General features: G+C 71.9%; 40 protein-coding genes and 1 pseudogene. 17 read left to right on the top strand and 24 right to left on the bottom strand.

Annotation, left to right across the window (positions count from 1 at the left end; translation table 11 throughout):
* Nucleotides 1-304: 304 nt before the first annotated feature.
* Nucleotides 305-997, bottom strand: coding sequence for a MerR family transcriptional regulator (locus ACZ49B_RS35680; protein ID WP_468314498.1), 693 nt, complete (start codon nucleotides 995-997; stop codon nucleotides 305-307).
* 141 nt (nucleotides 998-1,138) lie between these two features.
* Between ACZ49B_RS35680 and ACZ49B_RS35685 the strand changes: the two genes are divergently transcribed.
* The 3 genes from ACZ49B_RS35685 to ACZ49B_RS35695 all read left to right on the top strand — a co-directional run bounded on the left by ACZ49B_RS35685 (nucleotide 1,139) and on the right by ACZ49B_RS35695 (nucleotide 5,076).
* The gene (locus tag ACZ49B_RS35685) at nucleotides 1,139-2,491 is read left to right on the top strand and encodes a YhgE/Pip domain-containing protein (RefSeq protein ID WP_468314501.1); all 1,353 of its coding nucleotides are present in this window, start codon (nucleotides 1,139-1,141) and stop codon (nucleotides 2,489-2,491) included.
* Nucleotides 2,492-2,744: 253 nt separating this feature from the next.
* Complete coding sequence (locus tag ACZ49B_RS35690; protein ID WP_468314504.1) at nucleotides 2,745-4,622, top strand: copper resistance CopC/CopD family protein; 1,878 nt, start codon at nucleotides 2,745-2,747, stop codon at nucleotides 4,620-4,622.
* A 151-nt stretch (nucleotides 4,623-4,773) separates the two neighbouring features.
* Nucleotides 4,774-5,076, top strand: a complete 303-nt coding sequence (locus ACZ49B_RS35695) for a hypothetical protein (protein ID WP_468314507.1) — start codon at nucleotides 4,774-4,776, stop codon at nucleotides 5,074-5,076.
* Here ACZ49B_RS35695 and ACZ49B_RS35700 read toward each other — a convergent pair.
* The 8 genes from ACZ49B_RS35700 to ACZ49B_RS35735 all read right to left on the bottom strand — a co-directional run bounded on the left by ACZ49B_RS35700 (nucleotide 5,063) and on the right by ACZ49B_RS35735 (nucleotide 13,935).
* Nucleotides 5,063-5,323 (bottom strand): PaaX family transcriptional regulator C-terminal domain-containing protein, encoded by a 261-nt coding sequence (locus tag ACZ49B_RS35700; RefSeq protein ID WP_468314510.1) that lies wholly within the window; start codon nucleotides 5,321-5,323, stop codon nucleotides 5,063-5,065. The two genes, ACZ49B_RS35695 and ACZ49B_RS35700, sit on opposite strands and share 14 nt — an antisense overlap.
* A 13-nt stretch (nucleotides 5,324-5,336) precedes the next feature.
* Nucleotides 5,337-6,140, bottom strand: coding sequence for a maleate cis-trans isomerase family protein (locus tag ACZ49B_RS35705; RefSeq protein ID WP_468314513.1), 804 nt, complete (start codon nucleotides 6,138-6,140; stop codon nucleotides 5,337-5,339).
* Between the two features lie 9 nt (nucleotides 6,141-6,149).
* Nucleotides 6,150-7,055: a fumarylacetoacetate hydrolase family protein gene (locus ACZ49B_RS35710; protein ID WP_468314516.1), complete on the bottom strand. Its 906-nt coding sequence runs from the start codon at nucleotides 7,053-7,055 to the stop codon at nucleotides 6,150-6,152.
* A 174-nt stretch (nucleotides 7,056-7,229) separates the two neighbouring features.
* Entirely contained in the window at nucleotides 7,230-8,342 is a 1,113-nt protein-coding gene (locus ACZ49B_RS35715) for a cupin domain-containing protein (RefSeq protein WP_468314519.1), read from the bottom strand.
* The gene (locus ACZ49B_RS35720; protein WP_468314522.1) at nucleotides 8,339-9,373 is read right to left on the bottom strand and encodes a carbon-nitrogen hydrolase family protein; all 1,035 of its coding nucleotides are present in this window, start codon (nucleotides 9,371-9,373) and stop codon (nucleotides 8,339-8,341) included. Before ACZ49B_RS35720 ends, ACZ49B_RS35715 begins: the two co-directional genes overlap by 4 nt.
* 12 nt (nucleotides 9,374-9,385) lie before the next feature.
* Nucleotides 9,386-11,692, bottom strand: a complete 2,307-nt coding sequence (locus tag ACZ49B_RS35725; RefSeq protein ID WP_468314525.1) for an oxidoreductase — start codon at nucleotides 11,690-11,692, stop codon at nucleotides 9,386-9,388.
* A 100-nt stretch (nucleotides 11,693-11,792) separates the two neighbouring features.
* Nucleotides 11,793-12,290 (bottom strand): acyl-CoA thioesterase, encoded by a 498-nt coding sequence (locus ACZ49B_RS35730; RefSeq protein ID WP_468314528.1) that lies wholly within the window; start codon nucleotides 12,288-12,290, stop codon nucleotides 11,793-11,795.
* A 22-nt stretch (nucleotides 12,291-12,312) separates the two neighbouring features.
* Nucleotides 12,313-13,935, bottom strand: a complete 1,623-nt coding sequence (locus ACZ49B_RS35735; protein WP_468314531.1) for an AMP-binding protein — start codon at nucleotides 13,933-13,935, stop codon at nucleotides 12,313-12,315.
* A gap of 926 nt (nucleotides 13,936-14,861) precedes the next feature.
* On the opposite strand from ACZ49B_RS35735, the gene ACZ49B_RS35740 reads away from it, so the two are divergent.
* Entirely contained in the window at nucleotides 14,862-15,266 is a 405-nt protein-coding gene (locus ACZ49B_RS35740; RefSeq protein WP_468314534.1) for a hypothetical protein, read from the top strand.
* 47 nt (nucleotides 15,267-15,313) lie between these two features.
* On the opposite strand, the gene ACZ49B_RS35745 is transcribed toward ACZ49B_RS35740, so the two are convergent.
* The 7 genes and pseudogenes from ACZ49B_RS35745 to ACZ49B_RS35775 form a co-directional block, all read right to left on the bottom strand.
* The gene (locus ACZ49B_RS35745; RefSeq protein ID WP_468314537.1) at nucleotides 15,314-17,059 is read right to left on the bottom strand and encodes a SpoIIE family protein phosphatase; all 1,746 of its coding nucleotides are present in this window, start codon (nucleotides 17,057-17,059) and stop codon (nucleotides 15,314-15,316) included.
* Nucleotides 17,060-17,523: 464 nt separating this feature from the next.
* Nucleotides 17,524-17,724, bottom strand: a complete 201-nt coding sequence (locus ACZ49B_RS35750) for a hypothetical protein (protein ID WP_468314540.1) — start codon at nucleotides 17,722-17,724, stop codon at nucleotides 17,524-17,526.
* Between the two features lie 308 nt (nucleotides 17,725-18,032).
* Nucleotides 18,033-19,088: a tartrate dehydrogenase gene (locus tag ACZ49B_RS35755; protein WP_468314542.1), complete on the bottom strand. Its 1,056-nt coding sequence runs from the start codon at nucleotides 19,086-19,088 to the stop codon at nucleotides 18,033-18,035.
* Between the two features lie 70 nt (nucleotides 19,089-19,158).
* Nucleotides 19,159-20,046, bottom strand: coding sequence for a LysR family transcriptional regulator (locus ACZ49B_RS35760; protein WP_468314545.1), 888 nt, complete (start codon nucleotides 20,044-20,046; stop codon nucleotides 19,159-19,161).
* A gap of 104 nt (nucleotides 20,047-20,150) precedes the next feature.
* Nucleotides 20,151-20,564 (bottom strand): annotated as a pseudogene (locus ACZ49B_RS35765) (MBL fold metallo-hydrolase); the annotation flags it as partial.
* Between the two features lie 124 nt (nucleotides 20,565-20,688).
* Entirely contained in the window at nucleotides 20,689-21,210 is a 522-nt protein-coding gene (locus tag ACZ49B_RS35770; protein ID WP_468314548.1) for a protease inhibitor I42 family protein, read from the bottom strand.
* A 659-nt stretch (nucleotides 21,211-21,869) separates the two neighbouring features.
* On the bottom strand, nucleotides 21,870-22,835 hold the full coding sequence (locus tag ACZ49B_RS35775; RefSeq protein ID WP_468314551.1) for a pirin family protein: 966 nt from the start codon (nucleotides 22,833-22,835) through the stop codon (nucleotides 21,870-21,872).
* Between the two features lie 106 nt (nucleotides 22,836-22,941).
* On the opposite strand from ACZ49B_RS35775, the gene ACZ49B_RS35780 reads away from it, so the two are divergent.
* The 6 genes from ACZ49B_RS35780 (at nucleotide 22,942) to ACZ49B_RS35805 (ending at nucleotide 27,325) form a co-directional block, all read left to right on the top strand.
* Nucleotides 22,942-23,292 (top strand): tetratricopeptide repeat protein, encoded by a 351-nt coding sequence (locus ACZ49B_RS35780; RefSeq protein WP_468314554.1) that lies wholly within the window; start codon nucleotides 22,942-22,944, stop codon nucleotides 23,290-23,292.
* A 93-nt stretch (nucleotides 23,293-23,385) separates the two neighbouring features.
* A complete protein-coding gene (locus tag ACZ49B_RS35785) occupies nucleotides 23,386-24,573 on the top strand; it encodes a methyltransferase (protein WP_468314614.1) in 1,188 nt (395 codons plus the stop codon).
* Nucleotides 24,574-24,625: 52 nt separating this feature from the next.
* Nucleotides 24,626-25,522, top strand: a complete 897-nt coding sequence (locus ACZ49B_RS35790; protein WP_468314557.1) for a MerR family transcriptional regulator — start codon at nucleotides 24,626-24,628, stop codon at nucleotides 25,520-25,522.
* A 107-nt stretch (nucleotides 25,523-25,629) separates the two neighbouring features.
* Nucleotides 25,630-26,277 (top strand): DUF6230 family protein, encoded by a 648-nt coding sequence (locus tag ACZ49B_RS35795; RefSeq protein WP_468314560.1) that lies wholly within the window; start codon nucleotides 25,630-25,632, stop codon nucleotides 26,275-26,277.
* Nucleotides 26,268-26,678: a DUF6114 domain-containing protein gene (locus tag ACZ49B_RS35800; RefSeq protein WP_468314563.1), complete on the top strand. Its 411-nt coding sequence runs from the start codon at nucleotides 26,268-26,270 to the stop codon at nucleotides 26,676-26,678. Before ACZ49B_RS35795 ends, ACZ49B_RS35800 begins: the two co-directional genes overlap by 10 nt.
* On the top strand, nucleotides 26,675-27,325 hold the full coding sequence (locus tag ACZ49B_RS35805) for a hypothetical protein (RefSeq protein ID WP_468314566.1): 651 nt from the start codon (nucleotides 26,675-26,677) through the stop codon (nucleotides 27,323-27,325). Before ACZ49B_RS35800 ends, ACZ49B_RS35805 begins: the two co-directional genes overlap by 4 nt.
* Before the next feature lie 87 nt (nucleotides 27,326-27,412).
* Here ACZ49B_RS35805 and ACZ49B_RS35810 read toward each other — a convergent pair whose 3' ends face one another.
* Complete coding sequence (locus ACZ49B_RS35810; protein ID WP_468314569.1) at nucleotides 27,413-30,163, bottom strand: penicillin acylase family protein; 2,751 nt, start codon at nucleotides 30,161-30,163, stop codon at nucleotides 27,413-27,415.
* A gap of 157 nt (nucleotides 30,164-30,320) precedes the next feature.
* On the opposite strand from ACZ49B_RS35810, the gene ACZ49B_RS35815 reads away from it, so the two are divergent.
* Nucleotides 30,321-30,653, top strand: a complete 333-nt coding sequence (locus tag ACZ49B_RS35815) for a DUF2087 domain-containing protein (RefSeq protein WP_468314572.1) — start codon at nucleotides 30,321-30,323, stop codon at nucleotides 30,651-30,653.
* Here the strand turns inward: ACZ49B_RS35815 and ACZ49B_RS35820 are convergent.
* The 5 genes from ACZ49B_RS35820 to ACZ49B_RS35840 form a co-directional block, all read right to left on the bottom strand.
* Complete coding sequence (locus ACZ49B_RS35820; protein ID WP_468314575.1) at nucleotides 30,625-32,064, bottom strand: dihydrolipoyl dehydrogenase family protein; 1,440 nt, start codon at nucleotides 32,062-32,064, stop codon at nucleotides 30,625-30,627. The two genes, ACZ49B_RS35815 and ACZ49B_RS35820, sit on opposite strands and share 29 nt — an antisense overlap.
* Nucleotides 32,065-32,147: 83 nt before the next feature.
* Nucleotides 32,148-32,552, bottom strand: coding sequence for a thioredoxin family protein (locus ACZ49B_RS35825; protein WP_468314578.1), 405 nt, complete (start codon nucleotides 32,550-32,552; stop codon nucleotides 32,148-32,150).
* A gap of 107 nt (nucleotides 32,553-32,659) precedes the next feature.
* Nucleotides 32,660-34,099 carry an aldehyde dehydrogenase family protein gene (locus ACZ49B_RS35830; protein ID WP_468314581.1) on the bottom strand — a complete coding sequence of 480 codons (1,440 nt, stop codon included), beginning with the start codon at nucleotides 34,097-34,099 and terminating at the stop codon, nucleotides 32,660-32,662.
* Between the two features lie 162 nt (nucleotides 34,100-34,261).
* Nucleotides 34,262-35,479: a thiolase family protein gene (locus tag ACZ49B_RS35835; protein WP_468314584.1), complete on the bottom strand. Its 1,218-nt coding sequence runs from the start codon at nucleotides 35,477-35,479 to the stop codon at nucleotides 34,262-34,264.
* A gap of 314 nt (nucleotides 35,480-35,793) precedes the next feature.
* Complete coding sequence (locus ACZ49B_RS35840; protein WP_468314587.1) at nucleotides 35,794-36,807, bottom strand: LacI family DNA-binding transcriptional regulator; 1,014 nt, start codon at nucleotides 36,805-36,807, stop codon at nucleotides 35,794-35,796.
* A 283-nt stretch (nucleotides 36,808-37,090) separates the two neighbouring features.
* On the opposite strand from ACZ49B_RS35840, the gene ACZ49B_RS35845 reads away from it, so the two are divergent.
* From ACZ49B_RS35845 to ACZ49B_RS35870, 6 genes are all read left to right on the top strand, one after another.
* Complete coding sequence (locus ACZ49B_RS35845) at nucleotides 37,091-38,365, top strand: MFS transporter (RefSeq protein WP_468314590.1); 1,275 nt, start codon at nucleotides 37,091-37,093, stop codon at nucleotides 38,363-38,365.
* 114 nt (nucleotides 38,366-38,479) lie between these two features.
* On the top strand, nucleotides 38,480-39,184 hold the full coding sequence (locus ACZ49B_RS35850; RefSeq protein ID WP_468314593.1) for an alpha/beta fold hydrolase: 705 nt from the start codon (nucleotides 38,480-38,482) through the stop codon (nucleotides 39,182-39,184).
* 58 nt (nucleotides 39,185-39,242) lie between these two features.
* The gene (locus tag ACZ49B_RS35855) at nucleotides 39,243-40,676 is read left to right on the top strand and encodes an amidase (RefSeq protein ID WP_468314596.1); all 1,434 of its coding nucleotides are present in this window, start codon (nucleotides 39,243-39,245) and stop codon (nucleotides 40,674-40,676) included.
* 1,752 nt (nucleotides 40,677-42,428) lie between these two features.
* Nucleotides 42,429-43,103: an O-methyltransferase gene (locus ACZ49B_RS35860; RefSeq protein WP_468314599.1), complete on the top strand. Its 675-nt coding sequence runs from the start codon at nucleotides 42,429-42,431 to the stop codon at nucleotides 43,101-43,103.
* Nucleotides 43,104-43,156: 53 nt separating this feature from the next.
* A complete protein-coding gene (locus ACZ49B_RS35865) occupies nucleotides 43,157-43,591 on the top strand; it encodes an ester cyclase (protein WP_468314602.1) in 435 nt (144 codons plus the stop codon).
* A 46-nt stretch (nucleotides 43,592-43,637) separates the two neighbouring features.
* Nucleotides 43,638-44,102: a type II toxin-antitoxin system PemK/MazF family toxin gene (locus tag ACZ49B_RS35870; protein ID WP_468314605.1), complete on the top strand. Its 465-nt coding sequence runs from the start codon at nucleotides 43,638-43,640 to the stop codon at nucleotides 44,100-44,102.
* A 59-nt stretch (nucleotides 44,103-44,161) separates the two neighbouring features.
* Here the strand turns inward: ACZ49B_RS35870 and ACZ49B_RS35875 are convergent, their stop codons facing one another.
* Nucleotides 44,162-44,479, bottom strand: a complete 318-nt coding sequence (locus tag ACZ49B_RS35875; RefSeq protein ID WP_468314608.1) for a hypothetical protein — start codon at nucleotides 44,477-44,479, stop codon at nucleotides 44,162-44,164.
* A 28-nt stretch (nucleotides 44,480-44,507) separates the two neighbouring features.
* Nucleotides 44,508-44,809: TIGR02452 family protein (locus ACZ49B_RS35880; protein ID WP_468314611.1), on the bottom strand; the 302-nt coding region annotated here is incomplete at its 5' end.

A 44,809-nucleotide genomic window follows, 5' to 3' on the forward strand; every position in this document is an offset into this window, starting at 1 on the left:
CGACCCCACCTACTAGCGACCCTCGCAGCCAGAGGCCCACGACCGCCGGGCAGCCCCCGAGAGATCCGCGCAGGTCGGAGCCGGTACGAGGACGCGGTACCGGGCCCTCGGGAAGCTACTACCCCGGTTCGTGTGTGACGTGCGCCCTATGGGGCGAGTCACCCCGGCACCCGAATTCCGGCCCCTCCGTGCCGCGCTCGGGCAGGAGCTCTCGGCCGGCTCGAGCCATCCGGTCCGTGGGCCCGTACGTCTGGACGACGGTCCCGCTCCGGGCGGGCGACGGCCCCTCGCGAGCGGGCGAGCGCTACCGCGGCGCCGCGTCCTCACCGCCACGGCCATCGGCACCGCCACCACCGCCCGCGACCCGGCGCCGGACCTGGTCCTCCTGGGCGAGGCGCCGCAGCAGCTCGAACACCGGGGCGCAGATCGCGAAGACGATGACGGCCCGCTCGGCCAGAGCCACCGGGTCGTCCATACCTGCTGCGCGCTCCAGGTCCAGCCGGGCCACGGACTCGGCCAGCCTCGCGTAGGCGGCGAGCTCGCCCGGGGCGTACTGGGCGTCCAGTCGGCGCAGCTCTTCCAGCGCCGCCGTCAGCCCCTTCACGTGCGGTGAGGTGCCGGGTGCCTGCCAGTCCAGGGCCGCGAGCAGCTCTGCCACCTCGGCGCCGGCGGCCGGGTCGGCCTCGGCTTCCTCCTCGCGGCCTGCGGGGCGCTGGGCCGCCACCGGCACCGGGAGCGCGTAGCTGACCGCTCCGAGGGCACTCTCGGAACTATGGGCCTGGTCGACGGCCCCGAGCACCTCACGGGTGGCGGCGATGGACAGGCCGCCGAGCGTGGTCAGTGCCTTGATCAGCCGCAGCCGCTGCGCGTGCTCCTCCCCGTACTCGGCAAGGGTCGCGGCCGTCGCCCGCCCCGCGGGCAGCAGTCCCTGCCGCAGGAAGTACTTGATGCTGGCGACCGGCACGCCGGTCCGCCGACTGAGCTCCGAGATCTTCATACGGCTTCCCTGCTGGTCATGCGGTCCGGTATCCGTCTTCGGCAATTGGACACCACAGCAAGATACTGCCACTATCCAGTAACTGGATACCTTAAGTATCCAGACAGGTCAGACCAGGAACGCAGCCGCACCGGAGAATCGATGCCTCACCCCACACCCCCCTCCGTGCTCCGCCGACCCCAGCTGTGGATCGGAACAGGACTCATCGCCGCAGTGGTGTCGATGTTGTTCGCCCTCCTCTACGTCGGCGGCAACGTCAACCCCAGGGGCAACCTGCGCGACCTGCCCGTGGCCCTGGTCAACAGCGACAGCGGGGCGGACGTCAACGGCCGCCACGTCAACCTGGGCGAGCAGGTCGTCTCCGGCATCCAGAAGGCCTCCAAGGGCGACAAGAGCATCGACTGGCAGGTCGTCAGCCGCGAGGAGGCCGACAAGCGGCTGGGCCGGGGCAAGGTCTTCGGCGCCCTCGTCATACCCGGCGACTACTCCGCCACGGTGGCCGCGCTCACCGCCCCACAGCCCGCGGCCCAGGGCAAGGCGGCCCCGCCGACCCTGACCGTGCTGACCAACCAGGCGGCCGGCAGCATCGGCTCCTCCATGTCCTCCCAGGCTGCCCAGAAGGCCGCCCACGCCGCCTCCGCGCAGCTCGGCCAGGAACTCCTCAAGCAGGCCGGCGCCCAGAAGACCCCTCTCCCGACGGCCGCCCAGCTCAAGCTGGCCGACCCGGTGACCGTGAACGTCGCCGACGGCCACCCCGTCGGCTCCCGCAGCGCCATGGGCCTGAGCGCCTTCTACTACGCGCTGGTCCTGGTCGTCTGCGGCATGCTCGGCGCCAACGTGGTCAACTCCCAGGTCGACACCGCGCTCGGCTACCTGCACACCGATTTCGGCCCGTTCCGCAAGCGCGAGCCCGTTCAGCACACCAGCCGCGTCCGCACCCTGGCCATCGGCATGGCGCTCATGCTCGGCCTGTCACTCGTGATGGGCACCCTGGTCGAGGTCGCCACGGTCGGCATCCTCGACATGGACGCATCCCACCTCGGCCTGCTGTGGCTCTACTCGGTCGCCACCATCGCGGTGGTCGGCATCGGAAGCCTGGCCCTGTTCGCAGCCTTCGGTACGCCCGGCATGCTGCTGGCCACCATCGTCTTCGTCGCGATGGCCGTACCCTCCTCCGGCGCCACCGTGCCCGTCCAGGCACTGCCCGGGTTCTTCCGCGCCCTCGCCGAGTTCGAGCCGCTGCGCCAGATCACCGAGGGACTGCGCTCCCTCCTCTACTACGGAGCCCAGGCCGACGCGGGCCTGACCCGGGCATGGGCTTCGATGGGTGTCGCCCTCGTCGCCGCGCTGGTCTTCGGCTTCGCCGTCACCCGCCTCTACGACCGCAGGGGCCTGCACCGCATCCCCCGCCCTGATGCCGACACCGGGGCCGCAGCGCCCGCCCCCGCCGAAACCTCCGAGCCGCCGGAGACCACTGCGCCGGCCACGGCCTGAGACGCCCGCAGCGGCCGGCGGCCCGAACCCATACAGGAGGAGGGCTCCAGCCGCACACAAGGCGGTGGCCTTTAGCGGAAGTTGCGCAACCCGGGCTGCCTCCTGGTCAGCGGGTCTATCGTCCACCAGTGCGGCAGGGCCCCCGGCCCTGCCGGAGTTCTCTGCAACTGAGGCGAGCCGTCCGACTGCGGCCCCGAGCGACCAGCGCGGACGGCGGTGCCGCCGATGACGACCGCCCCGGAGGCCGCCCTTCATGCCCAGCGGATCGAGCCTCGCGAGGAAGCCCGCGGCCGTCCTGACGCTTGTCGCCGCTCTGTGCGTCCTGATCCTCGGCGGGGCCGGCCCCGCCCTCGCGCATGCCGGCCTCAGCGGCTCCGACCCCGCCGACGGCGCCGTACTCAACGCGGCGCCGAAGCAGGTCACGCTCACGTTCACCGAGTCGGTCAGCTTCCCCGACGGGTCCCTGCGCGTGCTGTCGCCCGCCAACGACCGCGTGAACCCCCGCCCCGCGCAGCACGCGGACGGCCGGGCGAACACGGCCCAGGTGGCGCTGCCGGGCAACTTGGCCCAGGGCACCTACACCGTGGCCTGGCGGGTGGTCTCCTCCGACGGCCACCCGATCTCCGGCGCGTTCACCTTCTCCGTCGGGAAGCCGTCCGAGACCACCGCGGTGGTGACGAAGACCTCCCCGGACGACACGGCGGCCAGCCGCCTGTACGGCTTCTTCCGCTACGTCGCCTACAGCGGCCTGGCCCTGCTCGTCGGAGCCGCGGCGTTCGTCCTCGTCTGCTGGCCGGCCGCGAGCGGGATCCGTCCGCTGCGCCGACTGGTGGTCGCCGGCTGGACGAGCCTGGCGGCGTCGACGCTGGCCCAGTTGCTGCTGCGCGGCCCGTACGAGACGGGCGGGCCCTTGTCGTCGGCGTTCGACCTGCCCCTGCTGGGCCGAACGCTCACGGGGAGCTCGGGGATCGCCCTGACCGCACGGCTCGTACTGCTCGCACTCGCCGCCGTCCTGTTGCGACACCCGCCCCTACGACTCGGCGCCCGTCCGCGACTCGTCGCCGGGTCGGCCCTCGCCCTGGGCTTGGCACTCACCTGGGCTGCCGCCGAGCACGCGTCCGCCGGCATCCAAGTCCCCCTCGCCGTCCCCGTCGCCGTGCTGCACCTGCTGGCCATGGCCGTGTGGCTGGGCGGCCTGATCACTCTGTTGACCGCCCTCCGCCACCGAGCGCCCGACGACTGCGAGATCCCGGCTTCCGCGATCCGGCGCTTCTCGGCGCTGGCCTACGCCTCCGTGGTGGTCCTGGTGGGCACCGGGGTCTACCAGTCCTGGCGACAGGTGGGCTCCTGGACAGCCCTCTCCACCACGTCGTACGGCAGGACCCTCGCCCTCAAGGTCGCCGCAGTGGCCCTGGTGCTGTGCGCGGCGGCCCTCTCCCGACGGTGGACCGCCCGCCTGACGGGCGAGGCGTCAACGCCCACCACGGAGCCGGCTGTCGTCGAACCCGAGCAGGTACGTGTCCCGCAGACCGTGGGCGCGCCGAGCCCGCCGGAGGAAGCCGGCACGGGCAGCACGGAGGCTACGGCCACGCGACACAAGCCGGGCGCCGACATCGGCATCGGCCTGGCGGCCCCCGACAGAGAGAGGTGTCGGCGTGGCTTGCGCCGCACCGTGGGCGTCGAGGCGGCCATCGGTGCCCTCGTCCTGGTGCTCTCCACCCTCCTCACCGGCACCCAGCCGAGCCGCGCAGCCTCCGGCACCGCCGCAGCACCCGCCGGGCAGGTAGCGGCGGTGAAGGTGGTCACGGTCCCGTTCGACATGGGGACGGCGAACCACCAGGGCACGGTGCAGATCACGCTCGCACCGGGCCACGTCGGCGAGAACACGGTGGAAGCGGTGGTGTTCACCCCGGACGGCGGCATCTCCAGCGTCCCCGAGCTACGGCTCGCCCTCACCCAACGCGACCAGGGAATCGGCCCGCTGGACGCCAAACTCAAGAACCAGAAGGGCTACTGGGCCACGTACGACCTACGGCTGCCCCTGGCCGGTACGTGGAACCTGGACGTCACGATCCGCACCACGGACATCGACCAGGTCACCGTGAGCACGACCCTCCGCATCACGCCCTGACGTTCGCGGCGGGCCGGTCATCTCGAGGATCGCAAACACCCGCAGTCCGACCGTTGACCACGAGGACGTCGGCGGCCTGGACACGAAGCGGTTCCACATTCCGCAGCACGGGAACTGAGCCAAGGTGAACCACGCAGCACATCGCCGGGAATTGGAATACCTCAGCCGGTACGCGCACGACGACTGGCTCGGCTTCTCGGTCCTCGGCGGATCCGTCGGCAGCCTGCTCGGCCGCGGTGCCTCGTTCGAGGAGCAGCTGGAACTGCTCCTGCGGATCGTCGGTGACCTGTACGACGCCGGAGCGCGGGCGGGCGACCTGACGGAGTCGCCGAAGGAGCCGTTCCTGCCGTGGCGAGCCGACAAGGCCGAGGCCATGGCTCGTATCGCGGCACAGCTGAAGGCGTCTTCCCGGCTGCCCGACTCCGGTGACGTCTGCTGGTTCACGGTGCCGTGACACCGGCGGCGGCCAGGGCTGTGGTGCAGGCAGCCGAGGGTTGGTCTCCGCCGGTGCGTGACCAGGCGGCGGGCGGCGCCTCTTCCAGGCCGGTGACCTGCCGTACGTGCAGCAGGCTGGGCGTGGCGAGTACGTCGTGCAGTTGCTGGAAGATCTGGCGCGCCGCGACGGCGTTCCAGTCCGCCGGGAGCAGTTCGCCCGGCAGGCCGGGGTCGAGGTAGGGCAGGCGGCGCCACCGGGTGAGCATGGGTACGTAGCCGTCATCGCGGGGTGGACGGCTGTCGCACCGGCGGCGTTTCGGCGTAGGCGCCGGACAGGAGGTGGCCCGCGCCGGGGGCCACGGCCGGGAGGTCCAGGGCGCGCAGCATCTGGTGGGCGGTGCACACGGCCGCGGAGACGACGGGCTTGCCGAGGAGCTGTTCGGCTTCCTCGATCGCGCCGAGCGAGGGCATCTGGACACAGGCGGAGAGGACGACGGCGTCGGCGTCGCCGTGGTCCAGGGCCTTGGCGAGCCCGGGGAGGCGTGCGGGGTCGTGGGCGGCGACGTCGAGGTTGTCGGGGATCTCCAGGGCGGTGTAGTCGAGGACCTGGATGCCCTCGTGGGTGAGGTAGTCGACGACGGTCTTCGTCAGCGGGCGCATGTACGGGGCGATCAGGGCGATCTTCTTCGCCCCGAGGGTGTGCAGTCCGTGGACGAGGGCTCCGGCGCTGGTGACGACGGGGGCCGGGGCGCCGTTCTCGACCGTACGGACGTGCAGGCGTTCCTCGGAGGTGCGGTGGTAGCCGAGCCCCATGCTCATGATGGCGACCAGGCAGGCGTAGCCGAGCACGTCGACGTGCGCGTCGGAGAGTTCGACGGCGCAGCGGTCGGAGTCGGCGTCCATGGCCCTCAGCTGCTCCGGGGTCACATGGGTCATGCGCATCCGGCTGGAGTGGAAGGTGAAGCGTTCCGGGGCGATGGCCTCCCGGGCGCGCAGGATCGCGGGGACCTCGGTCTCCATCGTGACGTTGGAGCTCGGCACGATCTGGCCGATGCGGTAGGTGTGGGACGTGCGGGGGGACATGTTCGCTCCTCAGCGGGCGTCGACGACGGGGTTGGTGAGGGTGCCGATGCCTTCGACGGTGGCCTCGACCGTGTCGCCGGGGACGAGGAACTCGGGCGGGACCATGCCGGCGCCGACGCCTGCGGGCGATCCGGTGGCGATGACGTCGCCGGGCTCCAGGGTGACGCCGGAGCTGATGTCGGCGATGAGGCGGGCGATGGGGAAGAGCATGTGGCGGGTGTTCGACTTCTGCTTGGTGACGCCGTTGACGCGCAGCGAGAGGTCGAGGTCCATCGGGTCCGGGACGTCGTCGGCCGTGACGACGGCGGGGCCGAAGGGCGCGTAGGAGTCCTGGCCCTTGGAGAAGAACCACTGGCCGGAGCGGCGCTGGTCGCGGGCGCTGATGTCGTTGACGATGCTGTAGCCGAAGATGTGGTCGCACGCCTCCTCCTCGCTCACGCGGAAGGCGGTGCGGCCGATGACGACGGCGAGTTCGCACTCCCAGTCCAGCTGGGTGGTGAGTTCGGCGTTGTGCAGGATCGGCTGGCCGGGGCCGGTGACGGCGGTGGCGGGCTTGCTGAAGAGCACGGGGCGCGAGGGCCGCTCCTTGTCGGTGTCCAGGCTGCGGCTGGACTCCTCGACGTGCTCGACGTAGTTCAGTCCGACGCCGATGATCTTGCCGGGGCGCAGCGGCGCTCGCAGGGCCACGTCCTCGATCCGGTGCACGGCCTCGGCGGGCCAGGCTTCGGGTCCGGCGGCCAGCACGCCGCGTGCGGTCTCCTGGGCGGCCGCGCCGGCCCGGATGAACGACAGCAGGTCCAGGGGCAGTTCCACACCGGCCCGCCGGGCCAGAGTGGCGAGGTCTACGACGAGGTCGTCGACCTGCGCGCCGAGACGCACGGAAACATCGTCGAGGGTGTAGCTGACCAGCCGCATGGGGGCTCCTTGCGTATGAGGGGGAGGGTGCGGAGGGGTGGCTCGGTGGCGGCACTCAGGCGTGCCGCCGCCGACCCGGTCCGGGCGGTGCGCGGCGTTGCATCGCGCCCGGTTCGGGGCTCCGCCGTACCGGGGCCGGTGTCAGGGCCGGCGGCGACCGTTACGGCGGAGGGTTCAGGCGGTGGGCTGGTGCCCTCCGTTGTCCGTGTACGCCTCTTCCCGGTGGAATCCGAGGGAGCGCATGACGGGGAAGTCGTTGAACGAGAACAGGCAGGCGTCCTCGGACCGGTCGAGGTTCTCGTGCTCGTGCCAGGCCCAGGAGGGCACACAGAACATGTCGCCCTTCTGCCACTCGAAGCGCTGTCCGGCGATCACCGAAACACCGCGTCCCTTGGCCGCCGTGTAGATCACCGAGCCGGTGTGGCGGTGTGCCTGAGTGGCCTGGCCGGGACGCAGGAGCTGCATGTGGGCGCCCATGGTCGGCATGACGGAGCCGCCGGTGACCGGGTTGGTGTATTCCGCCATGACGCCGTCGAACGGAGATCCCTCGGTGGCCTTGGCGAGGTTTTGCAGGGCCTCGTAGGTCGGCTCCCAGGGGAAGGCGAGCAGCGGGGAGTACGGGCGGGTCCACTTCTCGACGCCGTACGGCAGCAGATTCGCACCGTAGGTGAGCACGGAGGAGTTGATGACCTTTCCGGGGGTCTGGTAGAGCTCGGGGTGGACCTCGTAGAAGCCGGCGTCCAGGGCGTTCACGAGCGGGATGTCGAGTCCGTCCTGCCAGATGACGGGGGCGTCGTCCGCTTCGTTGCCGTGCTCGTGCCAGGTGCCGTTCGGCGTGATCGCGAAGTCGCCGGGGCCGACCTTCAGCTTCTGCCCGTCGACGATCGTCCAGGCCCCGGTGCCCTCGTGGACGAAGCGCAGCGCGGCGGCCTGGTGGCGGTGGGCGGTCATGGCCTCGCCGGGGCCCATGATCTGCAGGCCGGTGTAGAGGAGGCCGACGGCGGCGCTGACGTCCTTGCGGCCCGGGTTGACGAGCATCACGACGCGGCGGCCGGCGTCATCTGCCTTGACCAGGTCGAGGGCCTTGTGGACCAGCGGGCGAAGTGCGCGGTAGCGCCACAGGACGGGGACGGACTTCGGCTGCGGGTACCAGGGCTCGATGTCGTTGGCCACGGTCCACAGCGCGCCGGCTTCGAGGTTGGCGAGTTCGCCGTAGAACGCGGTGAGTTCAGGGGAGTCGGACACCCGTGCTCGGCCCAGTCGGCTGTCGTCGTACTCGGTGGTCATGCGTCCTCCTTCGTGATGCCGGACGTTTCGGTCGGGAGTGGTGAGAAGGGCGCCGTGGTGTGCGCCGGATCCGTCGCGAAGGTCACCGGGGTGCGCGGGCGGTCGTCGACGTGGAGCTGGAAGACGTCGAAGCGGTTGTAGTGGCCGACGATGTCGTGCATCTGCTTGGGCTGGATGCACTTGGCCAGGTCGATCTCCGCGTACACGATGCCCTCGTCGTCGACGAGGGGTTCGGTGACCGGGCGGCCGTCGGGGCCGAAGATCCCGGACAGGGCGCTGCGCGGGCGGGTGAACTGCTTGCGCAGCTCCTCGTCGTCCCCGGCGATGGCGTCCACGATCTCCGGGGAGATGGTGGAGCAGGCCACGACGGAGAAGACCTTGCCCTCGAAGCTGTGGGCGGCCGTGCGGACGGCGATCGCGTCGGCCATGTCGTAGTCGGCGGGGGCGACGGGCAGCGCGATGTAGCAGGAGGCGTGGACGAGTTCGCCCTGTGCGAGCAGGGTGAACCGGGCCAGCGTGTTGGTGTTCTCGCCGCAGGCGAGGGCGCCGAGTCGGCCGACCGGAGTGTCGTGGACCTTCAGCGAACTGCCGTCGCCGCCGGTCCACGTCAGCTTCTCCGCCCAGGTGGGCACCAGCTTGCGGTGCACACCGAGCAGGGCACCGTCCGGCCCGATCGTCAGCAGGGTGTTGTAGAGGACACCGAGGCTGTACGGGCTGCGCTCGTTGACCCCGATGACGAGGACGATCCCGTACTGGCGGGCCGCCGCGCGCAGGCGGTCGACGTGCGGGCCGGGGATGTCGACCGAGGCGCGCTGGAGCCGCTCGAACCAGGGCGAGCCCTGGACCGGGTTCATCGTCCAGTTCCAGTACGGATAGCCGGGGACGAACACCTCGGGAAAGACGACCAGTTCGGCGCCGCCGGCCGCCGCCTCCGCGATGAGGGCGATCGCCTTGTCGACGGTCGCCGTGGCGTTCAGGTACACGGGAGCCGCCTGCACGGCCGCGGCGGTGAAGCGTGGCAGATTGTCCATCGGTTCTCCAGGTCAGCAGGCGGATGCGGCGGCGGGGAGGCGCGGAAACCAGCGCTGGTGCACGGGCGCGGAAGCCTCGCGGAGCAGTTGGAGGCGGGGCGCGACCCGGTCGGTGCGGGCACCCGGCGGGCGGCCGCTGCCCGCTCTCCAGGAGGCGGGCCACGGGGCTGCCGCACCGCTGTAGCCCTGGGCGGCAGCGGCGTGCAGGGTCCACAGCGGATCGTGGAGCTGGGCGCGACCGACGGCGCACAGGTCGGCCCGTCCGGCCAGGATGATCGAGTTGACGTCGTCGTACGTGGAGATCGCGCCGACGGCGATGGTGGGTACGTCCGTGGCGTTGCGGATCAGGTCCGCGTACGGAGTCTGGTAGCTGCGGCCGTAGCGGGGCTTCTCGTGGGCCACGACCTCGCCGGTGGAGACGTCGATCCCGTCGGCGCCCGCCTCGGCGAGCGCGCGGGCGATGGCGACGGCGTCGGCCTCGCTGGTACCGCCCTCGGCCCAGTCGGCGGCCGAGATCCGTACGAGCAGGGCCTTGCCGGCCGGCCACACCGCCCGGACGGCGCGCAGCACCTCCAGGGGGAAGCGCAGACGACCGGCGAGGCTTCCGCCGTATTCATCGGTGCGCCGGTTGGTCAGCGGGGAGAGGAATCCGGAGATCAAGTGACCGTGACCGTACTGGAGTTCCAGCGCGTCGAAGCCCGCCCGGTCGGCTCGCTCGGCCGCGCGTACGAAGTCCCGTACGAGGGTGTCCATATCGGCCCGGGTCACTTCGCGCGGCAGGGGGCTCCGGTCGTCCCATGCCAGCGACGAGGCGGCGATCGGCGGCCCGTCGGCGTGGGCCGCCGCGCGGCGGCCGGCGTGGGTGAGCTGGATGCCCAGGCAGGCGTCGGACTGGTCGTGCACGAAGTCGGTGATGCGCCGCCAGGCGGCTTCGTGCGCGTCGGTGTACAGGCCGGGGCACCCCGCGGTGGCGCGCCCACCCGCGCTGACGGCGGTCATTCCTGCGATCACGAGCCCGCTGCCGCCGAGGGACTGGGCGCTCAGGTGGGCGAGGTCGAAGTTGCCGGGGACCCCGTCGCGTGCGGTGTACAGCGCGGTGGGCGGTACGACCACCCGGTTGCGCAGGAGCAGTCCGCCGAGCCGGAAGGGGCAGAACATGGGCGGCACGGGTGAGGAGGAGTTGACGGCGGTGGTGAACCCCTCGTCGCGCACGCGCAGGTTGTCGTAGGTGACGCGGCGGCTGCGGGTGAGGAGGTTGAAGGCGAACTGCGGGGGCTCCTGGGCCGTGTAGCGGCCGATGTTCTCGAACCATTCGAGGCTGGCCTGGGCGGCCCGCTGGGTGGATTCGACGACCGGCCGGCGTTCGGTCTCGTACGCGGCGAGCGCCGAGGTCACATCGGGGTGTTCGTGCAGGCAGGCGGCCAGGGCCAGGGCGTCCTCCATGGCGAGCTTGGTGCCGGAGCCGATGGAGAAGTGGGCGGTGTGGGCGGCGTCACCGAGCAGGACGACGTTGCCGTGGCGCCAGGAGGCGTTGCGGACGGTCGTGAAGCGTATCCACTTCGAGGCGTTGGGTATCAGGCGGTGGCCGTCGAGGTGCTCGGCGAGGATCTCCTCGCACAGCCGCACGCTCGCCTCGTCGCTCTCGCCGCGCGCGAACTCCCGGTCGGCGCACGCCTCGAAGCCGGCCCGCCGCCAGTCGTCCTCCGCGATCTCCACGATGAACGTGCTGCGCTTGTCGTCGTAGGGGTAGGCGTGGACCTGGATGCTGCCGAAGTCCCGCTTCTCGACGATGAAGGTGAACGCCTCGAAGACGCGGTCGGTGGACAGCCACATGTAGCGGCATTGGCGCTCGTCCAAGTCGGGGCGGAAGCTGTCTGCATACGTCTCGCGGGCCGTGGAGCGGATTCCGTCGGCGGCGACCACCAGGTCGTAGGCGGCGGAGAGCTCCTCGACGGGCGGTGCCTGGGTGCCGTAGCGCACCTCCACCCCGAGCTCCGCGCAACGCTTCTGCAGGATCTCCCGCAGCCGGTTGCGGTCCAGGGCGGCGAAGCCGTGGCCGCCGGACACCTGGACATCGCCGCCGTAGCGGACGTCGATGTCGCTCCACCGGGCGAACTCCGCGGACATCGCCGCGAACACGGCGGGATCGGCCTGAGCGATGCCGTCCAGCGTCTCGTCGGAGAAGACGACACCGAAGCCGAACGCATCGTCGCGGGCGTTGCGCTCCCAGACCGTGATCTCCCACTCCGGTGAGAGCTGCTGGGCCAGGGCCGCGAAGTACAACCCGCCGGGCCCTCCTCCGATGACTGCTACGCGCACGGTGTTCCTCCTAGTGGTTCTACGAACAGAATATGTTGTCAATTTGGCGAACGTCAAGAAAGCAACACATCTGTGGAGTGCGTTCGGCCCGTCGCCCGGATCACACGAAGAGCTCGGGGGCTTGTGGACCGGCCTTCGTGAGGACCTCGCGCACGTCATCGGGCCAGGCCGTGGACCCCGTGGCACGGGAAGCGGAGTGGGCGATGACCATGCGCCCGGTGGCGGCCGGCTCCTCCCCCTCACCTCGGACGGTGAAGGCGTAGTGCAGGGAGCTGTTTCCGACCTTGGTGATCCTGAGTTCGGTCCGGACGGACTCGCCGAACCACAGTCGGGCGCGGTAGTCCGCCTCGAAGTGGACGCGGGGGGTGCTGCCGAAGAGATGGGCCAGTCCCAGTCGGCGCAGCAGGACGGCTTCTGCCGCCTCGACCCAGCGCACCACCGTGGAGTGGTGGTAGTGACCGGCCGCGTCCGTGTCGGGCCATTCGACGCGCCGCTCGACGACGACGCTGGGCAGGTTCTGCACGAGGGCTTCGGGGCATCCTGCGGCGCAGCTGTCCGCCGCCGCGGAGTCCGCCCGTCGCGGGCTGGAGGTGTCCATGTTGGCGCCTTTCGTTCGTCGGCTAGGGGGTGTGCTGAGCACGCTTGCGCAGCTCGGCGCGCCGGAGCTTGCCGTTGCTCGTGCGCGGGAGGTCGGTGACGAACTCGACGGCGCGCGGGTACTTGTAGGGCGCGACGGTCCGCTTCACGTGGTCCTGGAGTTCCTTGACCGTCGCCTCGTCGGGCACTACGTCGGCGCGCAGGACCACGTACGCCTTGACGAGCATTCCACGCTGGTCGTCCGGGGCTCCGACGACGCCGCATTCCTCGACGTAGGGATGCGTGGCGAGTGCCTTTTCGACCTCGGGGCCGGCGATGTTGTACCCGGAGGAGACGATCATGTCGTCGCTGCGGGCGACGTACCAGAAGTAGCCGTCGGCGTCGCGGACGTAGGTGTCGCCGGTGATGTTCCAGCCGTTCCTGACGTACGTGCTCTGGCGCGGGTCCTCCATGTACCGGCAGCCCGTGGGGCCGGTGACGGCGAGGAGGCCGGGCTGCCCGTCGGGGACGGGCGCGCCTCCCTCGTCGACCACGCGGGCCCGGTATCCGGGGACGGGCCTGCCCGTCGATCCCGGACGTATCTCCTCGTCGGATGCCGAGATGAACACGTGAAGCATCTCCGTGGCACCGATGCCGTCGATGATGCGCAGGCCCGTGGCGGCGTGGAAGTCCTCCCACACGGCCGCCGGCAGCGCCTCACCGGCGGACACGCAGCGGCGCAGGCCGGACAGCTGGTGCACCGCGCCGGCCGCCATGATCGCCCGGTAGGCGGTGGGCGCGGTGAAGAGCACGGTGACTCCGTGCTCCTCCACGAGGTCGGCCAACTGCTGTGGCGCGGCCTGCTCGATCAGCAGCGTTGCCGCACCCACGTACAGGGGGAAGACCACCAGTCCGCCGAGCCCGAACGTGAAGGCCAGGGGCGGGGTTCCGGTGAAGACGTCGTCCTGGTGAGGCCGCAGGACATGGCGGGAGAAGGTGTCGGCGTTGGCCAGCACGTCCCGGTGGAAGTGCAGGGTGGCCTTCGGCCGTCCGGTCGTGCCCGACGTGAAGGCGATCAGGGCGACGTCGTCCGATGCGGTGGCGACGGTGGAGAACCGCCCGTCCTTCGCGGCACACCGGGCGACCAGGTCCTCCTCGCCGGGGCCGCCGTAGGCCAGCACGGCCGGGCCGGAAGTGCCGGCGGCGGTGAGCTCCTCGAGGTAGCGGTGGTCGCACACGGCCACGGTCGGCCGGCTGATCTCGCAGAGCTCCGCGAGCTCGCCGGCGCGCAGCAGCGGCATGGTGGTGACGGCGACGCCGCCCGCCTTGAGCACCCCGAGCCACGTGGCCACGAGCCACGGATTGTTGGGGCCGCGCAACAGGACCCGGTTGCCGGGGACGAGGCCGAAGTCCTCGGTGAGGACCTGGGCGACCTGGTTGGCACGCTCCAGCACGTCGCCGTAGGTCCACCGCTCCGTGGGAGTCAGCAGGCAGGGCCGGTCGGGCCCCCAGCGTCGGACGGCGTCGTCGAGCAGCCGCTGGGCGCAGTTGAGCCGGTCGGCGTAGCGCAACTCCGGTAGATCGAAGTGCAGTTCGGGCCAGAGGGGGAAAGGCGGGAGCCGATCGCGACAGAACGTATCGACGTGGGCAGACGGGGAGAGCTCCATGGGGCGGCACCTCAATCTCGGGGCAGCGGGGAGAATGGAGTAAGTATCTCGCCAAACTTGCGACCGTCAATGATGCGCAATACTTGATTTTGTTAACAGCGTGTTGCACGGCCGCCCGTCGACACCGGAAGCGCCGACATCCGGTCGAGGTGGGTGCTTACACGTGTAACATGCTGACACTCCACCCAGGGGAGTTCAAGCATTTCGGACAAACGTCACGAAGTGTGAATTTGTGGATCTCTCCCGCGTCGCACGTCCACGTACGAACACAGATGCAGGCCGCGGGCACTGCCGCGGCCGCGGCCGCGAGAGGCTGTCATGTCCGTTATCCGGCTCGCCCCCCCGGTCCGCCGCGGCCAGTCCCAGGACCAGGACCGCCGCGGGCCGCAGCTCCGCCCACGAGCGCGCGGCGCTCGCCGCGTCGGGGCAGCGGCCCGCGTGGAGGACGGTCGTGTAGCCGTGGCGGTCGAGTTCGCTTTGCACATCGTCCACCCACCCGCTGACCAGGCTGCCGATCACGGAGACCGATGTCGGCAGCAGGACCCGGCTGCTGTGCCCGGCACGCAGAGAGCGAGCGGCAGCATGCGGCACGTACCCGAGGTCCTTGGCCGCGGCCGGCACCCGGGCCCGAGCGCCGGCGCCGACCCGGTGGCCCTGGGTGTCGTTTTAAGACGAAGGAGACGGTGGTGCGGGACACCCCGCGAGGCGGGCCACCGCCGTGCTGGTGACGGAGGCAGCGCCTGGCGATTCTTTGGTCATGACGTCCCCCTTGGCTCGCTTTTCCGGCCGTCCGACCGCTTGCCCATCGAGGTTACACGCGTAAGCGAAGGCTCCACGGCATGGACCGGCCTCGCTTGCTTCCCGACATATACCGCCACCAACTGACGATCGCCGGATGACCCGAAGACTCATGACCCAGCGGCACGATGCGCGTGCCGCTGGGCGATGCCCGCCTGAGTTCCGCGGCGGCCGCCGGGCGACCGACCGTCACGGACGCCGCCGACCGGGCCCTGTGGGACGGCTCGCCGGTACCCGACATCGCCGGGCGCCGGGCGCGGAGCGACATCACGTGCGCAGCATGCCGAGTCCGCACCGGGGACCCGCTCATTCCCTGCCTGACGGCCGCCGACACCGACCTTCTCCTCCACGACGCGCAAGACGCACTGCCGGTGTCGTTCGCCCCGATCCGGCCCGGCCCGAACGCTCCGGCCGCCGTGCCTGTGATGCCCACCGTGATGGGAGTACCGGAGAAGCGGCAGGACGCGCGGGCAACCGGCAGCAGCCCGACGCCGCGTACGTGGACCTGGTGGAACTCCATGAACGGTTGGTGACCTCGGGGAACGGTTGGTGACCTCGGGCCGGAAGCCGCGAGGGCACCTCAGACGAGGGACCTGCCTAGGGGCTGCTCCGTCCAAATGGTCTTGCCGGTGCTGCTGAAGCGGCAGCCCCAGCGGTCGGTGAGCTGGGCCACGAGGAACAAGCCCCGCCCGCCCTCGTCCGTCTCCCGTGCACGACGCAGGCGTGGCTGAGTGCCACTGGGGTCGGACACCTCGCAGACGAGCACCTCTCGGTCGCGGATCAGCCGGAGCCCGACCGGCCCGCCTGCATAGCGGATCGCGTTCGTGACGAGCTCGCTGACGACGAGCTCGGTCACGAAGCCCAGTTCGTCCAACTGCCAGTCGGACAGCCGGCCCACCACCAGCTCGCGGGCCTGAGCGACGAGGGACAGGTCGGGTTCGAGTTCCCACTCGGCGACCTGATGGGAAGAGAGGGCGTGGATACGGGCGAGCAGCAAGGCGGCATCGTCGACGGGCTCTTGAGGCCGCACTTCGTCGAAAACGCTCCGGCCGATCTCGTCGAGGGGAAGCCTCGGCGCGGCTCCGATGAGCGAGCCCCTCAGCCTGTCCATCCCCTCCTCGATGTCGCCGCCTCGGCTCTCCACGAGTCCGTCCGTGAAGAGCGCAAGCAAACTGCCGGGCTGCACGCCGAACTCCATTACTTCGAAAGGCACTCCGCCCACCCCCAGCGGTGGTCCCGGCGTCACCCCGAGGAAGACCGGCTCCCCATCCGGCGGCAGAAGGACCGGCGGCGGATGTCCCGCGGCGGCAGCGGCGCACTGCCCCGTCACCGGGTCGTACACGGCGTACAGGCACGTCGCTCCCAGCACCGCGGGCTCGGAACGCTCGGATCGCACGGAACCGGACTCGCCGGCCGTCTGCTCGTCGGAGAAGCCGAGCACCAGGTCGTCGAGATGCGTGAGGAGCTCGCCCGGATCCAGGTCGAGGTCGGCGAGGGTCTGCACCGCGGTCCGCAGGCGCGCCATGGCCGCGGTGGCTTCGAGTCCGTGTCCGACGACGTCCCCGACGACGAAGGCCACACGCAGCGACGACAAGGGGATCACGTCGAACCAGTCCCCGCCGACCCCTACACCGCCGCCCGCCGGCTGGTACACCCCCGCCGTGTCCGCGGCGGCCACGTTCAGGGCGGAGTGCGGCAGCAGGCTTCGCTGCAGGGCCACCGCCGAGCGGTGTTCCTTGGTGTAGCGGCGGGCGTTGTCCACGCCGAGTGCGGCCCTGGAGACGACGTCCTGCAACAGGGCGGCGTCCTCCTCGACGAACGCGGAAGGCAACTGACTGCGCCAGACGGTGACGCAGCCGAGGATCAGCCCCCGCGCGTAGAGCGGCACCGCGATGGAGGAGTGGGCGCCGCTCGGGACGAACAACGGCAGGGTCTCCGGATCCACGCCGAGCTTCGCGTGCAGGATGGCGACGTCCGGCACCAGCACGGGCAGCCCCTGCATGAGGGGACGCATCAACGAACTGTCCGTCACGGGAGGTAGCGCCTCTCCCACCGCCAAGAGGTCCTCGGCGGAGATCTCCGGGCTCTGCGCGGCGGCGGTCCGGCGCAGGCGGACGTCGCCGCTGCTGTCGAGGTGCGGGGGCTCGTCGCCCACCAGCACCTTCTCGGCGATGTCCACGGTCGCCAGGTCGGCGAAATCAGGGACGAGGAGGTTCACCAGGGTCTCGGCGGTCTCGGTCACGTCCAGGGAGGTGCCGATGCCCGCGGCGGCGGCCTGGGAGAGCCCCGTCCGGCGTCTCCACGCCTCTCGCTCGGCTGCCTCCACCGCGGATTCCGCCGGGGCGACCAGGACGAGCCACTGCGCTTCAGCGCCTCCATCACCGGGAGTGCGAGCCGCAAGCGGGACCAGCTTGCAGGCCAGAGGGACCTTTTGACCCGCATGACCGCCATCCGGAATGGTCACCGGATGACCGACCGGTCCCGCATCCGTTCCGGCTCGCGACAGCATCCGCAGCAAGGGCGCACAGGTCCGACCCGGCGGGCATTCCAGCAGCGTCGCGGCCCACTCCGAACGGGCGATGACCACGCCTTCGCCGTCCAGGACGACCGCTCCCGTGTCGCCGAAAAGCGCCGAGGCCGACCTCGGGCCGCGATGCTCCGGTTCACGCATGTCGCCTCCACGCACCGTGACCTTCAGTATCGTCCGCCAGGGGAGACCCGGCGACCCGCGGTCCGTCCCCTCGCCGGGCGCCCCTCACTGATGGGGGGCCGGTCGGCGGTCAGCAGCGCTCAGTGGCCGTTGCCGCGGCCGGACCGGGCCGCCCAGCGGCCGTCATGTTGGTTGACCTCGATCGGGCGGCCGACGCACGTGGTGAGCAAGCCGCCGGTCAGGACGGCGGCGACCGGGCCCGTCGCATGGACGCGGCCCTCGCGCAGCAGCAGCGCATGGCTCGTACTCGGGGCCAGTACCTCCACGTGGGCATTCCCCATGCCCTCCCGCCGGAAGGACCCCTACGCTTCCCGGTCCCGGTCCCGGCCTGGGGCGGCGTCCGTCCGGCGACTCCTTCGGCGTCGCTCCCCCGCAGCTGCCCCTGGTCCCGGGAATGCCCGCGGGCTGGCGGCCGGAGGACTGCCTGGACTGCCTGGACTGCCTGGACTGCCTCAGCGTCAACGTATGGACGCCGGGCGGCGCCGGTGACCGACTGCCGGTCGTGGTGTGGATCTACGGTGGAGGGTGGAAATCGGGCTACTCCGCCGACCCGGGTGGAGCGGGGCGGGGCGGGCTCCGCCTGCGGCTCTCAGAGGTGTTGAAGCACGGCGGAGGTGAATTCGGCGGTGGACGCGGAACCCGCGAGGTCCCGCGTCCGCACCGATGTGGTGGCCAGGACACGGGCGATGGCGCCGGTGACGTCCGCCGCGGCCTCGGCCTGCCCGAGGTGGTCGAGCATCATCGCGGCGGACCAGATCGCCCCGATCGGGTTGGCGATGCCCTGCCCGGCGATGTCCGGGGCCGAGCCGTGGACCGGCTCGAACATGGAGGGGTGATCGCCCTGCGGGTTGAGGTTGGCGGACGGCGCGATGCCGATGCCGCCGGCCACCGCCGCCGCCAGGTCGCTGAGGATGTCCCCGAAGAGGTTGGACGCGACGACGACGTCGAAGCGGGCCGGGTCGAGGACGAACTTGGCGGCGAGCGCGTCGATGTGCTCCTGGTCCCAGTCGACCGACGGGTGGTGTGCCGACCGCTCGGCCACCAGCTCGTCCCAGAACGGCATCGTGTGCACGATGCCGTTGGACTTCGTCGCCGAGGTGAGGCGCCCGCCGCGTCGCTCGGCGAGGCCGAAGGCATAGTCCACGACCCTGGTCACTCCTGCCCGCGTGAACACGGCTTGCTGGACGGCCATTTCATCGGGGCCGCCGCGGTTCATCCGGCCGCCGATCTCGCTGTACTCGCCTTCGGTGTTCTCCCGTACGACCACGAAGTCGACGTCACCGGACGTGGCCCCGCGCACCGGGCTGGGAAGGCCGTCGAACACCCGGATCGGCCGGAGGTTCACGTACTGGTTGAAGGCCCTGCGGATCGGGATGAGCAGCCCCCACAGGGAGACGTGGTCGGGCACGCCCGGGTAGCCGACGGCGCCGAGGAGGATCGCGTCATGGCGGCGGAGCTGCTCCAGCCCGTCTTCGGGCATCATCGAGCCGGAGCGGAGGTAGCGCTCGCAGGACCAGTCGAACTGCTCATAGGTGAACGTGATCGCGTAGCGCTGCCCGATGGCGTCGAGCACCTCGCGTGCCGCGGGCAGGACTTCGGTGCCGATGCCGTCACCGGGGATGAGGGCGATGCTGTGGTTCGTCATGCCTCGAATTCCAGCAAGCGGACATCGCCCGGGTCCAACACGTATCGCCGATGTCCCTCATAGGCGACTCCTATGAGTCGACTCGGGCGCCGGCTGCGATGTCCAGGAACTCACGGGCCGCCGGCGTCTGCTCCCCCTTGCGACGCACCAGGACGTTGTGCTGAACGGCGGGCGGCTCCAGGTCGAGGACGAGGGCTCCCGCCCGTCGGGAAAGCTCGGCCCACGATTCCGTCACCACCGCCAGGCCCACGCCCTTCAGCACGAGGGGCAGGAAGGCCATGCGGTGCTCGGTCTCCACCGCGATGCGGAGGTCGACCCCCTGCGCCTTCAGGTCGTCGACGTAGCTGCGGATGCCCGTCCCCCGCTGCCCCACGATCAGCCGCTGCCCTGCGAGCTGTTCTCGCTGTACCGGCCGCCCGGCCGGGAACGGGCCGTCCGGGGGCGTGACCAGGACGAGCCGGTGGTCCCCGACGTGGTGCTGGACGACCTCCGGACTCGCCAGCGGTGACGAGGTGGTCAGCAGCCCGAGTTCGCATGCTCCCGTACGCACCATCTCGACCACGTCCGCACAGGTCAGGGCGATGCGCAGCCTGAGCGAAACCGCCGGATGGCGGTCGGTGAACTGCTGGACCATGGTGCTGAGGGGCTCGACCGAGGGTGAGGCCATCGCGGCGATGTCCAGCCGTCCGGAACGCAGTTCACGGACGGCGCCGACGCTGGCCCTGGCCAGCTCCAGGCCGTTCAGCGCTGCGCGTGCCGGCGAAACCAGTGCGCTTCCGGCCTCGGTCAGAACCGCCTTCCTCCCCACCCGGTGGAACAGGCTGCTGCCCAGGTCCCGCTCCAGCCCCCGGATGGCCTGCGACAGCGACGGCTGCGAGACGTAGAGCGCCGAGGCCGCACGGTTGAAGCCGCCGTGATCCACGATGGCGAGGAAGTACTCCAACTGCCGGAAATCCACGGTTCAGCGTAGCCGGTCGGCGACGCACCGCACGGTCCCGTCCGCGCCGCGCTGGAGGAGGCCTTCGCGTCGGTGTCGAAGAAGCTCGGTACGTCGGGTTCGATGAACTGCACGGGATGGTGCACGAGGTCACCGGTGAGCACCGCGCTCTCCTCCCCGGACTCCGCTACGACGTCGACCTGCCCGGGAGTGTGCCCGGGGGCGGGTTCCCGGCGCACCCCGTCGCCCACCTGGTGATCAGCTTCGACGGAGTCGACGAGGCCTTCGTCGACCAGGGGCTGCATCGTGTCGCGGAGGTCGGCATCCGGTTCACCGGTCCAGTGATCCCATTCCACCCGCGTGACGAGGTGGCGCGCCCGCCGGAACGACGGCACCCGCTTTCCCTCCACCAGGCGCGTGTTCCATCCGATGTGGTCGAAGTGCAAGTGGGTGCACACGACGGTGTCGATCCACTCCGGCGGGTATCCGAGGGCGGTGAGGTCCTCGAGCCATGTCGTGTCCAGCTTGGGCAGCGACACCTGCGTCGGCAACGCCCGGGCGTCGGTGCCGAAGGTGCCGTCCGGCCGGCTGTGGTCGGGCGTCGGCCACGGGCCTCTCCCAGGTGAACGGGAGGGGCCAGAGGATCCGAACCGCGGCTGTGGCTCAGTTGACGGTGACGGTGTAGGTGATGCGCTCGGGCGCCTGGGAGGGGGTGGTCGCCCCTGTGGCCGGGGTGGCGGAAGGCCCGGTCGTCTCGGGGGGCAGGGTGGAGGTGTTGCCCTGGCAGGTGGTGAACGTGCAGTGCAACAGCGTGAACCGGGTGGTCCCCTTGCCCTTGGCCTCGAAGGTGAAGGTGAGCCGGCCGCCGCCGCCGGCCGCCTCTTCGCCGCCGGAGTCCGACGCGTGGACCTGGCCGCGGCTGACGAGGACGGAGCTGTCGGGCTCGGGGCCGACCAGGTACCAGTACTCGCGGGTGGAGGCGTTCTGACCGACGGTGAGCGTGAAGCGCTCGCCCGGCTCGGCAGTGATGCTGGTGTCCTTCACCGGGCGGCTCGTGGAACCTCCGGCCTGCCCGTCGGTGCCGGAGCCGCAGGCCGTGGCGAGAGCGAGGAGCGCGGCCGCCGCGATCGCCGCACCGCCCCTGCTGCCACGGAAGAGGGGCGCTGTGCGCGTTGGGGAAATCACTGGTGTAAGCCTTGCCCATGTAGCCGTTGATGAAGTCGTCCACGCCGACCCAGGTGACCGAGCCCCAGGGGACACACCCGAAGCATGTCACCCTCCTGGGTGATGACGGTCATCGCGTGGGCGCTCCCCTCGCACGTCGCCCGGGCCCGGGCCGCACCCGAACGCTGTCGGGCCAGTCCGGCGAACACGGGGTGCCGCCGGCTCAGCGGCAGAGCCGGGCCCACGCGCGGATGCAGGGACGTCACGTCAGGAACCGGAGACCCCGTGTCAGCGTCAGGCAGGACTCAGGCCCGGAGCCTGCGTCACCCGGTGAGAGCCGCACGCCACGGCTCACCCGGAACGAAGGTCGGGAAGGGGACGGCGTCGGACGGCGGAGCCCCGCGCCCCGGGCGTACTTGTCCCGGTTGAGCACGGCAGCACGCCACTGCACGCATCCGGCCCAAGTCGGCGCACCCGTGGTCCGCCGCCGGGGCGCCACTCCATCCCGGCCGTCGACGTCTGTACCGCCACAGCCCCCACAAACGGTGGGTTTGCTCGGTACAAAACGACGACGCCTCGCCGACGCCCGCAAAACGGGTCGGCCGCTCCCCGGTGGCGGATCGTTCCCGCGGGGAGCGACCCGGCTGTCGATGGAGCGGCCGTACGCATGAAACCGCAGTTCAGCGCACACGACCTCGGGGCTTCAGGGGGGTCGGAGGGAGGGCCGGTGCGGGGATCGGGGGGCCGTCGTAGCCTTTTACCTCGCCGTAGCGGTTGCCGGTCATCCAGTCCTCGCGGAACTCCTCGATGTCCGCCTGGCTGCGGCCGATCCAGTTCCAGAACATCACGATCTCCTCCTCGAACGGCTCGCCGCCCAGCAGCATCAGGCCGGCGTCCGAGGTCGCGCGCAGGGGGAGTTCCGTGCGGCCGCAGCCGAGGTAGAGCATCGAGCCCGGGAGGACCGGGACGCCGTCGACGTGGGCCTCGCCCGACATCGACAGGACCGCGTACTCGAAGTCCGGGTTCAGCGGGAGCCGGGTCTCGGTGCCCGCCGCGAGGGCGAGGTCCGCGCCGACGATCGGGCTGTACGCCGTGCCCGGCGAGGTCGCCGTGTCCAAGGTGCCCAGGATGACCGTCGCGGTCAGGCCCGGGGCGGTCACCTGCGGGAGCTCCGCGTGGTGCTGGAAATGGGGCTCCACGTTCCGGTGGTCCTCCGGGAGGGCCACCCACAGCTGGGCCCCGTGCAGGAGGCGGCCGTGCGGGCGGGGGCTCTCCTCGGAGTGGCTGATGCCGCGGCCCGAGGTCATCAGGCCGAGCTCGCGCGGGCGGATCGTCTCGAGGCTGCCCACGCTGTCGCGGTGCAGCACCTCGCCGTCGTGCAGCCAGCTCACGGTCTGGAGCCCGGAGTGCGGGTGCGGGGCGACCTGCATGCCGGGCTCGCCGGCGATGTCGTCCGGGCCGTAGTGGTCGACGAAGCACCAGGCGCCCACCATGCGGCGTCCCAGGTTGGGCAGGAGTCGGCGGACCTCGGTGGATTCCCCGAGCTTGACCGTGCGCGGGCTGAGGAGCTCGCGCACGGGTTCGGCCACGACGAAGCCGCGGCCGCCGCAGGCGGAGAGAGCGGGCTGGCGATCGAGATTGCTCATACCGCACAACTTAGTACCGCCACCGGCGCCGCGTTCGGTGGAATGTCCGGCTGCCGTCACGTGTTGGAGGGGGCGGACGCACCACCTGAACGGCGGAAGGGACGCGATGAACGCGCCGACGACGTATTTCGAGCACGGGACGGCAGCCGAGCGCTGGGACCGGGCCCGGCTCTTCTTCGACGCGAAGGAGTACGCGACGGCGGCACACGTCCTGGCCGCACTGGCCGACGAGGCCCCCGAGCAGCTGGCGCCCCGGCTGCTGCTGGCCCGCGCCTACTACCACTCCGCCCAGCTCTCCCGCGCCGAGCACGAGCTCCGCGCCATCCTGGAGCGCTGGCCCGTGGAGGACTACGCGCAGCTGATGCTCGGCCGGACGCTGGAGCGCCAGGGCCGGGCCACGGAGGCCCGCCCCCACCTGCGGATGGCCGCCGCCATGGCCGGCGACTTCCCCGAGTAGCGCACCCACCGCGCACCGGCTGGCGCACCCACCGGCCCCGTGCATGCGGGGCCGGGCGGCCGCCTCGGTTAGCCTGGGGACACGATGAACCGTCTGACCACGCCTTTCGGCTCCTACGAGCTCACCCGCTTCCCCGAAGACCCGCGCGACCAGCTGCGCGCCTGGGACGCCGCCGACGAGTACCTGCTGCGCCACCTCGACTCCGGTACGGGGGAACACGGCCCCGTGGACCTGGCCGGCGCCGGGCAGATCACCGTCCTCGGGGACCGCTGGGGTGCGCTGACGACGGCACTCGCCGCGTACCGACCGACGCAGATCACCGACTCCTACCTCACCCGGGCCGGTACCGCGGCCAACCTGGACCGCGCGGGGATCGGCACCGCCAAGACCACGGTGCGGCTGCTGACCACGCAGGACGCACCGCCCGAGCGGATCGACGTACTGCTCGTCCGGGTGCCGAAGAGCCTGGCGCTGCTCGAGGACCAGCTGTACCGGCTGGCCCCGCACGTGCACGCGGGCACCGTCATCGTGGGCACGGGCATGGTCAAGGAGATCCACACCTCCACGCTGAAGCTCTTCGAACGCATCCTCGGCCCGACGAAGACCTCGCTCGCCGAGAAGAAGGCCCGCCTGATCTTCTGCACGCCCGGCGCCACGTCGACGCGGACCGTCGACCCGTGGCCGTTGACGTACACGCTGGACGCGGAGGCGGGCTCGGGCTCGGGCCTGACCGCCGTCAACCATGCCGGGATCTTCTGCGCGGACCGGCTCGACGTCGGCACCCGCTTCTTCCTCCAGAGCATCCCGAACAACACGAACGGCGCCCGGGTCGTGGACCTCGGCTGCGGCAACGGCATCGTCGGCACGGCGGTCGCGGTCGCGGACCCGAAGGCCGAGATCGTGTTCACCGACGAGTCGTACCAGGCCGTCGCCTCGGCCAAGGCCACGTTCCGCGCCAACGTCCAGCACGAGCGCGAGCGGGCCGACTTCCTCGTCGGTGACGGCGTCGCCATGCTGGACCCGGCCTCGGTGGACCTCGTGCTGTGCAACCCGCCCTTCCACTCCCACCAGGCGACGACGGACGCGACGGCGCTGCGCATGTTCGCGCAGTCGCGCAAGGTGCTGCGTCCGGGCGGCGAGCTGTGGGTGATCGCCAACCGCCACATGGGCTACCACACGCATCTGCGCCGCCTCTTCGGCAACAGCGAAGTCGTCGCGAGCGAGCCGAAGTTCGTCGTACTGCGGGCGGTCAAGCAGGAGATGCGGCCGCGCCCCATGTGACCTGCTGGTATACCCGTCGGTACATCCCGCGGTACGTCCTACACTCGGCCGCGTGAGCAGCCTGGTGCGACAAGACGGCACGGACGACGGCACGGACGCCCGTGCGCACGACGGTACGGACGACCGTGCAGGCGGCGGTACGGACGACCGTGCACGCGGCGGCGCGAGCGGCCGTGCAGGCGACAGATCCGGCGGCGAGCGCTACCGCCGCGAGGACCTGGCCCGGGCGGCCGGCGTCAAGGTGCGCAACCTGCGCTACTACCAGGAGCGCGGGCTGCTCCCGGCGCCGCGCCGCGAGGGCCGGATCGCCTGGTACTCCGCGGACCACCTGACCCGGCTGCGGCTGATCAGCGATCTGCTGGGGCGCGGGTACAGCGTCAACGGCATCGCCGAGCTGCTGCACGCCTGGGAGGCGGGCGGCGGCCTGTCCCAACTCCTGGGTCTGGAGCGGGCGATGACCCGGGACTGGGTCCAGGAGGACCCGGTCACCATGACCCTGGCCGAACTGCGCGAGCTGTTCGGCCCGGCGGCGACGGCCGAGGACACCCGGCGGGCCGCGCAGCTCGGGTACGTACGCATCGAGGGCGACCGGGTCACGCACCGGAGCCGGCGGCTGCTGGAGGCGACGCTCACGCTCGTACGCCAGGGCGTGCCGCTGGCGGAGATCCTCGATGCGGGGGACTTCGTACAGACGCAGGCGACCGCGCTCGCCGACCGGTTCGTCGGACTGTTCCGGCGGCATGTGATCGGCCCGGACGGGCTGGAGCGGCTTTCGGCCAGCCAACTGGATCACATCTCGGACGCGGCGGGGGCGCTGCGTCCCGTGGCGGGCGAGGTCGTGGCCGCGGAGTTCGCCCGGGCGATGGCCCGGCGGATGGAGGCGGAGGTCGCCGAACTGCTGCGCAAGGAGGCGCACAAGGAGGCGGAAGAAGCAGTAACCGATCAGTAGGAGTCGGCCGAAAAGGTACGGTCGAACAACCTTGCCAACCCCCATTGGCACTCTTACATTCAACTCGTCGGTAACAACGGTGCACAGCCGAAATAAGGGACGATCTCATGGCAGATTCCCCCAATTTATCGGATTCCCCCGCCCCGCCCGGCAGAGACGACGAGGGCGGCCGCGTCCGCTGGCGCCGTTTCGCCGTCCTCACCGTCCCCGCGATCGCCGTGACCGCGGGCCTCGGCATCGCCCTCGCGCAGGGCGCGCTCGCCGCCTCCTTCGCCGTGTCGGGCCAGCAGTTCAAGGTGTCGGCGACGAGCCTGGAGGGCGAGGGCTTCGCCCAGTACGGCAGCATCGACGTCAACGCCCGCGAGGAGCTCATCCCGGTGGCGGTCACCGCCATCAAGGAAGCCAAGCTCCACAGCCTCTGCCAGTCGGTGGTGACCACGCTCCCGGTCGTCGGCGACATCTCGCTCAATCTCACCGCGGGCAAGAAGACCCCCGTCGAGGCCAGCAACCTGTTCGTCGACGCCACCCAGCTCTCCGGCAACGCCGTCTTCACCAACATCGAGATCGGCCGCGACGCCTCGACCCTCGACAAGGGCCCGACCGAAGCCGTGGGCATGCAGGACCTGTTCGCCCAGCAGGCGGACACCGTCAGCATCACCGATCTGCAGCAGACGGCCTGGGCCACGAACGCCGGCACCTTCAAGCTCTCCGGGCTCGGCATGAACATCAGCAAGGGCAAGAAGGAATGCTTCTGAGCCGCTGGCGGCGGTGGCGCCGGGGCAGGCCGTTCTGGGGAGGGCTCTTCGCCGTCCTCGCCGGCGCCGAGATCTGCGCCCTGCCGCTGGCGCCGCTGAAGGTGATGCTCCAGCAGGGCGTCGCGGGCATCCCGTCCGTCCTGATGGGCATCGTCATGATCGTGCTCGGCCTCACCGCCTGGTTCTCGCCGGCGCAGCGCAGCCTCGCCGGTGTCCTCACCACGCTCATCGCGACCGCCGCGCTCGTCCTGTCGAACCTCGGCGGGTTCCTGATCGGCACCCTGCTCGGGATCCTCGGCGGCGGGCTGATGTTCGCCTGGCAGCCGCGCACCGCGCCCCCGCAGTCCCCCACCCCAACCGGCACCACTGCGCACCCCGATCCCCAAGGAGCACAGCCATGAGCCGCACGCGTACCGCGCTCGTCCTCGGGTTGGCCGCCGCCGGAGCGCTGTCGGTGGCTTCGGTCACCGCCACCGCCGCGCCCTCCCCCCTGGCCGGGTCGACCACCGTCACCCCGGCCCAACACTCCTTCAAGGCCACCCTCAGCGGGAAGGCCACCCTCAAGGCCGGTTCGGTCACGGTGACTTGTACGGTCTCCGTCTCCACCGGCACGGTCCCGGCCGCCCCCGGGAACCAGAACGCGTCGGGGCCCGTCTCGTCGCCGATCTCGCCGCCGACGTACAGCTCCTGCACGTCCAGCGTCTGGGGGGTGACACCGACCGTCACCACCAGCGGCTCCTGGTCGGTGTCGATGCAGAACGGCTCCCCGATCACCGCCACCATGACCGTCCCCGTCGGCGGGCTCGTCGTGCAGACGTCCGGCCTGGCCACCTGTACGGTCACCGCTGCCCCCTCCGCCCCGGCGAACGTCGCCGGGACCTGGGCGAACGGCGCACCGCCGAGCCTGACCTTCGCCAACGCCTCCGTGCCGGTCACGGTCACGGGCGGGTTCGGCTGCCCGACCAGCGCGACCTCGTCCGTCTTCAACGCCGTGTACAAGGTCACCGACACGACCGACCCGGCGCAGCAGATCACCGTCGGCCCCTGACGGACGACGGCCCGCGCACGAGGAGGCCCGCCGGCCCCGGAGCGATCCGGGACCGGCGGGCCTTCCACACGGGCGGCTGACCGGACCTCAGCGGTGCGCCGGGAACTCCACCACCTGCTGGTACGTGGGCCGGTTCTGCCAGTTGATCTGCGGATGGCTCAGCCCACCCACCGGACGCTGCACGATCGCGTCCGCGCACCACTGGTTGCCGGCCGCGCAGGTCCCGTCGGCCGGGTACACGGCCGCCGGGGTGGCAGCGGCCGCCTGCCTGAGCGTGGCCGCCACGGCGTCACGGCACGCCGACAGCGAGCCGTCGCCGCAGTACGCCTTGGCCAGCGGACCGGCGACCGGGCGCCCGAGCACCGTGCGCAGGTCCTTGTCCGCGTAGCTCCACCAGCCGTACTGGAAGGCCGACCCGGCATGCGAACCGGTGGGCCCGTGGCCCGCGTTGGGCGCCTCGTCGACGGTGAGGGAGGCGCGCAGCGCGTCGTACAGCGGCGCCCCGAGCCCCGGTTCGAACTCGGCCTCGATCAGCAGCGGCCACCAGGCGTCCATGATCCGGATCGCATCTGCGTGCGCGTACGTCTTCGAGCCCTGCGCGGTCTCCTTGCGCTCGGTCCCCGCCGCCTGCCACGCCGCCAGCTTGTCGACGGCCGCGGCCACCGCCGGATCGGTGACCGGCCGGCTGCGCAGCACCGCGAGCAGCTCGGGCAGCAGGTTCTCGGCCCGCAGATCGGTGACGGCCGCGTCCGCCATGGCCTGGGTGAGCTTGGCCCGCGTGACCCCGCCAGCGGCGACGAGCGGTTTCACACGCTGGTCGATGAGGTCACCGCGGTGCACGGAACCCATCCCGAAGCCGGCCGCGCTGTAACCCTCGGCCTGCTTGTTGTTCCAACTGACGTAGTAGTCCTGCCCGATGGACTGCGGGTGTTCGGCGGGCGCGGTGTAGGCGGCGGTGTTGGCCGCCGGGTCGAAGCCCTGCCACTCGTACTGCTGCCGGGCGTGCACGGGGAGGGCGGCGTCGACCCCTGCCGGGCGGACCGGGTTCAACCCGCTGTTGTAGTACGCCGCTTCGTGCGCGTCCGCGTAGAACCAGTTGAAGGCGTAGCCGATGTGCTGGGCGGCCTGCTGGAACGTACGGGCGTCCTTGACGTACGAGGGGTCGTTCAGCATCTGGAAGCCGATGATCGAGTCGGCCTCGTGGCGGTACGTGGAGCGCAGCGCGGTGTAGGCCACGGGCTTGCCCGCGACGGTGGCGCGGTGGGTGACGATGCCGTAGTGCGTCCGCCAGACCTGCATCCGGTACGAGCCGTTCGGCGTCGGGTCGGCCACCGAGGACTTCCAGGCGTTGGTGCGCTCCAGCTTCTCCATGGGGACGCAGGTGCCGCGGTACCGGTACGAGGCGCTGGTCGTGGTCGGGGCGCCGCCGCCCGGCTCGCACAGCTCGACGGCGAAGGTGTCGGTGATGTCCTGCCCGGCGGAGGTGGCGCTCCAGGCGTAGTCCTGGCCGCGGCCGAGCTGGACGTACATGCTCACGCCGGCGAAGGAGGCGCCGCGGGCGCTGATGCCGGGGCCCTGGAGCTCCTGGAGCATGAGGAGTTGGGGCGCGAGGTAGCCGGTCTGCGGGCCGAAGACGGCGACGGGGTGACCGCTCGCGGTCTTCGCCCCCGAGACGAGCAGGGCGTTGGACATGCTCTGCTTGACCGGCTTCGGCGGGTTGGCGGCGGCCGCGGTCGCCGCGGCGCCTGTACGGTCGTAGACCAGCTGCTCGGCGGTGACCGAGCCGGGGTCCGGGAGCGCGGTGCCCTGCGGGTTCGCGGGCTTCTGCGCGTACGGGAAGCTCGTGCCGTCGTGGACGGTGAGCACGGCCTCGGGGTCGTTGCGCTCCCGGAAGGACTCCCAGACCCGGGTGCCCTCCTCGAGGCCGTACTTCTGCTGCGCGGAGAGCAGGGAGAGCGCGGCCTGCACCTCGCCGCCGCCTCCGCCGCCGAACAGGCCGCCGACGACGGAGGCGAGGGCGATCAGGTCGGTCATCTTGAAGGGCTGTATCTCACCGGCGTTGGTGATCGCGTCGATGTGGCCGGTGAGGACGTACTCGCCGGGGAAGTAGCGGCCGTTCTTCGACTGGACGCGGTAGGCGTTGATCCCGTCCACGTACGCCTGCGCGTCCTCCATCGCGAGGCGGCCGCGGTCGCCCTCGGTGGTGCGGATCCGGTCCACCTGGGCCTGGAGATCCGCCTCGGTGTACGGGGCCTGCGGCCAGAACTGCTGCTCCAGGCCCTGGTTGGCGAGGGCGCCGCCCGCGAACGGGGTCAGGTCGCCGCGGCCGACGTGGCGGAAGAGGTCCATCTGCCAGAGCCGGTCCTGGGCGGCGGCGAAGCCGGCGCCGTAGGAAGTGCCGTAGCGGGTGGTGCCCTTGATGTGGGGGACGCCGGTCTTCTTGTCGCGGGTGATGGTGACGTCGGGGCGCGGGCTGGAGGTCGACTCGACCTGGCCGGCGGGGACGCCGAAGGAGGCGTCGTTGAAGAAGTCGTTGACCTTGGCGTCGGTGAGGCCGGGATAGCCGGCCACCAGCGCGTCGTAGCGGGCCAGTTGGTCGGAGGCGTGGGCGGGCATCGTGCCGAACGCCTTGTGCAGGAGGATCTGGGCGAGGGTCGCGTTGCCGTTCTGGCCGGGCGGCAGGATGTCCGCGCACTGGCCGCCGCAGTAGTCGGCGATGGGAAGCGGCACGGGATCGGCGGCAGCGGCCGCGGGTGCGAGCGGGGAGAGCAGGGCGGCGCCGAGGGCGATCACCCCGGTGGCGACGGCAGTTCTCAGGCGAGCGGTGGGACGTCGCATGGGTGCTCCTCCGTGGGGGGCAGGAACCGGTCACGGGGGAGGGTACTGGTGGGAACTACCGCTCAGTAAGATGAACGACCGTCACTTTTCAGTTGGCGTCGCCGTCGAGGACATAAATCCGTTGCCGGGACTGCGGGAGTCGGACAGGCTCGCTGCCATGTCTCAGACCGCCCTGCCCCCGACTGCCGTGCCCCGGAACGTGCGCCACGTCGCCGACCTGTTCTCCGACGGCCGGCTCATCGCGATCCCGCGCAAGGCCGCCCGCCGCGAGCAGTTGCTGGCCCACCTCGCCGAAACCCTCTTCGCGGAGGGCCGGGCGTACACCGAGCCCGAGGTCAACGACGCGCTGCGCACCGTGCACGAGGACTGCTCGGCGCTGCGGCGGTACCTGATCACCTCGGGCCTGCTGACCCGCACCCGGGACGGCAGCAGCTACCGCCGGGCCGGCGTGGTGGACTCGGCTATCCCCGGTACGTCTCCAGCAGCCTGAGCCAGATCTCGCTGATCGTCGGGAACGCCGGGACCGCATGCCACAGCCGGTCGATCGGGACCTCCCCCGCAACGGCGATCGTGGCCGCGTGCACGAGCTCGGCGGCGCCCGGGCCGACGAAGGTGACCCCGAGGAGCACCTCCCGGTCCAGGTCGACGACCATCCGGGCCCGGCCGCGGTACCCGTCGGCGTACAGGCCCGCGCCCGAGACCTTGCCCAACTCGTAGTCGACGGCACGCACCCGGTGGCCGGCCCGCTCGGCCTCGGCGAGCGTGAGGCCCACGGCCGCCGCCTCCGGGTCGGTGAACACCGCCTGCGGAAGGGCCTGCGTATCGGCCGTCGCCGCGTGCGCGCCCCAGCGGCCGGTGTCCAGTTCGGTACTGCCCGCCGCGCGGGCCGCGATCGCGGCGCCCACGATGCGGCCCTGGTACTTGCCCTGGTGCGTCAGCAGCGCGCGGCGGTTCACGTCGCCGACGGCGTACAGCCAGTCGTGGCCCTCGACCCGGCAGCTGTCGTCGACCGGGATCCAACCCCCGGGCGTCAGCCCCACGGTCTCGAGCCCGATGTCCTCGGTGTGCGGCGAGCGCCCGGTCGCCATCAGCAGCTCGTCGCCCTCCAGGATCTCGCCGCCCTCCAGCACGACCTGCACGGGCCCGGTCGAGCCGTCCCGTACGACCGCCTCGACGGAGACGTCCGTACGGACCACCGCGCCGGCCTCGCGCAGCGCCTCGGCGACCAGCTCCCCGGCGAAGGGCTCCATCCGCGGCAGCAGCCCGGAGCCGCGTACGAGCATCGTGACCTGGGACCCGAGGGCCTGCCAGGCCGTGGCCATCTCGGCGGCCACCACCGAGCCGCCCACGATCAGCAGCCGGCCCGGCGCCTGCCGGGCGGAGGTGGCCTCGCGACTGGTCCACGGCCGCGCCCCGGCGAGTCCGGGCACGTCCGGGACCAGGGCGCGGGTGCCGGTGGCGACGACCACCGCGTGCCGCGCGGCGAGCACGTGGTGCTCCCCCTCGGGGCTGGTGACGGCCACCTTGCGGAGGCCGTACAGGCGGCCGTGGCCCCGGTAGAGGTGGGCGCCGGTCGAGGCGATCCAGTCGACCTGGCCGTCGTCCTTCCAGCTGCCGGTCCAGTAGTCGCGGTGCGCGAACACGGCCGCCGCATCGAGCGGCCCCCCGACGGAGCCCGCAAGGCCCGGTACCCGGCGGGCGTCGGCCCTGGCCAGCGCCGGGCGCAGCAGCGCCTTGCTCGGGACGCAGGCCCAGTACGAGCACTCCCCGCCGACGAGCTCGGCCTCCACCAAGGCGGTGGTCAGCCCGGCGGCGCGGGTCCGGTCCACGATGTTCTCGCCGGCCGGTCCCCCGCCGAGCACCACGACGTCGTACTCCACCGCTTCCGACACAGTCACCATCCGTGGTTCCAGGGGCTCATGTCCCTGTCACCTTACGTGGGGACCGCATGCGCCGCGGGAGACGCGCGGCAGCGGGTCGGAGCTCAGGCTTCCGCGGGACCGGCGGAGTCCGCCCGGCCCTGGCCGTCCTGCTGCGACGCGGCGATCTTCGCGCGCACCTCGTCCATGTCCAGCGTCCTCGCCTGCCCGATGAGGTCCGTCAGCGCGGCCTCGGGCAGCGCGCCGGGCTGCGCGAAGATCGCCACCTGGTCCCGGACGATCATCAGCGTCGGGATCGAGGTGATCTGGAAGGCGGCGGCCAGCTCCTGCTGCGCCTCCGTGTCCACCTTGGCGAAGACCAGGTCGGGGTTGGCCTCGGAGGCCTTCTCGTAGACCGGGGCGAACTGCAGGCACGGCCGGCACCAGCCCGCCCAGAAGTCGATCAGCACGAACGGGTTCTCGCTGACCGTCTGGTCGAAGTTGTCCTTGGTGAGCTCGACAGTAGCCACGGCTTCCAGACCTCCTGTGTGGTTCGTATGCAGCTTGAACGATCGGCCGGCCCCGAGCATTCCGCCCGCGGGTCCCGGGCCCGCCGCGGGCCCGGGAGCGGAGGCCCTCAGAAGGGGTGCCCCGCCGGGGTGGAGCGGACCGTGGTCCAGCGCAGCTCCGTGAAGGCGTCCAGGTTCGCCTCGCCGCCGAACCGGGCTCCGGTGCCGGAGGCGCCGACCCCGCCGAAGGGGGCCACCGCCTCGTCGTTCACCGTCTGGTCGTTGACGTGCGCGATCCCGGTCGGGATCCGTCCCGCCAGCTCGAGCCCGCGCGCCGCGTCCCGGGTCACGATCCCGAGGGAGAGTCCGTACGGGCCGGCCGAAGCCAGGGCGACGGCCTCCTCCTCCGTCGCGAAGGACCGTACGGGCGCCACCGGGCCGAAGACCTCCTCCGCGTAGGCGGGGGTGTCGTCGGCGACGCCCGCCAGCACCGTCGGCCGGTAGAACAGCCCCTCGTGGGCGCCCCCGGCGACGAGCTTCGCGCCCTGCTCCGTACTGGCCTCGACCAGGCCGTGGACCCGCTCCAGCTGGCCGCGGTCGATCAGCGGGCCCAGGTGCACCCGGTCGCGGTACGGGTCCCCCACCGCCAGCGCCTCGGCCCGCGCGGCGAGCCGCTCGACGTATTCGTCGTACAGCGAGGCGTGGACGAGGTGCCGGCCGGCCGTCATGCAGATCTGGCCCTGGTGGAAGAACGAGCCCCACGAAGCCTGCGCGACGGCGGCCTCGACATCGGCGTCCCGGAGGACGACGAGGGCGGAGTTGCCGCCCAACTCCAGGTGTGCACGCTTGAGATGACGGCCCGCCAGCTCGCCCACGACCCGCCCGGCGGCCGTGGAGCCGGTGAAGGACACCACCCGGACCAGCGGGTCGGCGACCACCGCGGCCCCGGTCTCGGCGCCCCCGGGCAGCACGTGCAGCAACCCGCCCGGCAGCCCGGCTTCGGCGAAGACGGCGGCGAGCGCGAGGCCGCCGCACACGGCGGTCCGCCGGTCCGGCTTGAGCAGCACCGCGTTGCCGAGGGCGAGGGCCGGGGCGACCGAGCGGATCGCCAGGATCAGCGGGGCGTTGAACGGGGCCACCACGCCCACCACCCCGGCCGGGACCCGGCGGGTGAAGGAGAGCCGCGGCGCCTCGCTCGGCAACACCTGCCCGGCCGGACGGGAGGCCAGCGCGGCGGCCTCGTAGCACTCCTGGGCGGCGACGTGCAGCTCGAAGTCGGCCTTGCCGGGTATCGAGCCGGACTCCCGCACCAGCCAGTCCCGCAACTCCTCGGCGTGGGCGGTGAACAGGTCGCCGGCCCGGCGCAGGACGGCGGCCCGCTCCATGTGGGAGGCCCGCGCCCAGTCCTCCTGGGCGGCCCGGGCCCGTACGGCGGCGTCCGCCACGTCGGCGGGGGCCGCGAGCTCGAGAGTGGCGAGGGTAAGGCCGGTGGCGGGTTCTACGACCGGGGCGGCGCCGCCGGTGAGGGTCGGTCCGTCCTGCCAGAGCATCGGTTCGAGGAGCGGCATGGCGCGGGGCCTCCGGTGGGGATGGGCGGGGCGGGGGGCGGCAGCACGCGCCATCGTGCCAGACCGGAGGCACCACATCTGTTCAGTTATTGGGCAGTTGACGGACCGTCGTGACCGGAAACGATCGACGACCGGGCGCCATAGGGGAGTTCAGGGGAGCGTTCAGCGCTCCAGGACGAGCGCGATGCCCTGCCCGACCCCGATGCACAGCGTCGCCATGCCGGTACCCGAGCCGGCCGCGGCCAGCTGGTGCGCCACCGAGCCGGCCAGCCGCGCCCCGGACGCACCGAGCGGGTGGCCGATCGCAATGGCACCGCCGCGCGGGTTGACCACGGCCGGGTCCAGCTCCGGCCAGGCCGCGAGGCAGCCCAACGCCTGGGCGGCGAAAGCCTCGTTGAGCTCGAGGGCGGTGAGGTCGGCCAGGCTGCGGCCCGCCTTGGCGAGCGCCCGCTGCACGGCGTCGACCGGGCCCAGGCCGAAGAGCTGCGGCTCGATGCCGGTGACCGCGGAGGCACTGATCCGGGCGAGCGGCTCCCGGCCGGTGGCCGCCAGCCCTTCCTCGTCCGTCAGCAAGAGCGCCGCCGCGCCGTCGTTGAGCGGGGAGGCGTTGGCGGCCGTGACCGTACCCGTGCCGTCCGTCCGGAACGCGGGCTTCAGGCGGGCCAGCGCCTCGGGAGTGGAGCCCTCGCGGATGCATTCGTCACGTACGAGGTCCACGCCGGGGTACGGGACGACCTCGTCGTCGTACAGCCCGGCGGCCCAGGCGGCCGCGGCCTTGCGGTGGCTCTCCAGGGCGAACAGGTCCTGGGCCTCGCGGGTGATGCCGTGCTTCTCGGCGATGAGTTCGGCGCCCTCGCCGAGCGAGCCCGTCCACTCCGCGGGCATGCGCGGGTTGGTCATCCGCCAGCCGAGGGTGGTGGACCACATCTGCTGGTGGCCGGCCGGGAAGGCCCGCTCCGGCTTCTGCACCACCCAGGGGGCGCGGCTCATCGACTCCACCCCGCCCGCGATGGCGACGGAGGCGTCGCCCAGCGCGATCGCCCGGGCGGCCTGGATCACGGCTTCGAGACCCGAACCGCAGAGCCGGTTGACGGTGACCCCGGGAACGGACACCGGGAGGCCGGCGAGCAGGACGGCCATCCGGGCCACGTCCCGGTTGTCCTCGCCCGCACCGTTGGCGTCGCCGAAGACGACGTCGTCGATCTGCGCCGGGTCGAGGTCGGGCGTGCGGTCCACCAGCGCCCGTACGACGTGCGCGGCGAGGTCGTCGGGGCGGACCCCGGCGTAGGCGCCGCCGAACTTGCCGATCGGGGTGCGGACGGCGTCGACGACGTACACGTCGCGCACGCTGCGTCCGTCGCGGGCGGTGCGGATGCTCATGGGGGCTCTCCTGGGCGGATCCGTACGGGCGGCGCCGGGGCGGTGCCGGGGTCGGCACCCGGTACGGCGCCGGGCGCGCCCGGTGGGGCGCGCCCGCAGTCTCCGTCCGCAGGTCACCGCCTGTCAACGGCACTCTGCCGGCCATGCGCGGACGGCCTCGGCCGGGCGGGGGGCGACGGTCACGGGCCTGCCGTGACCGGGCCTGCGGTCACGGTCCTGCCGCCACGGGCCTGTCGTCGCCTGTCGTCGCCGAGCCTGTCGTCGCCGGGCTTGCGGTCACGGCCTGCCGGACGGGCCCCCGTACGGGGCTGCCGTCAGGTCGACTCCCGGTGGATCGCCACGGCGGCGATCAGGTCGTGCCGCTGCGTGATCTCGGCCGGCTCGCGCACCGCCTGGTCCACCAGCGCGGCCAGGTGGTCCCCGGTGGGCAGCTCGATCTGCACCGTACTCAGCCGGGGCCGCAGCAGCCGGCCGATGAGCAGGTCGTCCGCGCCCATGACCGCGACGTCCTCGGGGACCCGCAGGCCCTCGTCGAGCAGGGCGCGCATCAGCAGCATCGCGTACTCGTCGTTGTACGCGAACACCGCGTCCAGGCCGAGGGAGCGCCACCGGGCGGCCAGGGCGGCGGCCGACTCCTCCGAGTAGGCCATCGGGAGCGGCTCGATCGCGGCGGCCCCGATCGAGCGGGCGCCCTCCAGCCGGGGCGCGGAGAAGAGCTCCAGCCCCTCCTCCTCGGGAACGACGACGCCGATGCGCCGGTGGCCCCGCTCGACGAGGTGGGCGGCAGCCCGCGCGCCGACCTCGCTCTGGTCCATGACCAGGGCGTGGGCCCCGGGGACACCGACCGGGCCCATCGTGATCACCGCGCGGGCGCCGGCCCGTTTGAGCGTGGCCACGTTGTGCGCGGACAGGGTGATCTCGCCCAGGGAGATCACCGCGACCGGGCGCAGCTCGGCCCAGGCGCGCGCGGCCTCGTCGCCGCTGAGGCCGAGGCTGCCGTACTGGACGACGGTGTAGTCGAGGCGGCGCAGCGACCACTGGAGCTCGTTCAGGAAGGCGCTGTAGAGCGGGCCGATCGGCACGTGCGAGGTGGGCAGCAGCACGATCCGGGTGTGCCCGGCGCGCAGGCTGCGGGCGGCGGCGTGCGGCACGTACCCGAGTTCCTCGGCGGCCTGGCGGACCTTGCGGCGGGTCGGTTCGCTGATGCGTACGGCTTCCGCGTTGTTCAGGACGTACGAGACCGTCGCGCGCGACACACCGGCGAGCCGGGCCACGTCGGCGCTCGTCGGCACGGGGGCCGGCTTCGGCGATTTCGATGACTGTGACATTGCCGTGGCATCTTTCCAGACCGGTTGCACCCGGGGGCTAGCGGATGGCCGGAAACGAATGCTACACAGTGGTTACACGCTTCATTGACACGTGTAACCCGGGTGCCACATCCCGTTCCCCGGGGCCGCGCAGCACGTGTCCGACCGTGTCCCGCCGTGCCGTCGCCCTGTCGTGTTCCGTCGCACCCCCGCCGTCACGACAGGGCGGCGCGCACCTCTCCGCGCTCGCACCACACCCCCCACCCACCCTCATCCGCCCGAAGAACCCGCCCAGGAGGGCACCGTGGCCCTTTCCTCCCCCGGCGCCGGCACCGCCGGAGCCACCCCCGACGACGCGTCCGCCGCACCCGCAGCCCCCACCTCGCGCGGTCCCGGTCGCGGCCTGTTCCCGTTGCTGCTCGTCGGCAACAGCGCGATGTACACGCTCTACGTCGGCGTCGCCGGTGTCGTGCTCGCCCTGCAGGTCGAGGACGTCGACCCGGCGAACAAGGTCTCCAACTTCGGCCTGATCGCGGGGGTCTCGGCGATCTTCGCCACGGTCTTCAACCCGGTCGCCGGCGCGCTGTCCGACCGCAGCGGACGGCGCAACCCCTGGATCCTCGGCGGCGGACTCGCCGCCGTACCGGCCATGTTCCTGCTCGGCTTCGCCGACACGATCCTGCTGATCACGATCGCCTGGTGCCTCGGCCAGGCCGTCATGAACGTCTACCAGGCCGCCATCACCTCCGTGGTCCCCGACCGGGTCCCGAAGTCCGCCCGCGGCAAGGCCTCCGCGGCCGTCGGGCTCGGCCTGCCCTTCGGCTCCACCCTGGGCGCGCTGCTCGGCGCGGCGTTCGCGGAGGACTACCGCACCGGGTACCTCGTCTTCGGCGCGATCGTGGCGGGCGCCGCGGTCCTGTTCACGGCCTGCACGCGTGAGGAGCGGCTCCCGGCGCGCGCCCCGCTGCCGGTCAAGACGCAGCTCGCCGCCTTCACCGGCGCCCTGCGGGACCACGACTTCCGCTGGGCCTTCATCGGGCGGGCGCTGCTCGTCCTCGGGTACTTCGCGGTCAGCGGGTACCAGCTGTACATCCTCCAGGACCACACGGCGCTGCCCGAGGGCATGGAGCCGGAGGCAGCGGTGGCGGTGCTGATGCCACTGACCAGCGTGGCGATGGTCGTCTCCACGGTCCTCGGCGGCTACCTCTCCGACCGGTTCGACCGCCGCAAGCTCTTCGTGGGCGCCTCCGCGCTGCTGTCGGCCGTCGCGCTCGTGATCCCGGCCGTGTCGGCGAGCTGGACGGCGATGCTGGCCTTCGCGGCGGTCAACGGGCTCGCGTTCGGCTGCTACATGGCCGTGGACACGGCTCTGGTGACGATGGTGCTCCCGAAGGCGGAGGACGCGGCCCGCGACATGGGCGTACTCAACATCGCCAACGCGGGACCACAGATCATCGCGCCGTTCATCGCCTCGGTGATCGTCTCGCTGAGCGGCGGCTACACCGCGCTGTTCGCCGTCGCGGCGGTCCTGTCGGTGGCCGGCGCCCTGGCGGTGAAGCCGATCCGCAGCGTGCGGTGACGGCCGGCGGGCGACCGCCGCTCTCGATTCCGAGGAACTCTTCCGGGGATCTCTCCCCCGCTCCCCCTCCCACGCTTTTGGCGTGCACCCCCGTTTCCCGAGAAAGGCATCACCGTGCAACTGCACACCCACACCTGGGGCAAGGGCGACCGCGTCGCGCTCCTGATCCACGGCATGATGGCCGACCACCGGACCTGGCGCCGGGTGGGTCCCGCACTCGCCGAGCGCGGGTACCGCGTCATCGCCGTGGACCTGCGGGGACACGGCGCCAGCGGGCGCGGCGAGTACACCCCGGAGCTCTTCGCGGACGACGTGGTCGAGACCCTGCCGGCCGGCGCCGACCTCGCCGTGGGCCACTCGCTGGGCGGGCTGACCCTCTCCCTGGCCGTGGACCGGCTGAAGCCGAAGCGGGCGGTGTTCTCCGACCCGGCCTGGCATCTGGCCAGCCCGTCCGAGGGCCTGGATCCGGAGGCGTTCGTGCAGTTCAAGTCCGCGCCCAGGGAGCAGATCCGGGCGATGAACCCGCGCTGGGAGGAGGCGGACATCGACGTCGAGCTGGAGACCCTGGCCATGTGGGACGAGTCGACGGCACTGAGCCTGGCGTCCCTGTTCGGTACCGACCTGCTGCCGGCGGCGCCGTCGGTTCCCTCGCTGGTACAGCTCGCCGACCCGAGCTTCCTCATCTCCCCGGAGCGCGCCGCGCTCCTCGAGGAGCGCGGTTTCGAGGTGCGGTCGGTCGCCGGCGCCGGACACACCATCCACCGGGACGACTTCGACGGTTTCATGGCCTCGCTCGAAGGCTGGGTCCAACCGCTCTAGCCACCCTCGGCCCCTCCCCGTTACCGTCGGTCCTACCGAGCGGTAACGGGGAGGTCCGATGTCGGTGCCGTCAGGTACGAAGGCTTCAACTGTCGCTTCCGTCTGTTCCGGTCTGGTGGACACGGCGAAGGCACTCGCCGAAGGAGGCGTCTCCGCACGTCGGTTGACCGAGGAGGCGCTGGAGCGGATCGCGGCCGCGCAGCCCGAGCTCAACGCCTTCCGGATCGTACGGACCGAGGCCGCGCTCGCCGAGGCGGACGCGGCCGACCGGCGGCTGGCCGCAGGCGAGCGGCTCCCGCTGCTCGGCGTACCGGTCGCCGTCAAGGACGACATGGACGTGGCCGGGGAGCCGACCGCGTTCGGCTGCGCCGGGGAGTTCCCGCCGAAGACCGCCGACAGCGAGGCCGTACGGAGGCTGCGCGCGGCCGGCGCGATCATCGTCGGCAAGACCCAGACGCCGGAGCTGGGGCAGTGGCCCTTCACCGAGGGGCCGGCGTTCGGGGAGACCCGCAATCCGTGGAACCCGGCCCACACCCCCGGAGGTTCCTCCGGCGGCTCGGCGGCCGCGGTGGCCGCGGGGCTGGTCCCGGCGGCGCTCGGGTCCGACGGGGCGGGTTCGGTACGGATCCCCGCGGCCTGGACCCACCTGGTGGGGGTCAAGCCGCAGCGGGGACGCATCTCCACCTGGCCGGAGCCGGAGTCGTTCCACGGGCTGACGGTCAACGGCGTGCTGGCCCGCACCGTCGCCGACGCGGCGCTCCTGCTGGACGCCGCGAGCGGCCAGCACCCCGGGGACCGCCACCAGCCGGCACCCGTCTCGGCCCTCGAGGCGACCCGCCGCACCCCGCGCCGGCTGCGCATCGCCCTGTCGTTCGGGATGGCTTTCACGGCGACGCCGAAGTCCCTTGATCCGGAGGTCCGTTCGGCGGTGGAGCAACTGGCCGCGCGGCTGGAGGCACTGGGCCACGAGGTGGTCCCGGCGGACCCCCGCTACGGGCAGATCGGCCTGACCTTCGTCCCCCGCGCGACCCGGGGCGTACGGGACTGGGCGTCGCGGGTACCGGATCCCGACCTGCTGGACCCGCGCACGCACGAGGCGATGCGCACGGGCCGCATCCTGGGCGGGCTGCCGCTACGGGTGTCCCGCCGGGCGGAGGTGCTGCTACGGCGGCGGGTCGGTGAGATCTTCGGCCGGTTCGACGTGGTCCTGACCCCGACGACGGCCACTCCACCGCTGCGGATCGGGGCCCTGTCCGGACTCGGGGCGATGGCCACGGACCGGGCGATGATCGCGGCCTGCCCGTACGCCTGGACGTGGAACGTCCTGGGCTGGCCGGGGGTGAACATCCCGGCGGGACTCACGACGACGGGCCTCCCGATGGGAGCCCAACTCCTGGGCCCGGAGGGCGCGGAACCCCTGCTGCTCGGGCTGGCCGCACAGGCGGAGGCGGCGGGGGCCTGGGTGCAGAGGTGGCCGGGCGGGGTCGGATGAGCTGACCGGAGGCGCCGGGAGCGCAGCCGTCGAGTCGGCACAAAGGTGTCGATCGGGATGCCCGGGGGGCGGGGGCGCGCGAGCGGGGTCGGATGAGCTGACCGCGAGCCATGAGCGAGGCCCGACCACTCGGCGCCGGAAAGCCCGGCCGGGACAGAGTCTGGCGGGGGCTGTCGACTCGGTGTCGGAGTGGGTACGGGGGCTTCCCGTCAGTCCACTGTCCTTCCGTGTCGTGCCGGTCCCTCAAGGGCGCTCCTCCTTCGTCGTCGCGTCGCTTCGCGATGGCCTGCGGCCACCCTTGACCGACCGACCCGCCCCGGAATGCCATAAGACTGCCGGGAAGCCCCCGAAGGATGGCCGGGGGGTTCGGATTCCGACCTGCCCAGATCAGAGATGCCGAGCAGGGGCCCCTGGTCATCCGGAGTCCGTTCACCAGGACCACCGAGGTGGAGCAGGGTCGGGGCCAGGGGGAGGGGAACGCCTCCCTCAAGGGCCCATAGGCACCCTTTCCGCACCCAGGCAGGGTCAACCTGCACCAGACAGCGATGAGATGACCATGCGGTCCCGGTTGGACCGTGGACGCCCCAAATCGCTACGCGCTTCTCTCTGTTTGGCGTCCGGCGGCCGTCTGGGGCCGGTCATAAGCCGCCCACGACCGGCAGAGGTCAGCCTGGGATGCGAGTGCGGGTTGTTTGTCCCGTTTTGGCGACCGGTTGAGGGGTGAATGGGCGCCTGCCGGAGTGAGAGGTTGAGAAATCCGGCATCAGGCTCCCCCTCGCCCGCTTTTCACCCCAACTAGCGTGCAGACGCCCGGAAAGCCCCCCTGGGAGGTGTCTGGGCGGCCTATGCCCAGCCCCAGACGGCCGTCGGACGCCGAGAGATGAGGAGCGCGTAGCGATTTGGGGCGCCTGCGGGCCCACCCCTACCGACAGGGGCATCTGGTCGCTGTCTGGTGCAGGTTGACCCTGCCTGGGTGCGGAAAGGGTGCCTATGGGCCCTTGAGGGAGGCGTTCCCCTCCCCCTGGCCCCGACCCTGCTCCACCTCGGTGGTCCTGGTGAACGGACTCCGGATGACCAGGGGCCCCTGCTCGGCATCTCTGATCTGGGCAGGTCGGAATCCGAACCCCCCGGCCATCCTTCGGGGGCTTCCCGGCAGTCTTATGGCATTCCGGGGCGGGTCGGTCGGTCAAGGGTGGCCGCAGGCCATCGCGAAGCGACGCGACGACGAAGGAGGAGCGCCCTTGAGGGACCGGCACGACACGGAAGGACAGTGGACTGACGGGACGCCCCCGGACACACTCCGACGCCGAGTACGCGGACCCCTCCGCCCGTACGTCCCGATCCATCCTCCCGACGCCGCTCGCACAGCCCCCGCCCCTGGCCCCCCGACCCACCCTCCCGACGCCGCTCGCACAGCCCCCGCCCCTGGCCCCCCGACCCACCCTCCCGACGCCGCTCGCACAGGCCCCGCCCCTGGCCCCCGACCGGCCCTCCCGACGCCGACCGCAAAGCCCCAACCCCCGGGGTCCGGACCCACCCCTTCCGCTCCCCCAGGGAACTCCCCACCAACCCTCCCGCCCCCTCCGCCCCCGCCCCCGCCTCACCGTCCACCCCCACCCCCACCCCCAGCCGGCACGCCACCACTCACTCCCCCACCCTCAACAACCCGTTGAAAGATCCCCGATCTCGTGTAAGTTTCCTTTGGGAACTAATCGTCAGCGAGCATGACGGCGAAGGGGAGCAGGAGCACTCATGGCTCAGCATCAGCATCAGCAGACGTGGACCGCCGTCGACGACTACTTCGGCGAGCTGCTCGTCGAAGAGGACGAGGCGCTGGCCGCGGCGAACGTCGACTCCGACGCCGCGGGGTTGCCCGCGCACCAAGTGGCCCCGAATCAGGGCAAGCTGCTCAACCTCCTCGCCCGCATCCACGGCGCCCGCACCATCCTCGAGATCGGCACGCTCGGTGGCTACAGCACCATCTGGCTGGCCCGGGCCCTGCCCGCCGGCGGGCGGCTCGTCACGCTCGAGGTCGACGAGCGCTGCGCCGACATCGCCGCCGCGAACATCGCCCGGGCCGGACTGGACGAGGTCGTCGACATCCGGCGCGGCCGGGCCATCGACCTGCTGCCGGGACTCAAGGACCAGGCCCCGTTCGACCTCGTCTTCATCGACGCCGACAAGCCGTCGAACCCGGACTACCTCGCGTGGGCCCTCGAGCTCACCCGCCCCGGCAGCATCATCGTCGGCGACAACGTCGTCCGCGACGGCGCCGTCGTCGACCCCGACAGCACCGACCCACGCGTCCAGGGCGTCCGCCGGTTCACCGAACTCATCGCCGAGCACCCGAGGCTGACCGCCACCGCCCTCCAGACCGTCGGCAGCAAGGGCTACGACGGCTTCGTCCTGGCCCTGGTCACCGACTGACCGGCACTGCTCGTATGCTCGCGTCGACCGACGACCCACGGGGGGGGAACGACATGAGCGCGATCACCGAAGACAACAAGCGGACCGTCCTCGGCTTCTTCGAAGCCGTCAGCGAGCGCCGGCCGGATGATCTGGCGCAGTTCATGGCCGCTGACGTCATCGACCACAACAAGATCATCCACGGCGAGGCCGACGAACCCGGCGCCGCCTTCGACGGCATCCGCAGCCAGCTTGCCGCCTTCAACCCGCTCGTCGTCGACGTGGAGGAACTCGTCGGCGAGGGCGACCGCGTCGTCGCGCGCGTCACCCAGCGTGGCACCCACAACGGCACCCATCCGCGGATGCCCGAGCCCACCGGCCGCGCATTCGAGGTGGAGGCCATCTGGATCTTCACGCTCGCCGAGGGGAAGATCTCACAGATCCGGGCGGTCAGCGACCGCCTCGGGATCTTCCTCCAGCTGGGTTGGGACTGGCCGCAGGCCGACTGACCGGCGCTGCCGCGCCGACGGGGCTCGAGCCAGTAACCTCACCCGAATGACGGCACTTTCCCACCACAGCTCCGACCCCGTCGAGCAGCCCGGGCGCAGCGGGGCCACCGCCACCACCGAGGCCGATCCGCATGCCATCGGGCCGGTGCGTACCGAGTACGCACCCGACAAGGACGGTGACCCGGACCCCGGCGAGATCGTCTGGACCTGGGTCCCCTACGAGGAGAACGACGGCCGCGGCAAGGACCGCCCGGTGCTGGTCGTCGCCCGGGAGGCGGGCGGGCGGACGCTGCTCGCCGTACAGCTGTCCAGCAAGCGGCACGACAACGACCGGGAGTGGGTGCCGATCGGGACCGGGCCGTGGGACGGCGCCGGGCGGGAGTCCTGGGTCGACGTGGACCGGGTGCTGCGCGTGCACGAGGCGGGCATGCGGCGCGAGGCGTGCGCCCTGGACCGGGGCCGGTTCCAGCTGGTCGTGAACCGGCTCCGCGAGCGCTACGGCTGGCGGTAGCCGCCCGGGCGCGGCCGCGGATCCGGCGGCAGTCGGCCGGGCACGGTTGTCGCCGCGGATCAGCCGGCGAGGCCGGCCAGTCCGGTCTCGGCGTAGTGCGGCCAGGTGTCGCCCTGCGCAGCGGGCAGGGCGACCCAGTCCTTGAAGGGGCGCCCTGCCCCGGACGGGTCGAAGAGTTCGGCGCCGGGCAGGGACAGGGCTTCGGCGTGTGCCGGGGTGCCCACCCCGAGTTTCACGGCGAGGGCATCGCCGTTGAGGCAGGCGAAGACCTTCCCGCGGTCCTTGAGGGCGCGCGCGCCGAACATGGCGCCCGCGGTGACGCCGTGCGGGGCGAGGTCGGCGGCGATGTGGTCGAACAGCGCATCGGGGTCGGTCACACGACGAGTATGGCGGCCCCCACCGACATCAGCCCGCGAACGCCCGCTCGAACGCTTCCCGGGGCCCCGGATTGCGGTCCAGTACCCCGAACACCACCCGTTCGAAGACCCCCGCGAAGCGCCCCGACAGCAGGGCCCGGAAGGCCTCCGCGACCTCCGCGGGGTCGTTCTGGAACACCCCGCACCCCCAGGCTCCCAGCACCAGCCGCGGATACCCGTGCAGCGTCGCCGTCTCCAGGACGCGCTCCGCGCGCCGGGCCAGGGGGGGGGGGGGGGGGGGGGGGGGGTTCTGTTTTCTNGGGGGGGGGGGGGCTGCGTTTTGTTTCGGGG

This window comes from Streptomyces sp. NPDC031132, assembly GCF_055570595.1.

What these genes read in the sequence shown, in the direction of transcription:
- ACZ49B_RS35680 (WP_468314498.1), bottom strand. Translation starts at nt 997, where the DNA reads ATGAAGATCTCGGAGCTCAGTCGGCGGACCGGCGTGCCGGTCGCCAGC.
- ACZ49B_RS35685 (WP_468314501.1), top strand. Translation starts at nt 1,139, where the DNA reads ATGCCTCACCCCACACCCCCCTCCGTGCTCCGCCGACCCCAGCTGTGG.
- ACZ49B_RS35690 (WP_468314504.1), top strand. Translation starts at nt 2,745, where the DNA reads ATGCCCAGCGGATCGAGCCTCGCGAGGAAGCCCGCGGCCGTCCTGACG.
- ACZ49B_RS35700 (WP_468314510.1), bottom strand. Translation starts at nt 5,323, where the DNA reads ATGCTCACCCGGTGGCGCCGCCTGCCCTACCTCGACCCCGGCCTGCCG.
- ACZ49B_RS35705 (WP_468314513.1), bottom strand. Translation starts at nt 6,140, where the DNA reads ATGTCCCCCCGCACGTCCCACACCTACCGCATCGGCCAGATCGTGCCG.
- ACZ49B_RS35710 (WP_468314516.1), bottom strand. Translation starts at nt 7,055, where the DNA reads ATGCGGCTGGTCAGCTACACCCTCGACGATGTTTCCGTGCGTCTCGGC.
- ACZ49B_RS35715 (WP_468314519.1), bottom strand. Translation starts at nt 8,342, where the DNA reads ATGACCACCGAGTACGACGACAGCCGACTGGGCCGAGCACGGGTGTCC.
- ACZ49B_RS35720 (WP_468314522.1), bottom strand. Translation starts at nt 9,373, where the DNA reads ATGGACAATCTGCCACGCTTCACCGCCGCGGCCGTGCAGGCGGCTCCC.
- ACZ49B_RS35730 (WP_468314528.1), bottom strand. Translation starts at nt 12,290, where the DNA reads ATGGACACCTCCAGCCCGCGACGGGCGGACTCCGCGGCGGCGGACAGC.
- ACZ49B_RS35735 (WP_468314531.1), bottom strand. Translation starts at nt 13,935, where the DNA reads ATGGAGCTCTCCCCGTCTGCCCACGTCGATACGTTCTGTCGCGATCGG.
- ACZ49B_RS35740 (WP_468314534.1), top strand. Translation starts at nt 14,862, where the DNA reads ATGCGCGTGCCGCTGGGCGATGCCCGCCTGAGTTCCGCGGCGGCCGCC.
- ACZ49B_RS35750 (WP_468314540.1), bottom strand. Translation starts at nt 17,724, where the DNA reads ATGGGGAATGCCCACGTGGAGGTACTGGCCCCGAGTACGAGCCATGCG.
- ACZ49B_RS35755 (WP_468314542.1), bottom strand. Translation starts at nt 19,088, where the DNA reads ATGACGAACCACAGCATCGCCCTCATCCCCGGTGACGGCATCGGCACC.
- ACZ49B_RS35775 (WP_468314551.1), bottom strand. Translation starts at nt 22,835, where the DNA reads ATGAGCAATCTCGATCGCCAGCCCGCTCTCTCCGCCTGCGGCGGCCGC.
- ACZ49B_RS35780 (WP_468314554.1), top strand. Translation starts at nt 22,942, where the DNA reads ATGAACGCGCCGACGACGTATTTCGAGCACGGGACGGCAGCCGAGCGC.
- ACZ49B_RS35795 (WP_468314560.1), top strand. Translation starts at nt 25,630, where the DNA reads ATGGCAGATTCCCCCAATTTATCGGATTCCCCCGCCCCGCCCGGCAGA.
- ACZ49B_RS35800 (WP_468314563.1), top strand. Translation starts at nt 26,268, where the DNA reads ATGCTTCTGAGCCGCTGGCGGCGGTGGCGCCGGGGCAGGCCGTTCTGG.
- ACZ49B_RS35805 (WP_468314566.1), top strand. Translation starts at nt 26,675, where the DNA reads ATGAGCCGCACGCGTACCGCGCTCGTCCTCGGGTTGGCCGCCGCCGGA.
- ACZ49B_RS35810 (WP_468314569.1), bottom strand. Translation starts at nt 30,163, where the DNA reads ATGCGACGTCCCACCGCTCGCCTGAGAACTGCCGTCGCCACCGGGGTG.
- ACZ49B_RS35815 (WP_468314572.1), top strand. Translation starts at nt 30,321, where the DNA reads ATGTCTCAGACCGCCCTGCCCCCGACTGCCGTGCCCCGGAACGTGCGC.
- ACZ49B_RS35820 (WP_468314575.1), bottom strand. Translation starts at nt 32,064, where the DNA reads ATGGTGACTGTGTCGGAAGCGGTGGAGTACGACGTCGTGGTGCTCGGC.
- ACZ49B_RS35830 (WP_468314581.1), bottom strand. Translation starts at nt 34,099, where the DNA reads ATGCCGCTCCTCGAACCGATGCTCTGGCAGGACGGACCGACCCTCACC.
- ACZ49B_RS35835 (WP_468314584.1), bottom strand. Translation starts at nt 35,479, where the DNA reads ATGAGCATCCGCACCGCCCGCGACGGACGCAGCGTGCGCGACGTGTAC.
- ACZ49B_RS35840 (WP_468314587.1), bottom strand. Translation starts at nt 36,807, where the DNA reads ATGTCACAGTCATCGAAATCGCCGAAGCCGGCCCCCGTGCCGACGAGC.
- ACZ49B_RS35855 (WP_468314596.1), top strand. Translation starts at nt 39,243, where the DNA reads ATGTCGGTGCCGTCAGGTACGAAGGCTTCAACTGTCGCTTCCGTCTGT.
- ACZ49B_RS35860 (WP_468314599.1), top strand. Translation starts at nt 42,429, where the DNA reads ATGGCTCAGCATCAGCATCAGCAGACGTGGACCGCCGTCGACGACTAC.
- ACZ49B_RS35865 (WP_468314602.1), top strand. Translation starts at nt 43,157, where the DNA reads ATGAGCGCGATCACCGAAGACAACAAGCGGACCGTCCTCGGCTTCTTC.
- ACZ49B_RS35870 (WP_468314605.1), top strand. Translation starts at nt 43,638, where the DNA reads ATGACGGCACTTTCCCACCACAGCTCCGACCCCGTCGAGCAGCCCGGG.